Genomic DNA, 55,433 nt, shown 5'->3' with positions numbered 1-55,433 from the left:
TTCAAAACCACATCAAAGTTTTTGTGATAAGGGTGCATGAAAAGTTCATACTGAATTCGTCGTTCTTCGTGTGATTGTCTGATGAAATCCATGTCCGCACCTCTTTCAGAAACGTCACGAATGCCTCTTCTGTTTAGTTCGGTTTCCCCGTCCGTATATAGATAGATTTTTAGATCTAATAGTTCTGGGTTTATGAATGCTACACTCATACCCTCTACAATAGTTATTTTGTTTTGCGGGGTGATTAAAGTACTTTTCAAATAATGAGTATCCATTGTGTATAGATCCAATCCGTCTCTAACCATCTTTACATCTCTTTCTAATGACTGTGCATTGTGGGCCACTGGGTGACAAGCCGTCATTTTAAAACGATGATTTTTGTTTTCATACTCATAGTCTAATAGAGTGTATTTTCTTAAGCTAGAACCGATAATATACGGATCTGTATTGATGTAATTGACTTCAATCGGATTTAGGTATTCTGATAATTTTTTTGCAAAAGTCGTTTTTCCAGAAGCGCCATGACCTGATATTCCAATGACTGTTCTTTTGCTAGAATGCCTTACTCGATCCGCTACTTTTTGTATAATTGCATCCATGTTTAGCCTCCAATATTATGTATACTAATTAGGTCGAGCTAACGAAAAACACTCATTATTTCTGTATTATCTTTTTCAGTAATTAACTCCTTACCTTCAGGTGATACTTTATATATGATATATTGCTCGACGACTTCATCATCTACGACATATCTATTGTTTTTTCCTAGAGTAATGATATATGTTTCTTTGCCTACTTGAATTGCACCTAACTCTAACTTATACCAAAACCGATCCATATCATTATCTTTTACAACTTTATTTTTGTTAGGAGTTGACGGGTATTGAGGGTGTTTTTCCAGTACTTTATTAATAGCATCAATTTCACTAAAGTGACCTTCTGTTTCATCGTTATTTTCATTATTGATTAGGAAGATTAAAGTTACTAAGATGATTAGAATTAATGTGGTTACCGCTAAATTTTTCCTCACAGGACTCTCTCCTTATTTGAAAAGTAATTTTCGCTATATTTATAATTTTCATATTTCACCTCGGAATCTAATTTAAATTCTTCTCAACATATTGTTTTATCTGTTCTGAATGATGTGAATCATGCTGAGCTAAACCATTAAAGTAGTCATATAACGAAAGGGTCGTAGCTTTAATAATGATCGTCTTTTCCCACCATTCATCAGATATTTCCTTAGTAGCTTCATATAGTTCTGTTCTGGCTTTGACAAAGTTATTAATAATAGTTTGTTTACTTTCTTTTCTAGCAAACAAAGCAGATTCCTTGTTCAATTCATCCACATTTGGGCTGTTAGGTAGGGATTGATTAGTGATCAAAAATGGGATTCGCTGATTAGTAATAAATTCATCCCAAGGTTTAAAGTGGGCTACTATTTCTGCGATACTCCACTTCCCCTCTTCAATGGGTGTACGCCATTCTTTTTCACTCAAATTCACAAGTGATCTCACAAAATCTATTGAATTTTGTTGGTGATTTAAAATCTCTTTCTTTAATTGATTCATCATAATCATCCCGATTCCTAATTTATTTTAATTGCTTTTTAATACTTTCTATTACCTCTTTAACGCTCATACCCTCAGTATTTACATACTCGCTGAAGTCATGTTCGTTATAAGCTTTTAGACATTTATCAGTTTGTTGAAAACACCAACCATCCTCTTCTGCTTCTCGCTTTCTTAATCGATTGTGAATAACTTCCTTACTAGCTGTTAGACAGAAGGGATAAGTACGGTCGATGTTTTTAAAACCGTTAATGATGTAGTTGAAGTACTCTGGTCTACGAATGGTCATTGGGACAATTAAGGTTTTATTATATTTTTTATGTAAGGATTCTGCGACAGTGACCGTCAGTTCTCTCCATAGTTCAAGGTCTTGGAAGTCACCCGTCTCGGCTTCAGCCCACTTCATTTCATCTGGAATCACTTCTCTTAACATGAAGCCAACTTCTTCAGGATCGTAAATCATGCTATTGTCTAGTTCTTTTACTAGTTCATTTGCTACCGTTGTTTTTCCGACGCCAAATGCGCCATTAATCATAATTATCATTGTTTTACCTCTGTTTCTTTATTCTTAATGACAGTAAAAAGTTTATAAGATATCCAAAGACTAAAAGTATAAGTAAATAACTGAAACTAGTATTTGGCCAGATTAGTTTAACTACAGTAAAAGCCCCTAGGGAACCTAATACGGCCCCAAGCCACATCCTAGTTTGTAATTTCATTACTTCTCCCCCTAATCACACACGGTTCAAGTGTGTATCTTTAAATTCCGTTGTATACTTCAGTCCATAACCAACTGTTCGGTCCATACCAATGTGAGCAACCCAAATCAAACCAATCGCTAAAACCAGTGAGTTTGATAGAATCAGACCAATTAGTACAAAACCGATAGCGAGAATATATGTATGAAATAGATTATAAATAATTGCTCCTACTTGGTTATTCACTGCATAACCAAACATCGATAAATCCGGTGTTAGTAGTAAAACAAAGAATAACAACCAACTGAAATCTAAATGATTATAGAAGTAAACACTTAATGCAAGTACTGCTAACCCCTCTAAATGTAATAAAACTTTATTCAATTTTACTCCCCCGTTTTACGTGAAACCATATTGTTGAATTCTTTTGATTGATTCTTGGGTATACTCAATATTACCCATTCATCACCTTTAATCTGTTTCCCAATATATAATATCTGTCCAACATGATAACTAATGTGCGCAACTTCCGTTTGAATAGCTTGTAATACACTAATTGGTTGTTGTCTTAGAGTAACTATTTTATGTAAGTCATTTTCTTTAAGATTTTCTAATGTATTAAAAAGTAGTTCCCAACCTTCATCCCAATACTACTCCATTAACTCTTCCTTTGATTCGTGCAAATCTACAAACTCTGAGTCTCGGTCTCGATAAGGTTTCTCCCCATCAGTAGTTAAAAAGTCCACCCATCGAGAGTGCATATTTCCACTTATATGTTTAAGGATTATAGCTACATTGTTTGATTCTTCACTAGGCTTTCTGTGCAAATCCGCTTCTGTTAGTTGTTCCATTCCTTTTTCAGCCCGTTCCTTAAAATGACGAAATTGATTAAAAACTATTGAAAGGTATTCCTTTTCTATTTGATTCATTCAAAACCTCCTCAATTAACTTCCATATTGATGCTGCAATCTGCCACTATGGTACTCTAACCATTTATAGAGTTCATCTTCTAAAAACAAAAATTCATTATTTATTTTAATTGATGGTATGTATTGATAAGTGTTGTATGATGTTCTTTGATTTCTTTCAACTTGATCTTTGACAATCATCTCTTTAAGTTCGTTTTCTTCTATGTCCAGAATATTAGATACTTCTTCTACATTAAGCAGTCGGTTCTCAGGCTCTTCTTCTTGTGAATTAGATTCTATCACCACACTGAAGTCCTGAATGGCTGGCGCAAGGATTAGTGCTGCTATGATCATAGTTATTCCAATAAATAGACTAGGTAAAATTCGTGTTAGAGTTTCCATGTTCATACTCCTTTTATTTCTAGTATCTCGGCTATAGCATCTTGTACGTCACCATTGCTTTTAATTTCATATAGGTAATCTGCTTCTTGAAGAGTCGGATGCTTCACATCATTCTCTTTTCCTTGTCGTTCTAAAACTTCTTCAAAGCTTGAAGCAGTTCTAAATATGTTTGTACTTCTTTTCGTGTGTTTGACTCGATCATTCAAGACCTGTTCAGGCAAATTAAAGTAGACAATAATGGTTATGAAGCCATTCTTTTTGTAATAATTGATGTTGTCTAACCTGCTCTTTTGGTTACGGTTAGAATTACATTTTATTAGATGATAGTCTGTTTGTTTTATAGTGTAATCTACCATTGTTTGAGTAATTGTATACTTCAAGTTATTTGGGCCTTGACTTGGTATTAATTTTTTATAATAGGCATTGATGAACTCAGCATGATTATCCTGATCAATGACGACTGAATTGGGTAACTGTTCCTCTAGTTTTCTAGCGAATGTTGTTTTGCCGCTGTGGGTTTTTCCGACTGTGATAATTGCGAGCCTGTTCATAACTATTAAATTCACCTACTCTTAAAGTTCCTCTTATTCTCAACTACTGCTACATGAAAAAACTCGTAATCTGTTCCCTTATAGCTATTAGTTATTTATGTCATAGTCAGACAAAAGACTTCTCGCTTTATATAAATCTTCTTCTCGCACATCTATTCTGGTGAACCTACCCATTCCTGTTAATCCACCTTGTGACACACGATGCGCTGAGCCGATGTTCTTTTTCCTACACCTAACCCCATTTGATTTAAGATAGTTATAATATGCGATCGATTTTTCAGGTTGTTTTTCTGGTGTTTCCATGACTGTTTTCCATTTCATGTTATCTCTTATAGCAAGTCCCCACGCTATAAGAAGTATGAGAATAATCGCTATCCACAGCACAATGAGTCCTCCTATTATGTACTTACTCCCCTAGTTTCGCACCTTCTGAAATAATTTCATTAAATTGATCAATACTTAGGTCTTTGTTTTCCTGACCTGTTTCTTCTGAGTAAAGCCCATCTTTCATGTATTGGAGTGCATCTCGGATGTTTTCTAGCTCTGCTAACTGTTCTTCAGTAGGTTCATCGTCAGCACTGAAGTTTGAAACATATTTAAAAAAATATGACTCTATTTGTATATCCCAGTCGATAAACCGGTTCCCGGTTTCTAATACTAAACTCGTTTGGTCTAAATGATGTCGTAATTTTTTTAAATGGTAATCCCAATCCTCAATATCTTCAGGGCTTTCTAAGATATTGTCTGCCGCCATAAGAGTTAAATCTAAGTGGTGATAAAATTCATTCAAAAATGACTCAAACTGCTCTTCATCCTCTTGCTTTTCATGATTGAGCATTGGAACAGTAATGATTAATGTAATAGATAATAGAATTATAGTTATTGTTTTTATTTTTTCTTTTGGCAAGTTCCTCATAAACAAATCTCCTTAATTTCCTAGCTCATACCTATAAACTCTAACGACATTTGAAAGAAGACTTAACTCTTTCCATGCTTGGAGATAATCTTCCTCACTTGTCTGATCATTATCTTTCAAACTTTGAAGAATGGATGTACTGTTATCAACCCAGGAGATAACCTCTTCATTTTGTGCATACTCTCTGATATTTTGTAATCCATTTATTATCGATAAAACATTTTCATTGTTTTCTAATTCCGTTGGGCTATTACTTCCGTATAATTCAATCCACATCATAACAATCCCTAAATATTGGTCTTCTGTTGGATTACCTGAATTTATATCATGGTTTGGAGCAGCATATAGCATCTTTGTATCTTTATAGAATGCGTAGCCATTTTCATAAAAGACATGTTTAGAATATCCTTCTTTTTCATATGACCCTTTTTCAGGCAATTCATATTCCTTTATTAAGTTAAAAAAGGTATCTTGCTGATCATTTAACTGCGTTTCTATTAAGAAGCCTCGTCTATCTTCAAAGCAATGGGTCTGCTTTTGTTCACATATTTCTTTTTGTTTTACTAGCCTTAGGTCTTCTCGCCACTCAATTTCCTTATTAATATCACCTAGTATTGTTTCTTGGTTAAGGGTCGGTTGATTGTCTTCGATTGTATCCACAGTTTGATTCGTGCAACCAACAACAGTTATTAAACTAATTAATAATATAATGATTTTTTGCAATTTCAAGAAATCAGCCCCTAACAAATAGACGAAAACCTTCAATAAAAAGATTCTAAATTTACTCAAAAAACTCCATATGGCTTTTTTCTTCTTTATAGTAATTTAATCGGTCTTGTAACGTTCCTGTATGAAACTCAAATTTATGGCCATCTGGATCAGTGAAATAAATCGACTTCTTATCTCTTTCATCCCTGGTGCGGCCAGATAATATATGTACATTCAATTCTTTTAACTTATCGTACATCACATCATAATCTGCTTCCTCAATAGAAAAAGCAATATGTGTGTACGATTGGTTGATCTCATTACGGGGTATGTCTTTTTCTTCGTTCAGCGCCAACCACATACCATTTAAATCGAAATATGCGGTCGTTCTGCCTTTAACTAATAACTTGGCATCAAACACGTTTCTGTAAAATTCTATAGATTGTTCTAAGTCTGATACTGAGAACAAAAAATGGTTGAGACCTTTAATAGACAATATTTTCACCTCAAAACTCACATCTGATAATGCACAGGTACTATAATTTTAGTTTTCATTTTTCTTCTTAAAATTTCATCAACTAGCCAGAAAATAAATGAAGCGATTAATGGTGCCCAATAATAAATAGGGGCATTTAATACAGGATCGAAACTCACGCTAATTAAAACCCTATACTAACGTGAATGGAAAATGCGACTATACTTCTAATACCGCTGCTTATTAGCATAGTGATTAAATCAGAAAGTATAGAAATAAGTATCCCCACTACAAATATGACTGGCGCAGCAATTAAGAGAGTGAACATAAACATCTTAATTACTTCTACCAACATAAGCGGCCCAAATGGATAGAGTATCATCGTTAATACCGTAAGAATCATTGCTGTTAAAGGACTGGTGATAAAAAATGTATATAATTTTCGCTTAATCATCCAAACACCTCTTAACAACTATGATATTTATACCGATTTTAACATAATTTTCTAATTATTGTGTCTTTATTTTTAAGAAGTGAATCTCTAATTAAAGTTTGAAATGTCCGGAAAATCGATTGAATCCTCCGGAAAAATGTAACATTTAAGAATTTTCGACAAAACTTTGTCTGGATGCATCAAAAAAAGCTCCGGAATGGCATATAATTTGTCCGGTTAATAAGGGGGTTGCGCTTCTTAATTGCCACTTACTATAAAAAATAAAGAAAAAATCACGTGATCATCACGTGATTTTTCATTCTACCCTAATACCGCTTTATCGCTTTCAATTTGTTTTCCGCGAATACGCTGGAATTCATCCAGTAGATCTTTAATTGTTAGGTTTTGTTTTTCTTCGCCTTTAATATCAAAAATAATTTGGCCTTTATCCATCATGAACAGACGGTTTCCTAAGTCTAAGGCCTGCTGCATGTTGTGGGTTACCATTAGTGTGGTTAGATCAAACTTGGATACGACATCAGCTGTGATTTTCGTTATTAATTCAGCTCGAGACGGATCTAGTGCAGCTGTATGTTCATCTAACAAAAGAATATTAGGCTCAGTGAAAGTTGCCATCAACAATGATAAGGCTTGTCGCTCACCGCCAGATAATAAGCCAACTTTAGCATTCAAGCGATCTTCTAATCCTAGGTTGAGTGTTTCAAGATATTCACGAAAGTAGTCTTTTCGTTTTTTGTTAACCCCTGGAACGAGTCGGCGCTTTTTATCTCGGGCATAAGCCATGGCCAGGTTTTCTTCAATTGTCATGGATGGTGCTGTACCGGCCATTGGGTCTTGGAATACGCGTCCAATCATTTTAGAACGTTTATATTCAGGAAGGTGAACAACATTTTTATCATCGATTAACACATCGCCCACATCAGGAATTAAGCTACCTGAAATAACGTTCATGAGTGTTGATTTACCAGCACCGTTACTTCCAATGACCGTAACAAATTCACCTTTTTTAAGTTCCAAGTTTATACCTTGTAGTGCTTTTTTTTCATCAGGTGTGTCTTCATTAAATGTTAAAGATACGTCATGTATTTTAAGCACTGGCCTCACTCCCTCTCTGATTCATGAGTGCTGCACGTTTCGCTAGTCGACGCTTTTTCTCACGTCTAGCTTGTAAAGCTTTTGGAGTAACAAGTGCGGCGATAACTAATACCGCAGTGATAAGCTTCAAGTCACTTGGTTCTAGGAAGTCGACTCTTAATGCTAGGGTGATTACCACTCGGTAAATAATTGCTCCTCCAATTACGGCAAGGGTAACTCTTGCGATCGTCTTTTTACCAAAAAGTGCTTCACCAATAATAACTGATGCTAAACCGATTACGATCATACCGATACCCATGTTAAGGTTTGCGAATCCACCATGCTGAGCAACTAATGCACCTGATAATGCAACTAAGCCGTTGGATAATCCGATTCCAATGATAATTAAAAAGTTCGTATTGGCAGACAGACTTCGAATCATTTTTTGGTTATCACCTGTTGCGCGAATCGCTAACCCGATCTCTGTTTTTAAGAAAAAATCGAGTAAAAACTTAATCGCAATCGTGACAATACCCATTATGATAAAAATTGCCCAAGTGGTTGGGACGCGCTCTGCACCGATGAACATACTATTCAATACAGAATCAATTCCAGATGACCAGAACGATTCAATTTGGCTAAACAATGTTGTTTCATTAAGCATTGATACTGTGGGCTGTCCCATGAATCTAATATTAATTGAATACAAGGCAATCATCATGAGAATCCCTGAAAGTAATGCATTAATTCTCCCTTTTGTGTGAAGAATTCCTGTAATACAACCTGCGATGAAACCGGCAAATGCCCCAATTAGAGTTGCCATGATGGGTGACATCCCGTTTACTATCAACATACCGGTAATACCAGCACCTGTTACGAAACTTCCGTCTACAGTTAAGTCGGGGAAATCTAATACTCGGAAGGATAGGTAAACTCCTAAAGCCATAATGGCGTAGATGACTCCTGATTCAAATGCACCGAACAATGATATTAGCATGACGTCCTCCCTCTCGTTATGTAATCAGTAAAGCAGGCCTATGCCTGCTTTACGTCTTATACTTATTCTTCACTTTCTACAAATTGAGCGTCTTCATCCCAGTCTTCATGCCATTCAACATTCTGCTCTTCAGCAGCAGCTTTGTTAATGAATAGTTGAATTTCTGGTGGATATTCTGGCGCAATTTCATTTGGCGCTTTTTCACCTTTTAAAATTTGTGCTGCCATTTCACCTGCACGATACCCAATTGTGTGGTAATCAATACCGAATGTTGCAAAACCGCCTTTTTTAAGTGAGTTAGGCTCACCTACAATCATTGGTATGTCTTGATCGTTTGCAACACCAACCACACTGTCTAAAGCTTCTACTACTGTGTTGTCTGTTACGATAAAGAACACATCAATGTCACTTACAAGCGTTGTTGCAGCTTGTTGTACTTCAGAAGCATTTGCTACTGTACGTTCTTCCAAGCTTAAGCTTGTGCCTTCAACAGCAGATTTGATTGCGTCAATCTGCGCAACTGAGTTTGCTTCACCTGCATTGTAAATTAAACCAACTGTTGCACCTTCAAAGTATTTGTCGATAAATTCGACTGTTGTTTTAATCGCATCTGGGTGAAGGTCAGATACACCTGTAATGTTTTCACCCGCTTCATCCATTGAAGGAACTAAGTCTGCAGCGACTGGATCAGTTACCGATGTATAAACAATCGGAATGTCCTCAGTTGCGTTTAAAGCACCTTGCGCACTTGGTGTTGAGTTCGCAAAAATTAAGTCAACATTATCAGCAACAAAACCATCCGAAATGGCTTTAACATTGTTTTGATCGTTTTGTGCATTTTGATAATCATACTCAACTTCTAATCCTGCATCAGATAAAGCTTCTTTGAAACCTTCATAAGCTAAGTCTAGTGACGGGTGCTCAACGATTTGTGTTGCACCAACAACGTAAGAGTCACCATCTCCGCCTGAACCACTGTCTTCCCCACATGCAGCTAGTAAACCAAAACCAATTACGGCTACTGCCATCATTTGAAACCATTTTTTCATTTTACATCCCCCTCTTTTTTAATGAACCTTTTTGATTCAATGCCTCGGTTAAAATTAAAAACTCCTTTCTTTAATTTTATCCGGTTGTTTCTTAGGTGGATTATGAATAGCTTGACCTGAAAGAGCTTCAACTGCTTCAAGTAAGCTTTCATTCGTACTTGGGTGTGCAAACAATGGAAACCTTATGTCTTCTACTTTTGCTGCCATTTCAAGAAGTTGTACGAAGGTACTTGATAATTCTATAGCACCTTCTCCAATCATATGGATACCAAGAATAATCTCGGTTTTTGCATCACTAATTACCTTTATGTTGCCATCTGTCTTTCCAGTGACTTTTGCATAGCCATTGGCATTTAGATTGAACTGCCCGACTAAGTAGTCTAAGTTGTTTTCTTCCGCTTCTTGCTCAGTTAATCCAACTGATGCGACAGGTGGATTCGTATGCATAATCGTTGGTAAAAACGTAAGGTCTGCCTCGACATTTTCACCTGCTATGGCTTCTGCAGCGACCTTCCCTTGTTTTATCGCTTTAACCGCAAGTGATGGACCTTCTGTGACATCGCCAATGGCGTAAATAGTAGGTACTGAAGATTTCATCGTATGGTCCACAATGATATGGCCATCCTCTGTTTGATCAACGCCAAAACGGTTAATTCCGAGTGATTGAACGTTAGGCTGTTGATGACCACTTGTATATAGGTGTGAACCCTCAATGGTCTGCTCTTTTCCTTTATGATCCGTTAGTTTGACCGTGACCCCTTCATCCGTTTCTTCAATGGATTGAAGCGAATCCTGTTGAATGATTTTGATCTTTTTCTTTTTAAATGTGCGCTTGAGCTCTTTTTCTATCGATTGGTCTAACGAAAGTTCGCCTGTTTGGATGAGCGTCACTTTTGACCCAAACGATTGGTAAGCTGACGCCATTTCAAAAGCTATATAATCATTGCCATAAATTAAAAGATGGTTTGGGATTTCAGTTAGATCGAATAATTCATGTGATAACAATATTCGTTGACGTGCTTTCGGAAATTCTTTTGGTAAAGCTGCTGTACTTCCCGTTGCAATAATCGCATGTTTAAAGATATACGTATCGAATTGATGACCATATTCCACTCCAATACGGTCTTCTGCCGTAAAGGTTGCCTTACCTTTTAGCACTTCAATTTTATTTCCCTGGCAAAGTGATTGAACGCCTTTTTGAAGCTGTTCAGTTATTTTATTTTTATAGGTTAGTAGTTTGTCTAAATCTAACTCGGGTTCATTAACCCCTATACCCATCTCTTGCATTTGGGGCACTTCAGATATTTTTTTACCTGTATGTGTCCATACTTTAGAAGGGATACAGCCGCGATTCAGACATATTCCACCTAGATCCGTTTCCTCAACGAGTGTCACTTGAAGACCTAGCTGGGCAGCACGGATGGCTGCTGTATAACCACCTGGCCCACCGCCGACTACAATGAGATCGCGTTCTTCTGTGATTTCTCCAACAACCATTTATATCATCTCCAGCATGAGTTTGTTCGGATGTTCGATTAAACCAGCTAATCGATTCGTAAAGGCTACAGCCGTTGCTCCGTCTGCCACACGGTGATCAAAGGACATCGATAGATTCATCATATGGCCAATAACAATCTCGTTATCATCTGTAACGATCGGTACTTTCTTGGTTTTATGGAAAGCGATTAAAGCTGTTTCTGGATAATTAATAATTGGTGTCGCACCTGTACTACCAAGAGGCCCAACATTACTGACTGTAAACGTACTATTTTGTAAGTCAGCGTGTTCCAGCTTTCCTTCTTTTGCTTTATGCGTTAGCTCTTTAATCTCACTATGAATCTGTTGAATCGATTTTTGGTCGGCATGATGTACAACAGGGACTATTAAGCCGTCTTCTGTATCTGATGCCATTCCGATATGGTAGTCTTTTTTCAATATAATTTTTTCATTTTCTTCATCGAGTTCAGCGTTGAATACTGGGAAGTCTTTTAACGCGATTGTAAGTGCTTTAACTAGGTAGGCAGGGACTGAGACCGATACTCCTGAGGCTTTTAGTTCCTCACGAAGCTCGACTAATCGCGTCATATTTATTTCATCAAAGTGTGTCACATGAGGTATGGTGTTGATTGATTTCGTCATTTTTTGTGCGATTTTTTTCCTAATGCCACGGAACGGAATTTCATCTGGCTGAGTTGGTTTTGCTATTGATTTCGATTCAGTCGCGGGTTCAGCTTTTGGTGTTTGGTTACCATTGATAAATTGATAAACATCTTCTTCAGTCACGCGTCCAGATGGATCTGACGGTTGAACTTCTTCGATATCAATTCCGTTATCACGGGCAATTTTTCTAGTATAAGGTGTAGCTAACACTCGATTAAGTGTTGTTTGCATGCGTTTTGGCTGCATAGGTTGATTATTGGCTTTAGCCGGTTTGCGATTTTCTTTTGGTTCAGGTTCTGACGTTTGATTCGCCCCTTCCCCTTCAATATATAAAAGGGTCGTTCCAACTTGCACCGTTTCTCCAACAGGAACGATAATTTCTTTAATGGTTCCTGTTCCAGGTGATGGGAGTTCAGCAACCATTTTATCGGTTTGTACTTCGACTAAGGGCTGGTCAGTTTTAACTGTATCGCCTTCTTTAACATGATAGTGGACGATTTCTCCTTCAGTCATTCCTTCTCCAATATCGTGTAGTTTGACTTCTAACATGGGCTCCCCTCCTTAGAAATGCACCGCTTTTTCGATACTTTGTAAAACACGCTTAGGCGTTGGCATGTAATGTTCTTCTAATGCAAAGAACGGAACCGGAACATCAAATCCTGTTACACGTTCGATTGGCGCTCTTAAGTATAAGAAGGATGTATCATTAATGACAGACATAATGTCATTACCTAGGCCGCCCGTTCCATGTGCTTCATGTACAATCACTGCACGACCTGTTTTTTGAACCGATTCGGCGATCAAGTCACGGTCTAATGGGTAAAGTGTTTTTAAATCAAGCACTTCACAGCTCATTCCTTGCTGTTCAGCTTGTTTAGCTGCCTGCTTAGCAACAGGTAACATTGCACCCCAAGCGATCACCGTCACGTCTGTACCTTCTTGTACTTTTTCACCTTTACCGATTTCAACGGAATACTTACCTGTTGGCACATCTTCACGCTGTGCTCGGTAACTGCGCATCGGTTCCATGAATAAAACCGGGTCCGGGTCTTCAATAGCAGCGATTAATAACCCCTTAGCGTCATATGGCGTTGCTGGGCAAACCACTTTGATTCCAGGCATATGGGTGAAAAGTGTTTCCGCACTGTCTGAGTGGACTTCCGGCGCGCGAATGCCTGCTCCATATGGTGTACGAATGACCATTGGAACTGAAAAGTGCCCCATCGTTTTCATTCGAATACGTGAAACGTGCGTCATGATTTGGTCATAGGCTGGGTAAACAAAGCCCATAAACTGCATCTCAGCAATCGGTTTAAAACCATTAACCGCAAGACCGACAGATGTGCCGACGATTCCCGCTTCAGATAATGGTGTATCTACCACGCGATCTTCACCAAAAATCTCTTGAAGACCTTCAGTTGCACGGAACACACCGCCGTTTTTACCGATATCTTCACCGAGTATAATTGTTGTATCATCATGTTCAAGCATAGTTTTCATCGCATCGTTAACCGCTTGAACCATCGTGAGTTGTTGTGTAGTTTCTTTTTGTTCAGATTGCTTTTCCATTTTTACATTCATGCCTTATTCCCTCCCGATCAGTTCAAGATAGGCTTCTTTTTGTTCAACTAATTGTGAAGGCGTGTTGGTGAACACATGGTCGAATAAATCTTCCGGATTAGCTGGTGGATATTTTTCCATCGCTTCAAGTGCTGACTCGACCTCTTCAGTTAGCTCTGTTTCGATTTTCGCAATCCATTTCTCATCCCAGAAATCATTATTTTTCATATAGTTTTCTAATCGTTCAATAGGGTTAATGACATCTTCCCCTTGACCTTCAGGGCGGTATTTGGTTGGGTCATCGGCAGTTGTATGTGCACCTGTTCTCCAAGTCACGGCCTCAATTAACGTAGGGCCTTCCCCTTGCCTCGCGCGTTCGACTGCTTTCTTGGTTTCAAAATATACCGAGAACACGTCGTTCCCATCAATACGGACACTCGGGATATCATACGCTAACCCCTTTTGAGCGATTGTTTTTGAATTCATCTGTTTTTCAACCGGTACTGAAATCGCATATCGGTTATTTTGGTTAAATAAAATCGTTGGTGTTTTAAATACACTGGCGAAATTCAAACCTTCATGAAAATCACCTTCAGAAGTTGCGCCGTCACCAAAATAAGCGATTGCTACATTTTTAGTCCCTTTTCGTTTTTCTGCCCATGCGGCACCTACTGCATGTGGAATTTGTGTTGCAATCGGGACAGCGGCAGGGAAAATGTTTTTACCTTCTGGCGGCACACACCCTTCAGCACGACCGTTCCAGTATAGGAATGTGCGTGTCATATCCGCTCCAAAAGTGAGGGTTGCCCCGTGGTCACGATATGTAGGGAACACCCAATCCTCTGAATCTAGCGCTAGCACACTACCAACCTGTGATGCTTCCTGACCTTCAAATGGTGGGTAGGTTCCGATACGCCCCTGTCTCTGAAGACTGATCGCTTTTCGGTCAAACAAGCGAATGCGACTCATATGATAGTAGAGCTTTTTTACGAGCTCTTCATTGATTTCTTTTTCATAACTTGAATCTATTAAATTCCCTTGATCATCGATGATTTTTTTAATAGGAAATTGTTCTTCCATATCCATCCCCCCAAATCCATTTTAATTAATAACGTATGTTCCATTTCGGGCTAATAGTACGTGTATAGAAGCTATTTCGTTTTGCTCTAGCTTCCATTAAATTTTCACAGAAGTGATTCGCTGCTTCGACTGTTGAGATTTGGTTCATTTCAGCTGTTTTATAAACTTCAATCATCGTGTTATAAATTTCTTTTGTTTTAGCTAAAACGCGGTCTTTATTTGGACCATACAGTTCATCTGTGACTTGAATGAGACCACCTGAGTTAATGATGTAATCAGGTGCATAAAGAATACCTTTTTTAGCTAAATCAACACCGTGCTCTTCTTTAAGCAGTTGATTGTTAGCTGCACCGGCGATGGCTTTAAATTGGAATTGTTCAATGGTCGTGTCATTGATAATCCCGCCTAAAGCACACGGAATGAAAATATCTGCTGGTTGACGATAGATATCGTTAGCATCTACCAGTTCAAGCGTGCCAGGGGATTTCGCTGCGTGCTCTTGAATTCGATTGATATTATTTTGGTCAATATCCGTAACGTAGACCCTTGCACCTTCTTCGAGTAATCGCACAGCAACCTTGAATCCGACTTTTCCAAGACCTTGAATCGCATAAGAAACAGGCTTAAGGTCTTCATGTCCGAAAAGCATTCTATTTGTAGCTTTCAGGCCGTAAATGACACCTTGTGCGGTCGGAATCGACGAATCACCGCCTCCTCCGTATTCTTCAGGAAGTCCTGCGATATGATTTGTCTCCTTCATTGCGTGCACGAAATCTTCAAGTGTCGTTCCCATATCTGTACCTGTGTAAAAACGGCCATGTAAAGACTCAACGAACTGACCAAATGCACGGAATAGTTCTGGTGTTTTATCCGTTTGAGGGTTGCCAATAATAACGGCTTTCCCTCCACCAAAATCGACATCAGCTGCCGCGCACTTATAGCTCATACCTTTTGATAGACGTAACACATCATCAAGTGCGGCATCGAAATTTTCGTAAGGCTGCATTCGACAACCACCTATTGCAGGGCCAAGTTTTGTGCTATGTATGGCAATAATGGCTTTAAGATTCGTTGAAGGATCGTTACAAAAAACGACTTGTTCGTGCTCAGCCATTTTGTCGATTAATGAAAGGTCTTTATTTTTATCTCCTTGAAACGATTGAGTTGCGAAGCTCATATTCATCCTCCTAAATTAGGAATTTATTTATTAGACACAATCTTCTTTTGAATCATTTCTTTAGGTAAAATCACTTGTTTGACTTCCCCTTTTCCAATCAATTGGTCATTATGTCGAGCTTCTACAGTTGTGAGGACTAGTTGATTATCGCGAAATTCTGTCAGAGTTGCTGTAAGAGTAACATTGGCATGTTCTGGAGCTGCATCGATGTGTTTAACCTGTACAGCGGCTCCCATCCCTTCTTCATGGTCTTCTAGAAAAGGAAGAATAATTTTTCGTGATACCCATTCCATGTGGTACACCATTGCGACTGTTGAATAAACAGGGTGAACCACATTGCCTTCAAAACTAGCAAACATGTCTTCAGTCACTTGTATATGGATGGTCTCTTGTCGACCAACTTCCATACCAGGTTTCATATCATCGCTCACCTTCTGTACAGTATTAAAGCGCTTTCATAACTCGCTAAAAATTTTTATATAACGATATTTTAACGCTATTTTATCACTGCGTTATAATGTTTTCAATAACTTGTTAGAATAATCGCCATTTTCTAAAAATTATATATTTCATGTGTTTAGAGTTAAGTTTTTAAGTTGGCTTTGCATCTGCTCTGAAGCTTGATAAACCATACCTTCAATCAGTTCCTGAACCGTTGGAATATCAGTAATGAGCCCTGCCACTTGACCGCTGTTTAGGAAGCCATTATCTAGGTCACCTTCTAGTGCACCTCTCGCATGTAATTCCTCTGAAGTCATGTCGCGGTATTGATCTTGGGTGAGACCTGATTTTTCTAGGTTCGTGATTTTTTCTGCATATGGGGTGTTGAGAATTCGTCGGATTTGGCCAACAGTTCTTCCGATAATCACGGTTCCCGTACCGTTAGCTTCAAGTACTTTGTTTTTATAATTGTCATGGAAAGGTGCTTCTTGTGTCGCGATGAACCTTGTTCCCATTTGGACACCAATTGCCCCTAGCATGAGCGTTGCTGCAAGACCTTTTCCATCACCAATTCCACCTGCTGCAAGTACTGGGATGTTCACGTTTTGCACGATTTGCGGTATGAGCGTGAACGTTGTGAGTTCAAGATTCGAGTTAATCCCTGCTGCCTCGTACCCTTCAGCGACTAGAATGTCCGCTCCAGCTTCCTCAGCTTTTTTCGCATGCTTGACTGATGCAACAAGCGTCATAACTTTGATGCCGTGCTCATGAAGTCGCGGAATATATGGAGCTGGATTTCCCGCAGATAGTGATACGATAGGAACTTTGTGTTTAATTACTAGGTTGATTAGCTCTTCTGCGTGTGGTGATACCGCGAGCGCGATGTTCACCGCAAATGGTTTATCAGTACGTTCCTTTGTTTCCGTGATGATTCGATCGACTTCTTCGGGCGTCATCGTACCGCAACCGATCGTTCCGAGACCACCTGCATTTGATACGGCTGATGTGAGCTGAGCATTACTGATATTACCCATCCCACCTTGTATAATTGGATATTGGATATTTAACATTTTGCATACGTCGTTCATTATTGTGACCTCCTTAGTTAGCGATGCTTCTGGTTGATTGCGTGAGTGCAACAATTATTTTTGCGAGTGCAACAATTAATCTCGCGAGTGCAACAATTATTTTTGTGAACGCTCAATTATCTTCGCGAGCGCTCATTTATTTCCGTGAACGCTCAATTATCTCCTCGAGCGCTCATTTATTTCCGTGAACGCTCAATTACCTTCACGAGCGCTCATTTATTTCCGTGAACGCTCAATTATCTCCTCGAGCGCTCATTTATTCCTGTGAATGCTCAATTACCTTCGCGAGCGCTCACTTATTTCCGTGAACGCTCAATTATCTCCTCGAGCGCTCATTTATTCCTGTGAACGCTCAATTACCTTCGCGAGCGCTCATTTATTTCCGTGAACGCTCAATTATCTTCGCGAGCGCTCATTTATTTCCGTGAACGCTCAATTATCTTCACGAGCGCTCATTTATTTCCGTGAACGCTCAATTATCTTCGCGAGCGCTCATTTATTTCCGTGAACGCTCATATCTTTCTACGAACGCGCATTGATTCCGGTGAGCGCGCATATCCGCTCTACTTCCCAGTAAAATTCGGGGCACGCTTCTCGCTAAATGCCTGCAGAGCTTCTAGGCGATCTTCAGTCGGTATCGTTAGCTCATAAGCTTTTGCTTCGATGGCTAATCCAGTTTGAAGGTCGGTGCTCATGCCGCGGTTGATTGCGTACTTCGCTTGTTTAATGGCGACCGGGCCGCTTTTGAGCATATCGCCAGCTAATGCCTCGCACGTTTCCATCAACTTTTCTTTTTCAACGACTTTTAGTAAAATTCCAAGATCTAAAGCTTCAGATGCTGTAATTTTCTTAGACGTAAAAATCAGTTCTTTGGCCTTCATTTCACCAACTATTCTTGGCAGTCGCTGGGTTCCGCCTGCGCCTGGGATGATTGCCCAGCTTGTTTCGGTCAATCCCAACTGCGTATTAGACACAGCAATTTTAAAATCACAGGCTAGCATTAGTTCAAATCCACCGCCAAAGCAGTATCCGTTAACCGCCGCAATCGTAGGCATTGGTAACTCTGCTAAACTGTTCGTCATATCTTGAATGGCTTTTACGTTACGACGGACCTCGGATTCATTCAACGTTTTACGTTCCTTCAAGTCCGCACCTGCGCTAAAGGCTTTCTCTCCGGCGCCGGTTACAATCAAAACCCTAACGTCAGAATCTACATGAATCGCCTTAATCCGCTCCTGTAAATCGCACAGCATCTCGTAGTTCATACTATTCAAGGCTTCTTCTCGATTCAACGTCAGGTAACCGATTCCGTTTTCTTTATGAAATAGTACCGTCATGTGCATGACTCCTTAATCGATATTTTCAACCATAGATGCGATGCCTTGGCCGACACCGACACACATTGTGGCCAGGCCATACTTGGTATCCTGTTTTTTCATTTCATGGATCAAGGTCGTTAAAATTCGTGCACCACTTGCGCCAAGTGGATGACCGAATGCAATCGCACCACCGTTTACGTTTACCTTAGAAGGATCAAGCTCCAATTGACGAATGCACTCCAACGACTGTGACGCAAAGGCTTCGTTCAACTCTATCAGTCCAATGTCACTAACCGAATGTCCTGTACGTTTTAATAACTTTTGAGTCGCAAAAATTGGACCTAATCCCATAATAGCGGGTTCGAGTCCTGCTGTAGCACCACCCACAAATTTAACTAATGGTTTCAAACCGAGTTCGCGAGCCTTATCGGCACTCATAACTAACAAAGCTGATGCGCCATCATTAACCCCGGAAGCATTACCGGCTGTAATCGTTCCACCTTTAAAAATGGGTCTCAATTTCGACAGCTTCTCCAAACTCGTTGTTGGTCTTGGATGTTCATCATCCGTCACTGTGATTTCGTTACCCTTACGATCGTGGTACGTCACAGGTACGATCTCTTCTTTAAAACGATTCGACTCCACTGCTTTCTTCGCTCGCATCTGACTTTCATAAGCAAATTCATCTTGGGCGTCACGAGAAATTTCATAACGCTCCGCTACATTTTCAGCCGTTTGAGGCATTGTATCTGAACCGTACATCTCTTCCAGCTTTTTATTCGTAAAGCGCCAACCGATTGTTGTATCATACATTTCCATGTTGCCACGCGGGAATTCTTTTTCCGGTTTGGCCATTACAAATGGCGCTCGCGTCATGCTCTCAGTTCCCCCAGCGATAAACACATCTCCTTCACCGACCGCAATGGCACGGGCAGCATACATCACGGCATCCATGCCAGAACCACATAATCGGTTTACCGTCGTACCAGCGACTTCAACGGGTAAACCGGCTAACAACGCAGACATTCGTGCCACATTCCGGTTGTCTTCCCCAGCCTGATTGGCATTACCGAGAACGACTTCTTCAATCAACTCTGGCGCGACATCACGATTTCGCTCTAGTAATGCCTTAATTACGATTGCACCTAAGTCATCTGGACGAATATCTTTTAAAGCACCTTTATATCTGCCAATTGGCGTTCGTACTGCATCGACTATAACGACTTCGTTCATTTTTTAACCAACTCATCTTTCTCTGTGTAATCGTAAACGCCTTTACCCGTTTTTCTACCTAAACGACCGGCTTTGACGTACTGTTCAAGCAATGGTGCCGGGCGATATTTTTCACCTAATGTTTCGTGTAAGTACCTTAAATTATTTAAACGAGCATCTAAGCCGACTAAATCTCCGAGCTCTAACGGCCCCATAGGATAATTCAGTCCTAGTTTAATAGCTTTATCGATATCCTCAGCTGTCGCGACGCCTTCTTGAAGCATATGAAAAGCTTCATTTCCCACAAGTGCACTAATTCGACTGGTTACAAATCCAGGGAATTCGTTCACTTCAACGGTTTCTTTCTTCATCTGGTGAGAAACATTTTGGATAATCGATACCGTTTCATCGCTAGTTTCTAAACCTCGTACGATTTCAACCAGCTTCATTTTATGAACAGGGTTGAAAAAGTGCATGACCGCCACTTGGTCAGGGCGCTTAGTAAAGGACCCTAACTCAGTTGGACTAATGGTTGATGTATTAGATGCTAGAATCGCATGATCAGGTGCATGAGCATCAGCTGTTTCTAGGACATGCTGTTTCATATCTCTTTTTTCTGGCACAGCTTCAATCAACAAATCGCACTGACCCGAAGCCGCTTCCAAATCAGTTGTCGTATGAAGGTTATTCAATAGATTTGTTTGCTGATCTTCTGTTAATTTTCCAATTTGAATGCCTTTATCTGATGTTCGTTTAGCGTGCTGGTAGGCCTGGTCCAACTGTTCCTTAGACACATCTACAAGGGTAGTTTGAAAACCTGAAAGGGCCGAGACATATGCAATGCCTCGCCCCATCACTCCAGCACCCACAACTGTAATGTTTTGAATCGTCATGGACACTCTACCTTTCTATCAAGCTATGTTTTTATACATTAAACGGATTAAGAGGCTTTGGTCCGTAGTAAGATAAAACGCTCTTATCTTCCATATATAAATCTAGTGTTTCAACAGTTAGCTCACGTCCGAAACCAGATTGCTTGTAGCCCCCGAATGGTGTTCCTGGGAATGCAGAGAATGGGCTATTCACCATAACAATACCTGCCTGGATTTGATGAGCGACACGAGTTGCACGCCCTTGGTTTGTCGTCCAGATTGCTGAACCTAAACCATATTTCGTATCATTCGCACGCTTAATCACGTCTTTTTCATCCGTAAACTTCTCAACTACAACTACTGGTCCGAAAATTTCTTCTTGAACAGCTTTCATATCAGGTGTCACATCAGTAATAACTGTCGGTGCATACCAGTGGCCATTTTCGTGACCTTCAGGGTGTATTTGTTTACCACCTGTCGCAATTGTCGCACCATCTTGAATCGCTGATTGTACATAACCATCAATCACTTCTAGTTGATCTTTACTAATGATTGAACCAAGGTGTGTTCCTTTATCCATTGGATCACCAGAAACAAGTTTCTCTGTCTTTTCAATGAATTTTTCCATAAACTCATCGTAAATTGAGTCATGAACAAACATGCGAGAACGCGCTTCACATGATTGACCTGTGTTGAAGAAAATTCCGAATAACGACCCTGCAACAGCCGCTTCCATATCTGCATCTTCAAACACGATGTTTGGCGATTTTCCACCAAGCTCTAATGTAAGACGTTTCAATGTTTGCGATGCTTTTTCCATAATGTCTTTACCTGTTGGCGTTGAGCCAGTAAAAGCAACTTTATTTACGTCTTCGTGCTGAACTAAGTAATCCCCAACTACGGCACCTGAACCTGGAATTGTGTTGACAACCCCTTCAGGCACACCCGCTTCATGACAGATTTCATTTAAAATAATCGCGGTAATTGGAGTCAAAGATGCTGGCTTAATTACGACCGAACAACCCGCTGCAATCGCCGGAGCAATTTTCCAAGCTGCCATCATCATTGGATAGTTCCAAGGGATAATCTGTGCACAAACACCAACAGGCTCTTTGTGTGTATAGTTAAAGAATCCATAAGGCATGTTATTGACTTCACCACGGTGACCAACAATCGCACCTGCGTAAAATTCAAAGTCCTCAATCGACTGGTTGATCTGTACAGTTGCTGCACCTACAGATTTACCACTATTTAAAACTTCCATTTGAACTAATTCTTTAAAACGTGAACGCATAATCTCGGCAATTTTATTTAAAACGCGAGCGCGCTTCCCTACTGGGTATTTGCGCCATTTACCATTGTCAAAAGCGTTACGTGCTGCTTGAACAGCTTTTTCCGCATCCTCTTCATTCGCTTTCGCAATCGTAGCCAATGATTCGCCTTTAGCCGGGTTAAACGTTTCAAATGTGTCACCCGAACTGCTTTCTACACGCTCACCATTAATAATCATTGAATAATGTTTACGTTTCATTTCGCCAACTTCTGTAATCGCTTCTTTTGTTAATTCCATTTCGATTCACTCCTTCAATTAATTATTGACCTGTATACGTAGGTTGCCGTTTTTCTTTAAATGATAGGACACCTTCGTGATGATCTTTGGATTGACCCGCGATGCGCTGCGCATACGCTTCTTTTTCCAAAAATTCATCGTAGGACTCGTGCATGCTATCCATCATGTAGCGTTTCACTAACGCTATCGACTTGGTTGGCATACCCGCTAAGTTTTGAGTAAATTCATTCACCTTTTCATCCCACTCATTATCTTCAACAACTTCTGTCACGAGACCAACTGCATAAGCTTCCGTTCCTGTCATCGGTCTCCCTAAGACGGTCATCTCCATTGCTTTCGCATATCCAATTAAGCGTGGCAGATGATACATCATTCCTGAATCAGGAATTAACCCGATTCCAACAAACGCACTCACGAACTTAGCGTCAGGCTTCATTAATCTGAAATCACAAGCTAAAGCTAAACTCATCCCTGCACCAGCAGCTGTTCCATTGATAGCAGCAACTACAGGCTTTGTTGTGTCCTTAAGTTGCTTTAACATCGGCTGATAACGTTCTCTTAAGAACTCAGCATGGTTTGTGTTTTCATCAACGTCCTGCAAATCTTGACCGGAACAAAACGCTTTACCTTCACCTGTAAAAACAACACAGCGGACATCATTATTTTTATTAGCAACCTTTAATGCTTTTGTGATTTCTTTGTTCATTTCTTTCGTGAAAGCGTTATAAGCTTTCGGACGGTTCAATGTAATCGTTGCCAGTCCGTCCTTTTCGCTATAATGAATCGTTTCAAAATCCATCTTTTACACCCCTTTAAAATTAGGAGGTCTTTTTTCGACAAATGCTTTCATACCTTCTGTTTGGTCTTCAGAATCAAAAGCAAGGTAAAAATTCTTCCGTTCGAGTCTCATGCCTTCCCTCAAAGGTAAATCCCCAGCTGCTCGAACAGCTTCTTTAATTAAACGAACAGAGATCGGGGCTTGTTTAGCGAGTGAATGAGTAAATCTCATCGCCTCTTCTTCAACAAGCTCTGGGGCTACCACTCGGTTAACGATGCCTAGCGACTTCGCTTCGTCCGCATCATGCATCTCCCCAAGCCAAATCCACTCTAATGCCCGACGCTGCCCAATCGCTTTAGTAAGTAACTGCGTGCCACCTGCACCAGGCATCACGCCTAGCTTTACTTCTGGAAATCCAAATTTAGCATCCTCACCCGCTATGATTAAGTCACAATGAAGCGCCAATTCAAAAGCACCACCAAGACAAAAACCATTTACCGCAGCAATGATCGGCTTTTTAATTAATGTCATCCGATCCCATACAGCAAACGGATCTGTAAGCTCAATCGAGAGTGGTGTATCTTCCAACATCTCATCAATGTCTGCCCCTGCCGCGAATACTTTATCATTCCCTTTAATCACCATCACGCGAATTTCAGGGTTGCGATCGTACACTTCTAATTGCTCAACAATTTCATCTACCATCTGCCGGTTTAATGCATTCAAAACCTTCGGGCGATTGAGCTGAATCACCCCAACTTGACCCTCTTCATAAACCTTAATTAACTGATGGGACATTTACTTCCTCACCAATCACTAATGTCACAATATCACCGGCAAACTTCATCACATCTTTACCAGATGCTTTTCCTTCGTCTGTCTTCATTGCTGCTTGCAAGGATTCATGATCGTCATAGAACATTTCGCAAAGTAAGTAGTAATCCGTTTCCCCCATTGGCGAACCTACAATTTTTGTTACCTTCATATCTCTTAGTCCTGGAATTTTCTGTGTTAAAGGTGTATGTGTATTGAAGTAGTGCTCATCGAACTTCTCCTGATCCTCCGGTTTCTTGTAAATAGCGATTAATTTTACCATTTAAAATTCCCCTCTCATTTAGTTAATAACGTAATCCACCACAGGTTTCATGGCTTCAAACGGGTTTCTACAAGACGTACAATATAAAATACTTCGACAAGCCGTTGGGCCAAACACATTTTCCATCGATGTGTAATCAGATCCACAATACGGACAATCGACTGTCCACTCTTCCCCTGGACGGTAGTTTTCCGGTGGTGGTGCAATGCCGTGTTTTTTCAGTTGGCTTTTCCCTTCATCTGTAATGGCGTCGGTTGACCATTTTTCCTCAAATGAAAATTGAACCTCACAGCCTTTAACCCAATCCACTTCTTCTACCGCTGTCTTCACATTCTTTTGAATAAAATCTAGTGCCGGACACCCCGCAAATGTAGGCACCATCGTAATAAAAACGTCTCCTCCAACTACGGTGACCTCATGAACCATCCCAAGGTCCGCGACACTAACATTCGGAAGCTCTGGATCATCGACGGTTTTTAATACCGCTCGAATTTCTTCCTGCATATGATTGTTTGGCAAAATGATTCACCCCCAAGATGTGACTTACCAAATCGCTTCCTTATCACTCATGTAAACTTCAGATAACGTATTTAACGCTTGATCTAAATCCTCTGTATGCTCACCTTCACGACCACTGCCGTACTTTTTACCGATTGGAGTAGAAGGTAAGTTTTCAATCGTTTTCGATACTTCATTTATCCAACGTTCTTTTAGCTCATCTTCCCCAATGATTAAACCAAAGTGCTCGATTTCTGTTGCTTGCGTGCCGTACTCTAATACATCCCCGAACTCTTCCCATGCTTCGTTGAGTCTTGCTTCAATTCGTTCGCGAGCCTCTTCTGTTGAGTTCAGCAGCTGCTTCATCCAGATTTTCCAATGTGCTAAGTGGTAAGGCTGTTCCATTAAAACCTTCCCCGCAATATTGGCAAGTGGTTTATATGAACTCTTTGTAATCGCTTCCAATTTCACTTTTTTAAAGGTTTCATATAAAAAGTTACGAACAACCGTTAACGCCCAGTCGTAATAAGGTTCTTCTAAGTAATTACCTTCACCATTTTTCTTCTCTAAGTAGATGCCATTGCGTCTGACACTTGGATGACGTTCATGAGCCAGCATATCGATTTCGCCTTCCCCTAGATCCTCTAACAGCTGATAAAACATAAATGCATGCCCCATCGTGTTTTGAGTAATTGAAGAAAAGGCGACATCTTCTTCAATATGAGGCGCTAATCCAAGCCACTCGGATCCGCGAAAAGAAATGAGAAAATCATCATCGGCCAGCTGGTAAATCAACTCTTTGAGTGCCGTTAAGTAAGCTGCATCTTTCTTTGCTTCTTCGGCTGTAAGTACTTCCGTCATTTCTTCTTCACCTCTTTCCAAGACAAGATCTCTTTTTCATCGAGCATGCCTTGTTCTTTTTCTTTCCACTTCTGTCTTAAATAGCCGTAACCTTTTGTCCGGCGGTAATCTTTGTTATCCAAACGTTTCGTCCAATTTGAGCGCTCTTCACTCGTCATTCGACGAACGTTACTACTTTTCACGACCCAGACATCGAGAACATCTTCACGTCGCATGAAGTTTTCAACGGCCATGCTTAAGGCCATTTCTTCATTAGGAGCAAGTAAGCTGAACTGGTGCTGAATCGGTGCTTTTACGCTCTTTTTACTAAAGACCTCATATTCTTGATAAAAGTTAGATTCTTGACTAGTGCCCATCATTTTCTCCCCCTTTTAAGACCCGACTTTATCTGCAGCCAATGCCTGACGAACCCAACGATTGTTTTCATAAGCAATCTCTCTTAAACGAAGACGCTCCTTTGAACGCGGCCCTTTATTTTTAATAATCTGTTTAAATTCATTCCAGTCAGGCTGTTGGTAAACCCACTGTTCTTTTTCTTCATCGTAATGAACCGTTTCATCCGGCACCGTTAAGTCTAACGAGAACACACGCGGCAAGTACTTATCTAAAAATGCCTGACGCAGTTCTTCATTTGAGCTTTTACGAATTTTGTATTTAATCATAATATCCTGCTTCGATGACCCTGTCGTTTCGGCTGATGCAGGACCAAAAAACATAAGAAGTGAAGGCCACCAGCGGTTTAACGATTCTTGTAAAATTTCGCGTTGATAGTCTGTGCCTTCAGCCAAAGCCATAATAATTGCTTCACCGTGCTGCGCGTGGAATACTTCCTCTTGGCAAATTCGCTGAAGTGCACGCTGATAAGGACCGTATGAAGCATCCAGCATATTCGTCTGCGAAATAATCGCCGCTCCGTCTACGAGCCAACCAACCATACCAGCATCCGCCCAAGTTTTTGTTGGCATGTGGAATACGTTATGGAATTTCAAATCACCACTAAGCATATCTTCTATGATATCTCCACGATCTTTGCCGTAAGGTTTCATTAAATCTTCCGCTACACGTAATAAAAGTTGCCCGTGCCCCATTTCATCTTGAACTTTGGCCATAATGCCGAGCTTTCGCTTAAGTGTCGGTGCCTTAGGTGTCCACTCTTTCTCAGGAAGCGCACCCATAATCTCACTAATCCCGTGCATCGATATAAGTTTAATTAACCCTTGACGATAATCTTCCGGCATCCAATCATCGGCTTCGATTTTCTCACCCGCTTCAATCCGTGCCATAAACTGATCATATTTCTCCTGGTCTTCCACGACACCCCTAGAATCCCCTGAACTGCCATACTCTAAATAGTTATACATATAGCACATCCCCTTATTACGTTTGTTTAACGTAATCGTATCAAAACGTTATACTTTTTACAATAAGAAATTTAAATTTTCAAAAAAATACACTTGAACTTTAAATTCCACTGTTCTATTCTATGAACATGAAACTACTGGCATTCGTTATTAACCATGGCGTTAGATAAAAATTAATGAATGAATAATAGTTCATCTTGTAGTAAAATAGGCTCTGCACTCAACTAGATGAATAAGGAAAGGATCTAACATGGATAAACAATTTAATACACGTTCTATGATTTTTACGTTATATGGAGATTACATACGCCATTACGGCGACGTTATATGGATTGGTAGTTTAATCAAATTACTTAAGGAATTCGGACATAATGAACAATCGGTGCGCGCAGCCATCTCTCGCATGAGTAAGCAAGGCTGGGTCCAATCCGAAAAAAGAGGAAACAAAAGCTATTACTCTTTAACTGAACAAGGGAAAGCACGTATTGATGAGGCTTCTAAGCGAATCTATAAATCTGAATCACCATCTTGGGATGGTAACTGGCGCATTCTTGTGTACACGATCCCTGAAAACCAACGCCATTTGCGTGATGAGTTGAGGAAAGAATTAGTTTGGAGTGGATTCGGGTTGTTGTCCAACAGCTGCTGGATTACACCCAACCCATTAGAAGAGCAAGTCCACCGTTTAATTGATAAATACGATATCTCTTCTTACGTATCATTCTTTCATGCATCGTATGAAGGCATGAGCGACCCTAAAAGTTTAGTAGAAAAATGCTGGGATTTAGATGAAGTAAATGAACGATATTCGGAGTTTATTAAGGAATATAGCGAGAAGTATTATATTGATAAAAATATGATTGAAAAAGGTGAGGTTAGTGACGGGGCTTGTTTCGTGAAGTGTGCCGCACTCGTTCACCAGTACCGTAAATTCTTATTTGTGGATCCAAATTTACCGGCTGAACTGTTGCCTGATCAGTGGTTAGGCGATTCAGCGGCTGCGTTATTTGCAGATTACCACGAACTGCTAGACGGGCCAGCTACCCGCTTCTTTGAGTCAGTTTTTGAATAGAGCAATGAGGAAACGCAGGTTAATGACCTGCGTTTTTTAATGGCGAGATGCAAAGAGCATAATTGACATACCAGCTAGACATACACCAGCACCCACCCATTTCCCAATACAATGGTTTGCTTTCGCGGAGCCATTGCCAGATAAGGTAGCCTCCTCCTATTTCAGCTAGTCCAGCAAAAATAACACACTAAAACACCTTCAGTTTTATATTGGTCGGAGTAACCTACTCCGTTTTAAGTCAAATTTGTCATCCACCTTCAGTACAAGTCATACTTGAACTGTTAACGTGGTTATTAAGTCTTTTCAACAAGGGTTCAAGCTCTGTATCTGACAATAGCTGTTCCAACGGTTGTTCTGTCAAAGGAACTTGGTATGCATCAAAAATGAACCTTGTCTCTTCCCACACCTTAACAATAGCTCGAGGTGACATGTTAGGTTGAATTACCACTTTGAAACCCTCCCACTTTAGCAAATATGTATTAATATTATCACAAAACGCTGATGCACTGCTTTCACCGGTTGGGCAGATAGCTTATTAATTTTGTACGAATTCATTATTGGCGGTTTTTAAAACAGCCCTTCCGAGAATAATCGGAGGGACTGTTAAACTAATCTATTGGGCTTTTCAACGAGCCTATTGGGCTATTTTGGGTTTCTATTGATCTTTTTGCAGAGAAGTCCGCGTTTAACGAGACAACTCTTCAAAAATCTCCGAATCTCTAAACTCCTGTCCCTTCTTCGCATACGTATCAATCGTCTCACGGATTATATCCATGTCTTTATCAGTCAACTCACGTACGACTTTTGCTGGTGATCCGAGTACTAAAGAACGCGGTGGAATTTTCTTGCCCGATGGGACTAAGCTATTTGCGCCAATAATCGAGTATTCTCCAATTTCTGCTCCATCTAGTACCGTCGCCCCCATCCCTACGAGCACACCTTTTCGAAGCGTGCATCCGTGAACGATGGCATTATGGCCCACCGAAACTTCATCTTCTAAAGTTAATGGGAACTTCTCATATAAATGGGCCATTGAATTCTCTTGAATATTACAACGTTTACCGATGCGAATTGGTCCTTCGTCACCTCTCACTGTCACGTTGAACCAGACGCTAGATTCTTTACCAATTTCAACATCACCAATGACTTGTGCGCTATCCGCAATAAAAGCTGTGTCGTGAATTCGTGGGGTCTGATTTTTGTAACGATATATCATATGTGTCCCTCCCTATTAATCTGTCTTCTCAATATAACATAATTTCGTCTTACGTTTTATTTTCATCTGACGTTGACAGCTAAAAACTAGTTTTGTATTCTATTATATAACATATAATTAAACGAACGTTATTATTTTGTTATACTATTGGGAGGTTATTGAATGAAAACGTACGATATTACCATCATTGGCGCTGGGCCAGTCGGATTGTTTACTGCTTTTTATGCAGGAATGCGAGAAGCATCTGTTAATGTCATTGATAGCATGCCGCAAGTTGGCGGACAGTTATCGGCACTTTACCCAGACAAGTATATTTATGATGTGGCGGGCTATAAAGGTGTTAAGGCTCAAGACCTGGTAGATGATTTATATGATCAGGCTCAAACTTTCTCACCCACCATCCATCTTGAAGAATCCGTACTTAATGTTCAGAGATTAGAAGAACACCTTTTTGAAATTACCACAACAAAAGGCACACACTACTCAAAAAGTATTATCATTACAGCAGGAGCAGGAGCTTTTCAACCACGAAAACTAAAAGTTGAAAGAGCGGAATTATATGAAGGTAAAAACTTACACTATTTCGTTAAAAACCTTGATGATTTTAAAGATCGACGTGTCCTCGTATGTGGCGGTGGCGATTCAGCTGTTGACTGGTCGCTTGCGTTAGAACCCATTGCCAAGGAAGTTACACTCATTCATCGACGACCAAATTTCCGAGCACACGAGCACAGTGTTACCCAGCTTGAACGATCAAGCGTTAAAATAGTCACTCCCTATGAAGTTGGAGAAATCATGGGTAATGAAGAACTCATTGAACAGGCCCTACTGAAAGAAGTCAAAGGTGAGAAGACACAACTGCTTGAAGTTAACGATGTCATTGTGAACTACGGTTTTGTCACATCATTAGGTCCATTAAAAGACTGGGGACTGGAGATTGAGAAAAACTCCATTTGCGTTAATTCAAAAATGGAGACCAACATACCAGGCATTTTCGCTGCGGGCGATGTCTGTACTTATGAAGGAAAAGCGAAGTTAATTGCGACAGGGTTTGGCGAAGCGCCGATTGCCGTCAACCATGCCAAAGCTATGATCGACCCGAAAGCTAAACTTAATATTCATAGCACACACTTGTTTGCAAAGTCATAAGATGTGAGGGACTTGAAAAAAATTTATTCAAGTCCCTTTTCTTTTTTAATTTTTATGTTATAGTTGCCTTAAGGAAACATTTATTCTTTCATACAACTTTTTTAATAAAATTAGGCACATTTATGAAAAATCAACATATATTTTTATTAAAAGTTTTTCCGACATAAATTTTTTTGGTCAAAAAGTTTCCTCAAGGAAACATATTGTCCATAACGACACTAAACGATTTAACAATCAAGGAGGAAGTAACAATGGAAGCGAATTTAATTTTAGCTTTTAGCCTAACACTGATGGCAGGGCTAGCAACGGGAATCGGTAGTATTCTAGCATTTTTTGCGTCTACAACAAATACTAGATTCCTATCTTTTTCACTCGGCTTTTCAGCTGGGGTCATGATTTATGTATCAATGATTGAAATTTTCTTTAAGGCACAAGATGCACTGATTAACGCGATGGGAGAAATCCAAGGACATTGGTTGACTGTTGCAGGATTTTTCGGAGGTATGATCTTAATCGCTTTTATTGATAAGGTTATTCCTAAACAAGGTAACCCTCATGAAGTCAAAAAAGTAGAAGAAATGAATAAAAAACCAGAGGATAAAAGTTTACTACAGATGGGGACATTTACCGCATTAGCTATTGCGATTCACAACTTCCCTGAAGGTATTGCGACGTTTACTTCTGCATTACAAGACCCTGCGCTAGGTGTTGCTATTGCCGTTGCAATTGCTATTCATAATATACCTGAGGGAATTGCAGTTTCTGTTCCAGTATATTATGCAACTGGAAGTAAGAAAAAAGCATTTAAGCTATCATTTTTATCTGGTTTATCAGAACCTATTGGTGCCGCAGTAGCTTTCTTAATTTTAATGCCATATTTAAACGACTTGATGTTTGGTATAATCTTTGCAGCCGTAGCCGGTATCATGGTATTTATTTCACTTGATGGCCTACTACCCGCAGCCAAAAAATATGATAAAACGCACTTGCCTATTTACGGTGTGATGTCTGGAATGGCAATTATGGCACTAAGTTTACTATTATTTATTTAAAAACTTGTCCATTTCGTCTAAAATAGTATATATAAATGTACAAAGGAGGAAGCCATTTGTCTACAACACCTAATATGGAGGACTACTTAGAAGTCATCTACATGATGTTTGAAGAAAAGGGCTATGCGCGCTCAACTGATATAGCCGATCACCTAGATGTCCTACCTTCCTCTGTCACGAAAATGATGAAACGACTAGACGAACAAGGCTTGGGTGTGTATGAAAAATACCGCGGGTTTGTTCTAACATCTAAAGGTAAGAAAATCGCAAAAGATATAGTCGATAAACACCAAACCCTAGAAGATTTCTTTCGAGTGTTTGAAATAGATTCGGATAACATTTACGAAGAAGTTGAAGGCATCGAGCATCATATTGGAAAAGAAACGACACACTGCATCTCAAGTTTGGTTCAGTTTTTTGAAAATCATCCCGAGATTAGAAAGTCATATTTAGAGTATAGAAAAAAGTTATAATTAAACCGTAGGGGTTTCCCTACGGTTTTTTTAATCATTAATAAAATTACCATTTATTATGAATTTTTAGTATAATTGGCATGATTATAACATTATTTCACAGGAAAAATGTTTCATTGGGGGATTTATATGTGGAAACAACGTTTGGTGGAGACGTCTCGAGGACGCTTCGAGTTTTTTACACAAGGCGAAGGAGAGCCTCTTTGTGTCACTCACCTGTATAGTGAGTTTAACGAAAAAGGAAACCATGTGGCTGATCGATTTGTGAGTGATTTTAAGGTTTATTTAGTGAATTTAAAAGAAGCCGGGAACTCATCGAAAGTCGAAGAAGACATTGAGATGAGTATGGAAGAATCGTGTAAAGACCTAGAAGCTGTTCGTGAGGCATTAGGTTTTGAAAAATGGTCTTTTGCGGGGCATTCGACTGGCGGGATGTTGGGTCTAGTTTATGCTATTAATCACCCTGACTCTCTTACACGCGTTATGGTTGGTGGTGCAACTGCCACTAAGGATTATGCTTATCACGAAGGAAGTATGTACTGTCAAAATAGTCCGTTGAACGCAAGGTTGAAGGAGATTTTTGCTGTTATTAACTCGCCTGATTCAACACCAGATGAGAGAAAAGAAGCTGGACGCGAGTGGGGTAAAATGTCACTTTACAGACCCGAAAAATATTTTGAGTATTTTAATAAGCCAACCAGCGGGAAAGTCGTATCCAAAAGATTGAATTTCTTCTCTGCTTACGACTTCCAACACTTCGATGTGAGAGAACAATTACGAGACATTCGAGTCCCATTAGTCATATACGGCGGGCGTCACGATGCTCAATGTCCATATGACTTTTCAGAAGAAATTCATGAATGTGCACCAGGTTCAGTCCTTTATACGTATGAAGAAAGTAACCATAATCCATTTGTTGAAGAACAGGAAAAATTTCATCAAATGGTGAAAGAGTTTAGTAGGGTTTAGAATGTTAAAAAAGTTATTAATTGGAGTATTGTTTATAATTTTATTAGCATCATGCAACGAAAACAGCATTGAAGGTTGTGACATACCTGAAGATGAAGGGAAGATAGAGTATGAGGCTTTTATTGAACCTACTCTAAATGATGAATTAGAACGTGATGGTTATAGAAAGGTGAACTCCAAGCTAAAGATTAACGATAATGAACATGAACTCTGTGTTGAAATACATCACGTCGCAGATTACTATACGAAAGATCATGAATATATTAAATCTGAAGTTAATATTGGTTATACTAGAAAAGATAAATTAACTCTACGAGAAGATTCAGACGAAGTCGTCGCTGAAATAGATGAACCAGCGACAATTTTAATTCCTGAATCAGTTAAAAGCACCGATTATCTTCCAAATCTATCAGAAGATGAACGGCAGCAAATTAAAGAACATGTGCAAAACATAGTTAAAGAACATTTAAATTAAGGGGGAAGTAAAGCATGGATCATCGAACAACATACGCTATACCTGGAGGCTTAATTTTAGGTCTGGGTATTGGGATCGTATACAATCAAGTGGCAGCAGGCCTACTTATTGGTTTAGGCTCCGGACTGTTATTAAGTGCATTAATTGGATTAATAGAGAAAATGATGAAATCCTAGAGGTTAACCTCTAGGATTCTTTTATCGCTCCCGATTCGTATTAATATATTTATCATGATAATTATTTTCGTACACGCCCCACATCATATATCCAAAGACTACACCACCTAGCATAAAACTCATAAATGCAATAAGTAAGCTTTTAATCCATTCACCTGTAAAATAGTCTGCGAAGGTTAGACCATGGTCCGCAATCTCTCCAATAAAGAAAACAAGGATTGCTGTGCTTAGCCCCCAACCTAAAACTCCATAATAAATAATGAAGTGCTTCTTATCTTTTTCTCGAATTCGTCCCCATTTTTCAAAATGTTTCTTTTTTGCCATCTAAATCACCCGAGAAAATTTTACCAAATAATTACCATACTTTTCAAATTAATCATTATCACTTCAAGTTAGTATTGCTTTTTCGGTGCCCAATCCTGTTGGCTTTCCGGCAGTAAGTCAACAAATCCCCACATACCACAGAAGTCATCACCTGGTCCGAACGGTGAAGAGCTATATTGATAGATTGTTCCATCGCCTTTTTTCTTTAAAATAGATACGCCAGGTTGTGGAGAGCCAGGTTTTGTTTCAAATCCTAATGCTTGTTTAAATTCAGATCCATGTGTTGAGATTAAATCAAATTTCCAGTTCCTGCTGTCCGCAAATTCAGAGACTACTTTTGGCTCATCCGAAGAAGCAAACACAACTGGCGCAATGCTTTCTAAGTGATGAAGAATTCCGTTAATTTCATCCGCCCATAGCGTACAATAATTACAAGACTTACCCATATTTTGAATAACAATTAACGTGTCATAGCCTTGAAATAACTCATCTACTTTGACTTTCTTTCCGTTGCCATCAAGTAGTTCGTAATTTTCGATTACAATAGGGTCGACTTGTTTTCTTAGTTCAGCAAGCTCCTTCTTTTTCGCAATCAAATCAAGTTCTAACTCATGAATTCTTTCCATTACAGTTACATCAGCCATTTTTTTATCCTCCTAAAAAAATTTGTTAATAACCTATTCGACATAAAAAGGAAAAATCATTTTTTAATAATAAAGAAGGAATTATTTTAATGAGTGTTGAATGAGTTAAGTTAGGTTAACAAAAAACAGGAGGGCGTCAATGAGAAGAAGTGTGTGTAGTTGGCTATTTGAACGATTTCTGTTGATGCGTGGAACAAAGAAACGGTATTCAAATAAAGATTTATTTGCTCAATTTATGAATGAGAAAAGCGTTGAAAATGCAAAAGCTTATGTGATTCCTGAAAATTTACTGAAAAAATATAAACTTCAGCATCAAGAGATAGATGGTGCTAATGTTTATTATTTTAATCGTCATACCTCAAAGGACCATAAACATATCATTTATTTGCATGGCGGTGCTTACGTCAATAATCCTCTAGGTTTTCACTGGGCATTTTTAGACCAGATACACGAAGCAACAGGAGCAGCCATTACTGTTCCAGTTTACTTAAAAGCTCCAAATTACACTTATGAAAGAAGTTTTGAATTAGTTTTAACTATTTATAAAAATTTATTGGAAGAATATAATCCAAATCAAATCATTATTATGGGCGATTCTGCTGGTGGCGGTATGGGATTAGCATTTGCCCAATGGCTTCAAGAATTAGAACTCCCTCAACCCGGTCAGCTCATTTTATTATCACCTTGGTTAGACATCACAATGACCAACCCAGACCTACACACACTAGAACGAAAAGACCCTATGTTGGCTATTTATGGCACATCAGAAATGGGAAAAACATGGGCAGGCGATACAAATGTCACTCATTACAAACTCAGTCCGATTAACGGAAGTTTACGTGACCTTGGAGGCATATCTATTTTTGTAGGTACACATGAATTGTTATTGGCAGACGCACGTTTATTGCTGAAAAAAGCAAAAGAACAAGACGTCGCCATCAATTACTTTGAATACCCAAGGATGAATCATTGCTTCCCTGTATTTCCTATACCTGAAGCAAAAGATGCCACACGAAAAATTATCGGTTTAATACAAGAGGATGTAAATGGACCTAAAACAACGGGGCTGTTTGCGAATGTTGATGTATAAAAAACTCGTCGATCAAGTCGACGAGTTAATTTTTTTCATTTTGTTGATTCGGATTGGGAGCACCAGGAGGGTGATAATAAGGTGGCATTTTTAGCCAGCCCCTATTTTTCATCATGTCCTTAGCTTTAACACCTAATGAAAACTTATCAATTTGAAATTTCAAAAACATAAGACCAACATCTGTGCGGATACTTTGGCTTGCAGATGCTGCACACATATCACCAGCATAGACAAAATTAATACTTAAAGTGTTCATGATTTCATCATCCGTCAACCTTGCTCCTTCAGGTACAGATTGAGGTTCTGACTTCGGTTTATGCTCTGGGGCAGAAGGAAGCGTTATACCTTCTTTTATCATAAAATCCCTTAACTGTTTTTTATGTGAGTTAGCAACTTCTAACGCATCTTTGACAAATTGTTTAACTTCTTGGTCCATGGTTGTATTGAGTCCAACTTCTTCGTAAACAATAATACTTTCAACAAAAGCTAAATAGGTCCAACAAGCCATAGCTTCCCCTACATGAATCTGTTCTTTATTATTATCACCAAGGGTCTTTAAAGTTTTTAATGAAGCTTCAAACCACTTACCTATATTACTATTCATAACAAACCCACTTCCATGTTTTAGCTATATTTTTAACTAACTGGAAGCAAATATTCACATATATAAAATGATGATTCATAGAACCTATTTTGAAGTAAACGTATCAGGCATGACAACTGCAACCACTTCGCCCTTCGCAACGATGTCATCCCCAGCATAAACATCAGTATGAATTTTGAATTTCTTCGGGCGGATTTCTTCAAACTTTCCAACTGCTTTTAACGTAACTCCTTGAGGCGTTGGTTTAACAAATTTCACTTCTAACGATGCCGTCACAAAACGAGGTGCTTCAACACCATCTTCTGGCTCATGACCATCTTTTCTGAGTAGCGCTAATGATGCAGACCCTGTGCCATGACAATCAATTAACGAAGCCATCAATCCACCATACACAAATCCAGGAATAGCTGTATGTTCAGGTTCTGGTGTGTAATACGTAACAGTTTGATCATCTTCCCAGCCTGTTCTAAAGTGATGTCCACTTTCATTTAACCGGCCACAACCATAACAATGAGCGAAATCATCAGGATAAACGTCTTGTATCGCGTATTTCACTTGCATCTCATCACCTACTTAATTTATTTTAAATTTAAAACTTTTAGTTGCATAAGGGACTAATTTACTATATTCTAGTAATGTTTGAAACTTTCAGAAAGTACACAATACTATCTTACTTGAGGGATGTCTATGCGTAAAGATAAATTTTATATTGGTACACTGTTCCTAATTGCCGTCTCAAGCACGATTGCATTAGGTTTTCATGATGGCCTCGAGTTTAACACCATTGCGCTAACCATTGCTCTGTACTGGATTTTTTCAATTATATATTTTAACCTTCGTTATATTTTTACAACGAATAAAGGAATCACACTCGATTATGGTATTAGCTACAGCTTGTCAATAGCTGTATTTTTGGGCCCCTTAGGACTTCTCATCTATGAAACCTTAAACCGCATCTCTGTCTACATTTCTCGAAAACTTACAAAAACAGCCGATGAAGAAGAAGGCTTACATACCTTCTATAATATTGGTTCATTTGCTTTAAGCAGCACTTTCGCCTATTTGCTATATTGGTGGTTGGAACCTTTCTTTATACAAATACCCTTAGGTTACTGGGTTCTAATCGTCATTTTGATGATTATTGTTGTGAGTTTGTCTGATTTATTCTTAGCAGTCATTTTATATCTATGGGGCGAGATTACTGACAGAGGCAAATTTGTACGTTTTATTAAAGATCGAAGTTTTAACGATACATTGAAATCAGCATTAAGTAATGGTTTTCTTCTTTATTTATTACTTGAAAATCAGTTTGAGCTTGTCTTTGTCTTTTTCTTAATTAACTATACAATAAACCGTTCTATTGTTTATAAAGCTAGAGCTACACAAGATAAAATCGAGCGTGACCAATTCGAAGAGATGGCTTATACTGACTTTTTAACAGCCGCTTATAACCGCGCATATATGAATAAGCGACTTGAAGAGCTTGCTGACAATGCATCTGGTGAACAAATTGGAATTGCTATCGCTGATTTGGACCGTTTTAAGCAATTAAACGACCAATACAATCACTATGTCGGCGATCAGGTCTTACAACATTTTATTGATCAAGTACGCCTATACTTAGGTGAAGATGGCGAAGTTTTCCGTAGTGGTGGCGAAGAGTTTACGCTATTTATTTATGGAAAAACTTTTGATGAAACATATGACCTTATTGATCAATTGCGACAAAATATAAAAACTACTTCGGTTACCGTTGATTATCTCGGAAAGCCTGAAAATGTGGAGTACTCGTCGTCATTTGGTTTGTACTACTTCACAATCTCAGATGAAAAGTCGATAGAAAAGGCACACATCCATGCCGATGATTTGTTGTATGTTTCTAAAGAACGTGGTCGAAACCGATTAACCTCCCATGATGCGACTAAGTAGAACCAACCTGTTTGAGAGCAGGTTGGTTTTTTATTCGGGTATATCTTTTCTGTTCTTCGTCCAAAATGCTAATATTATAGATTTTGACGCAAGGGGCGGATGGGCGTGGATGAAACTCTTAAAGATTTATTGATTGTGTTGGGCCGAGTCATTACGATTCTGCCACTACTATTACTAGTGACTATATTTATGGGGAAGCGCGCGATTGGTGAGCTACCTATTTTTGATTTTTTAATTATTATCACGTTAGGATCCCTCGTCGGTGCAGATATTGCAGACCCTTCGATTGAGCATTTATTTACTGCCGTTGCTTTAGTGGCTGTGGCGTTATTACAGCGCGGTGCAGCCAAGCTGAAAATCATGAACAGAAAAATTGGTCGTTGGATTACATTTGAGCCTACGGTCGTTGTTCAGGACGGTCAGCTATTAAATAAAAACTTAAAGCGAATTCGCTACTCCATTGATAATATACTACAGCTCTTGCGAGAGAAAGATATATTTGATGTTGCGGAGGTTCAAACTGCGATTATTGAATCTGATGGAAGTTTGAGTGTATTAAAAAAATCAGAGAAAAAAGCTCTGACTTTAGAAGATCTTGGTATGTCAGGTGGGCAGCCAGCATTGGCTCTACCTGTCATCATGGAAGGTGACATTAACCAGAATATACTTCGATACTTTAGTCTGAACGAAGGTTGGTTGGAGGAACAGCTCGAGAAACGTGGCATCAAATTTGAGAATGTGTTTTTTGCTACGGTTAATCATGACCTGGAACTTCATATATCCTTAAAAAATGCTGAAGGCTTAGTTGTTCCTAGAGTGTTTCACTAATTACGGTTAATTTTAACTTAAGTACTAACAGAAAGATCTTGAGTATTAAACTTATTATCTCAAGTACTAAATTTTCTAACTTGAGTACTTAACAATAATTTTAAGCATTAAAAAATCTCGCCGCATATAAACGGCGAGATTTTTCTCATTAACATAATGAATCTTTTGATTTTGGTACGGATAGACCGAAAAGTGGTCTGAGATACAGTGCAACAAAGGTTCCTGCTAGTGCAAGGATACCCCAAATGTAGCCGTGTAGGCTAAATGAGGAAATTCCGCCGAAGTAAGCACCGATGTTACAACCGAATGCTAGACGTGCGCCATATCCCATGAACAGACCACCGATAATCGCTGCCGTTACGTTACCTTTAGTTAATTTAGAAAACTTGAATAAGCCGCCTGCTGCTGATGCGATGAAGGCCCCGATAATTACACCTAAGTTTAATACTGTAGTCGAATCAGCAAAAATTGATGATTCTAACACGGCTGCGTTGGCACCTTGCCAGTAACCCCAGCTAGCTACATCTATTCCCATGAAGGCTGCAGCTTTAGATCCCCAAAGTGCGAATGCTGACGTTACACCCCAAGGTGCACCTCGAGTCATTAACGTTAAAGCATTTAAAACAGCTAGCGCAATTGCTGCTGCAAATAATGGCCATGAACCACGGAATATACGTTTCCAACCCTTTGTTGTTGGAACTGGAGCCATTTTCGGCGCGCTTTTTCTACGTTCAATCACTAGCGTAATCCACGCTACTAGACCGAATAACGCGATTGATAATGCCCATGCTCCACCATATCCCAAGCCCGTTGTCGTCGCTAGCGATACTGGTTCCATTGATGGTAAATCTTGTGTCCAGAATGGAAAATGTGCCGCACCGATCGTTGAACCTACAATAAAGAATAATAGAGTTACAAACATTACCGTACGTCCGCCACCGACAGCGTAAAGTGTACCTGATGCACACCCTCCGCCTAACTGCATTCCAATACCGAACATGAAAGAACCAACTAATAAACTAATTCCTAATGGTGCCACATAACCTGAAGCACCTGTTCCGAAGAATGATAGACCGAATGCTAGAATCGGCGCGAATAGAGTTACGGCTACTGCTAACATAACCATATGAGACCTTAGCGCTTTACCGTTCCCAACCGACATAAAACGTCTGAACGCTGAGGTAAAACCAAAACGCGCATGAAATAGTGTATAACCCAATAATAATCCTAGTAGTAATAGAACTGGTTGCATCGCTGCTTGAGTCATCATGAGATAAACCATCAATACAGCAGTTACTACTAATGCACCAATAATTAATTTTGTTTGTGATTTATTTAAATCCGTATGTTTAGTTTCTACAGGGTCTTTAACTTCACTGACTGGTTGTACTTTTGTTGAAGTTGACATAAATAATTCTCCTTTCCCGATTTGTTTAATCGGATTTAGAACATTGTTTATGATAATAGGGATTGTGTTTCGTGTCAACGGAAAAAATTACATATTTAAAAATCTCTAATATTTAATCTGAATAAGCGAATTTTTAAAGAGTTAAGTCGAAACTTTTCTTAATTAAGCGAAATTTTATTGCTTTATTTCTAATAACTTAAATGATTTACCTAATTTTTTCTCACTTATTCCAAAAACTCCATGCTAGGGTAATAAAAAAAGCTGCACTCTATATCGAGCACAGCTTAACATTCATTTTATTGATTTTGTTTCATCAAATAATCCACAATTCCCATCGCGCAGACTTTCAAGTCAAGGTTTAGATACTTATAAACCACATGATCGCTAGGAATATTCTGTTCGACGAGGTGGGTCGTTACCAGATTCTCGAGATTTTCTGCGACTTTTTCTGTTTTCTCTTCAAATGATGCTTCAGGCATTTCTTCAAACACTTTTTCACCCGCTTCAACAAAACGCGGCAACCAGAATCGGATTTGTCCATACACATGCTTAGGGTCACGCGACCTGCCATAATGTCCAAAGTAGATTTGATCTACATGAAGCCCTTCAATTTTTGCCAATGAATCAAGCATGGCATCAGGGTCAAACTGGTTCGGTGACGTTGAAGGTAATACAAAATTCAAGCCCTCAGCCTGAGGATAATAGACGCCAATGGTATCACCAGTAAACACCCCATTACTTAATGAATCATGGATACTAAAGTGGTGCTTGGCATGGCCTGGAGAATCGTAAAACGTTAACACTCGTCCATCGCCAATGTCGAGCGTATCTCCTTCACTCATTTCCACTAAACGATCTTCGGGCACAGGCACAATTGGATCAAACAGTTCATCAAATTTTTCACCGTATACTGCTCTTGCACCGGCAATTAATTTGCTTGGGTCTGCTAAATGACGCTTCCCTTTTGGATGAACATATACCTTAGCGTTTGGGCACTTTTCTAAAAATAAACCGACACCACCAGCATGGTCCAAATGAATATGCGTCACTATAATGTGTTTGACGTCTTCTAAGTCAATTTCTAATTGTTTCAATCCCTCTAGCAGATAAGGCACCGACGGACTCGCGCTTGTCTCTACAATGGTTAGCTCTTCAGCATGAAGTACATAAGAACCCGTGCGTCCCGGCATCTTTAAATCGTATAAATCTATTAACGTCATTTCGTTTCCTAAATCAATTGGTTGAGACATATTGAATGTGACCTCCTGTAAGTATAATCCTCTAATTAATGTTTTCTATTTTTCATAGGAAATACCTTCTTCATTAAGATGTAAACTTTTCTAATATCTAGTACAATGATATACAAAATATATTAGGTAGGGTTATAAATGAAGAAACATAATTGGAAAAAAATCTTATTAATTACCTTTACTGCACTTATTGTATTTCTAATAGCAGATAAATTATTTATCCAGAATCAACAAATAATACAATTAGAGAATAAAACTTCTAAAGCTGAACAGAAGTTATTATTTTCATACAACGCATTCCCAATCGAGTATGCGTTTGAACGTGTTCAAGAAGATCCTACTGATGATAACTTAAAATTACTTTTTAGTACTCTTCTTAACCAACAGAAAAAAATTGAAACATTAATTGAATTAAATAAAGAAGATATCAATGAAACCATGTGGGAAGAATATATTAGTATCCCTACAACACAAGCTGTTATTTTCCCACTTAATCTTGCTGAATTTGAAGATGGTATTAATCAATCTCATCTAAATAAACTTAAAGAAATTGAATCGGCATGGTTAAAGTATGAAGAAAATTCTAAGGGACATATGACAAGCTACTATATAGATAACATTGGATTTCTCTTAAAAAACTATATAGAACTTTTAAAGAAACTTAATAAAATTCCCGTAAGCTTGCAATAAACCATCTTGATAGAACAACCTCTACATTAGCGTATGGAAATTCATTCTGATATGATTTATATACGATATTATTATAAAAAGGAGCTTAACCATGGCTACGGAAAAACAGAAGTTCTTTGAAGAATTTAATGAAGCATTTATGACTGGCGATTTGAAGTTTATTTTAAATAGCGTGACTGAAGACGTTCAATGGGAAATGGTTGGCGATGATATAATCAAAGGTAAAAATGCATTAGAAGAGGCCCTTGGTGGCATGAAAACGAATGATACATTCAAATTGAATATACATCACTCGATTACACATGGTCTTGAAGCTGCTGTTAATGGTGTGATTACTTTCACAACAAAAGTTGGCGAAGATAAAAAATATGGATTCTGTGATGTGTACAAGCTCGATAGTTTTAAATCAGGTAAAATCAAGGAACTCACATCCTATGTCGTAGAAATGACTAACTAATACAAAAGAGGTGCGAATTGCACCTCTTTCTTAATGCCGTTAATTAATCATTTAACCCCTTACCATCGAGAATATGCTGTACATATTTCTCAACTCTCGACTCTCGCGTTTTTGATTGTTTTGCCTTTGAAATATAAAGACAGTATGCCCTTTGCCTTCCTGGGGTCAATGATTCAAAAGCGCCTTTTAAAGCTGGCATTTCTTCAAATTTACTCTGTAGCTCTTCAGGAATCGTTATATCTGTTTTCTTTTTCACTTCCAAGCCTGCTTTTTCTACTTCAATGGCTTCCTTAATGTAGTCTTTCAAAATGGATTCTAACTCAACTATTTCTTCTACATTGGTAAAACGAATCTGACGCGCCGCCTGAACATTTTCTGTTTGTCTAATTAGAATCTCGTGAGGATCCTTTAACAAGGCACCTTTGTGAAACAACAATGCACAATATTCTTTAAATCCATGTATTAAAACGATGTTCTTATTATCAAGCGTGTAACAAGGGTGCTTCCACTTAAATTCTTCGGTTAAATCACAGTCAAGTACGATATGCCTCATCTTCACATACTCTTCTCTCCACTTTATTGAATTACTTAAAAATTCATCAACCTTAGGATTCATTTGACTATTGGTCATTGAGAACACCCCTTTTTAAGTTACTAAACCATACCTTTTACTTGAGCGGTAGTTTTCTTAGTGTCGGTTCATCTTCATACATGTATTCTAAAAACAGATCTACAAACTCAGCATCCCACTGCGTTCCTTTACCTTCTTTTAAAATTGATAACGCCTTCTCTTGAGTAAACCCTTTTCGGTAAGGTCGGTCTGATGTCATCGCATCAAAAGCGTCAGCAACAGCCATAATTCTTCCGAAGAGTGGAATTTGTTCTCCCTTAAGTCCATCCGGATAACCACCACCGTCATATCGCTCATGATGGTGACGAACGCCCTCAAGATACGGAATCACTTTTTCAATCGGTTTGACTTGAGTTAAAATGTCATACCCGTAGATTGGGTGCTTTTTAATCTCATCAAATTCTTCATCTGACAGCTTGCCATCCTTTAGGAGGATGCTGTCGTTGATCCCAATTTTTCCGATATCATGCAAAAGAGCTGATTTCCTTAAGTTAGTTAATTGGTCTTTTGATAAGTTCGCACGTTTTCCAATTTCAACGGAGTACTCTGACACCCTATACGAATGACCCGCCGTATATGGATCTTTCGCATCTAAGGCCGCTGCAAGTGTAGTAATCAAGCTCTCTGATAAGTTTTGGTTCATTTCATCACGTTCTTTAATCGACTCAACCATATGATTGAATCCGTACGTCAATCTAGAAAACTCGTCCGAGTACAACTCATCCGTTTTAACAAACTCTCCATCTTGCACAGACTTCATGTCATGTTGCAGTTGCTGCATCGGCTGGTCGATTCCTTTAAAAAGTAAGTAAGAAGCAAAACTTGCAAACACAACATTAATAATTAATATGACGACTGCCCATTCCCAATAATTAAAAATGATAGACTCCGAAACTTCTTCCAAACGAATCTGAGAAGCTAAACTGAATAATAAAAGTGGGAAGATCCCAATAAAAATCGTACTGAATTGAAATTTCTGTTTTAACGAAATTAGCACATCACCATTCAACGATAGCGAATGATTATAATGACTTTTAGCTAGTTTAACCATATGTTTTGTAACGATATGTACAGCATTCATCGTAAGATAAAACTCAATTAACGCATGCATTCCAGCCACTAGCAATGATCCAATAAAAGCAAATAACACGTATCTATACGGAAGTGATAATAACCCTATATTGATTGATAATAAAGCTAAACCAATAGCCGGAAAACTCAACCCAAGCCAGTGCGGGCCCATTACTCGTTTTACCGTTAACCAAGGGAGTTTATTTGCCGCAACAAAACCCGCTTCAATCGTTGAAAGACTTGGGGCTTCACTTGAATATACCTGTTTAATCGGATGAACATCTTTTGTGAACTGACGATACTCAGCGATGAACATCACGATAATGGATAAGATTAAAATAATAAGTAAGACTACAATGTCGGTTTGAGTAAGCGTTAAGGTGTTAAAAATAAACACACCACCGATTCCGCCGACTGCTATGACCGAACCAATAAAGTAGTTTATTAATAAAGTTTTCGTGAAACGATTATATAATTCCATCAACCGACCACATCCCAGTTAATTGTTATCACCCATTATATCAAAAGTCCTATTATTAAAGTACTTTATCACAGGAATATCTGGTGGATTTAATGGTTTTGGCAACTCTTTAAGATTGAAAAAGTTAATGTCTAGACTCTCGTCTTCGTCTATTCGCAACTTGCCTTCATATTCTGTGCATAAATAATTAGCTGTTACATTATATAATTCATCACCATGCGGGAGTTTATAGTACTGCTCTTCACCTGAGAAAACATTAAGTAATGTAAGGTTATCAGGTGTTAAACCTGTCTCCTCAATCATTTCTCGTTTCGCTACCTCTTCAAGTGATTCACCAAGTTCCATTGAACCACCTGGCAGTCCCCAACAACCGTTATCTTTTCTTTTTTGTAGTAGCAACTCTTTGCGTTCATTTAACACCATCACACTTGCGCCGACCACAATTAACGGCCTAGTCCCCACCAATTTCCTCAAATCCATAACATAGCCCATAATAGGTCCTCCTTTTTATTGGAATTGATACCCTGAAACAAAGTCGATGAAGTCTTTTTCCAACGAGTGGTGATATTTCGTTAAGGCATAAGTGTTTACCCGAGGTAATTCTATTTCTGGAAATCCTACTTGAAGAATACGTCCTTCTAAGATTTCCCTCCTGATTGTTGATTTGGGCAAAAATGACACCCCTAACCCACTAACAATAAAGCGCTTGGTGATATGATTTTGTGAAACTTTCATCATTTTTGTTTTAGGATAGTGTGACTTGATTTGATGGGCCAATGATTCCCAATAAACAGGGTGGTTATGAGTTAATAAATAATACTGTTCAAGCAAATCCTCGGGCAGTAAAGCTGGGGCTGTCTCGTTATCTAAGCCATCATGAGGTACACATAATACCACTTCATCTTCATATAACTTAGTCTGATTCAGTTGTGAACCACGATATTCTATTAACGTAAACCCTATATCGACGACCTCGTCCATTACGGCTTTTTCGATTATTTGAGATTCCATAATTTCAACAGCTACTTCAACTTCTGGATGGTTTTCTAAATAATTTTTCAATACAAATGGCATAATCGTGTCAGCCACTAAAGGGGAAATGGCCAGCTTTAGCTGTAGTCGATATCCTTGAGTAAACGATTGGATCTGGGTAAGTCCCTGTTGATGCAGATCTAGCACTTCTTTTGCATGAGGCAAGTAAACTCGCCCTTCTTCAGTTAACTTAACCAATCGTTTACCTCGTTCAAAAAGTGTCACGCCAAGCTCTTTTTCCAACGCTTTGATATGGACGGTCACCGTGGGCTGTGAGACATATAATGCTTCAGATGCTTTCCGAAAGTTCCCTAACTCTGCCACTGTTACAAAGGTTTTCATCCAGGATAATTCCATATATAACACCTTCTAATTAATATTATTAATCAAAACATTTAAAAATATTTAATTTTATTAATCAATCATACCTCATATACTATAAGTAGACAATAAAAGGAGGGGTCTTATGATATATAAAGGATTAAAAGGCGTTGTTTGCACGGAAACGAAGTTAAGTATGATTGATGGTGAGCGAGGTCAGTTAATCTATGCTGGCTATCCCGCTAAAAACCTTTCAAAAGAACACTCTTTTGAAGAAGTAGCTTATTTATTATGGTATGGGAAATTACCTTCAGCAAATGAGTTAGAGGATATTAAAAAGAAATTTAAAGAAGCACGTACACTACCAGACTATTTAAAAAACATTATTAAGAACTTACCTAAACGTTTAGAAATGCTGGATGTTATACGAACGGTTACTTCATCAATTGAGTTAATTTCAACAGACAAACCTAGTGTAGACGACGCTGTTCGTATTACGACATTAATACCGAGCGCTATTGCATATCGACTATATTGTTTAGACAAACAACCATTCCCTGATATTCGAAAAGATCTCGATCATGTCGCTTATTATTTATATATGGTAACGGGACGCGAACCAAGAGGTGAGCATGTTCGTGCACTAGAAACTTATATGATCCTTACGATGGAACATGGGTTAAATGCATCCACTTTTTCTGCAAGAGTTACCGCATCTTCAGAGTCTGATTTAGCTTCTGCGATTACATCAGCGATTGGCACAATGAAGGGTCCACTTCACGGCGGAGCGCCTACTGGAGTACTCGAGTTGTTAAATGAAGCTTCGCAATCAAATGATATTCACCAAATGATTCAAGAAAAAGTCGAACGTGGTGAAAAACTAATGGGGTTCGGTCACCGTGTTTATAAAACACTAGATCCACGAGCAATCGCACTTAAAGATATATTACAACAAAATAAGCAGGACGAAGATTGGTTTGACCTTGCGATAAAAGTCGAGGATATTGCTGTTAATGTACTCGAGGACCTTAAACCAGGTCGAGGATTATATACCAACGTAGAATACTATGCCGCTGCCGTAATGAAAGAACTGAAACTAGATCCGTCATTATTTACATCAACATTTACTGCAAGCCGAGTGATTGGTTGGACTGCACATGTCATGGAGCAGCTAGAGGATAATACGATATTCAGACCGAAAGCTGAATATGTCGGACCTGTTTTTGCAGAGTAACATAATCCCGCTACTTCGCGGGATTTTATTTTCTCAACTCTTCTTTTATTTCACGTAATTCTTTTAATATTTCTTGGTTAACTTCGAGTTGTTTTTCACGCATCTCTTCAATCCCCCTAAGTTTCTCTTCACTCATGTCCAGTTTTTCCTGATTAGTTTTCTGCGAAGGGGTTCTTAATGTGATAACAAAGACCGCTACAAGGAAGACGGTTAAAACAATATAAAGAAACATATTCTCAAACATCTAAGATTCTCCTTTATTGAACGCCAAATGTCGTAAACTTGAATTCGGGACTTAACTGAATGGGAAGTTCTATATAGTAAACTTTCAACTCCCCATCTTCTTCTATCCAATTAACCACAGATTCTACGGAGTCTTCTTTATCCGGTTCTAAAATTAATTGTGGTTTAGATACATAATGATCTTTTTCATCTCCAATTAGAACCTTCGAGTAACCAATACGTTCATCAATTAATTCTGCCATTTCTATGTAATGTAATTCCAAAATATTATTATGTACATACTTCCATTCCGATAAACTATACTCATTTTTAATATCACTTGAAAAATATGTGTTATAAATCTCCTTTGAACCTTTCTTATATAAATCTTCTATAAAAGATTCAGTAGCCCCTCGCACGTCTTCTTGGTAATCATTATTTTCTATACTTTTTATAAAGACATCTAAAACTATGTATCCAACCACAACCACTGTTGCTAATGCTAGAAATAAGATTTTATACTTTTTACTCAAAGTAACCCCCCTTATACTTTTTAAACACATTCATCCCTGTTCAACCGCATAAACATGAACATCCTTGCCCTTGAGCTTTATTTTTTTATCCAATTTCATTCCGATTTTTTTAGCAACTTTTACTGAACCCTCATTTTCAGGTTGGATCAGCGAATTCAATCTTTGTCGGTTTAAGTTTTCAAAGCCATATCGCTTTAGTTCCTCAGCTATTTCAGAGGCATAGCCATTCCTCCAGTATCTGCGTCCAATCCAATAACCAACTTCAAGTTCATTCACACCTTCAATGGTTTGCGGCACTAAACCAGCATGCCCTATTGGCTCATCATTTTCCTTTAAACACACGACCTTCAATCCAAAATCAGCATGTTGCACATATGTATGCTGAATCCATCTAAAGAACGCTTTCATTTCGTCCTCAGTTTTAACTGTACCGTGACCAATATAACGAACCACTTCAGGGTCAGATAATAGGGATTTTAGAAAATCAAAATCTCCTTCACTGTAGTCTCTTAAATAAAGTCTATTAGTTTCCATTATTCCACACCTTTTGTGAATATCGATTAACGCTCTCTTAATCATACTGAAAAATAAAGGGAATTTCATCCACTTGTCGAATTTTATAGGAAAAGGAGGAATTCAACATGAATCGTGTTGTTGCATTTGAAATGAGCAGCCAAGAACCTGAAAAGGCAGCTAAATTCTACTCCGCAGTATTCGATTGGAAAATAGGCGAACCAAATTATGGTTACCACCACGCTAACACGGGAAACCAAGAAGAATCAGGAATTGATGGAGGAATTGCTAAAGGCCCTCACGATCATCCACTTGGCACACGCGTACAAATTGAAGTAGAATCCATTGATCAAACAGTAGAGAAAGCTAAAGCAAATGGTGCTATGGTGGTACGTGAAAAAATGGATTTCGGGGACTTTTGTTTGGCATACTTAGTTGACCCGACTGGTTTAGGATTTAGTTTAATAGAGAACAAAAAATAACTTTCAAAGGCCAGGTGATTGCATGACAATTAAGGTGGATTTAACGGATCAAGAACGTCAGAACCTGCGCAAGTCTCATATTTATTTAAAAGACTTACATCTCATTAAGGCGGACGAGTTAGCCAAGTCGATTAAGTGCACTAAAGAAAGAGCACACGCAATAACAGCTATGGCACAATTTCAACAAATTCCTTCTATTGGTTATCGTATGGCATACAATTTAGTACATTACTTAAATATTTATTCTCTTGATGAAATCAAAAATGAAGACCCTAAAGAGTTATTTGATCATTTTGAAAAACTCATCGGTGAAGATATAGACCCTTGTGTTGAAGACCAGATTAGATGTGTTATACACCATGCTAATCAACCTTACAGTGACAAGCAATGGTTTGATTTTACAGAAAGGCGGAAGACGGAAAGGTTGAATGATAATTGATGAGACAGAACATTATCAGGTTTTTAGTATACTTTTTATCTATATTAATTGTATGTGCATACGCATTAGTGATGGATCATTATTTTTTAATTATTAAACAATATGCTAATGCCACTTTTAACATCTTACCTTTAATTTTGTTTATTGCTATTAGTCCTATTTTAATAGGGATGCTATTGAAAATCCCACATTTAATTCTAAATTGGAAGGAAACTGAGTGGGGCTTTGATTGGGTTAAGTTTTTATCAATAGGTTTAATAACCCTACTCTTCATCATTCATTACATTATGTCCTATTTCAATTCTATGATTGAGATGCCACAATATATAGCTTTTACCATCCCTGATCAATTACTTACCGTATTTGGTGTTGTATTTGGTTATGTATTATTAAGTTGTATTCGCTATGATAAAACAGAAAATTAATGGCAATCTAAGAGAATTACCATTAATTTTTTTGTGCACTTATTAACTTTCTTCTTCTTTTGTAAACTCACCTTCCGACCTAGCACTAAATAACTTAACTTTTTCATTAAATTTCTTCTACATTGCAACAAAAGACAACCCTACTAAGGTTGCCTCATCATATTGTTTATAGTATTTTACTTAAAAACTCTTGTGTACGTGGGTTTTGTGGATCATCAAAGATCTGGTTTGGATCGCCTTCTTCCATAACTATTCCTTCGTCCATAAATAGCACGCGATCACCCACTTCTTTTGCGAAGCCCATTTCGTGGGTTACAACCACCATGGTCATACCTTCTTCTGCTAAGTCCTTCATTACTTGTAAAACGTCTCCAACAAGTTCTGGGTCTAACGCAGATGTAGGCTCGTCAAACAACATAACTTTCGGTTCCATTGCTAACGAGCGAGCAATAGCTACACGCTGTTTTTGCCCCCCTGATAAACTATCCGGATAGGCATCCGCTTTATCACCAAGACCAACTTTATCTAATAGTGGAAGAGCAGCTTCTTTAGCCTCTTCTTCACTAATTTTCTTTACTTTAACTGGACCTAAAGTAATATTTTCTATTACCGTTTTGTGAGGGAATAAGTTAAAGTGTTGGAAAACCATTCCCACCTGTGAGCGTATTTCGTTAATATTAACTTTAGGATCTGTTATAACATCACCATCGATAGTCACTTCACCAGCTGTGATATCCTCTAATAAATTTAAGCAACGTAGGAATGTACTTTTACCAGAACCAGAAGGTCCAATGACACAGACCACTTCTTGTTCATCTACTTTTGCATCAATCCCTTTTAATACCTCATTATCACCAAACGATTTGTGTAAGTCTTTAACCGTAATCATTTATACATCAAGCTTCCTTTCTACTCTACGCAAGATAATTGATGTTGGAATGGTTATTATTAAATAGAAGACACATACCATAATTAATGTTTCAAATATCTCAAATGTCGCGTTATAATATTGCTTACCCATGTATAAAACTTCAGCTACAGCAATTACTGAGAATAATGAAGTATCTTTTAAACTAATAATAAATTGGTTACCTAGAGGTGGAATCATGCGCTTAAATGCCTGCGGCCAAATAATATAACGCATCGTTTGTTTCTCAGTTAAACCAACTGAACGACCCGCTTCATGCTGACCACGATCAATGGAGTGAACAGCACCACGAACAATCTCTGCGATATAGGCACCAGCATTTATAGTGATAGCAATAATCGCAGACGTTAGTTCTCCGATATTCACTACAGTTAAACCATAATAAATAAATAGTACTTGGGCTAAAATTGGGGTCCCTCTTGTCACCTCAACGTACACTGTACTGATAGCACGTATAATTGAGTACTTCGACAATCTTCCTAAACCCGCAAATGCTCCTAATATAAAACCTAAAAATAAACCAACAATTGTAATATAAAGCGTTAGTTTCATACCTTCATATAAATAAGGTATAGATTTATAGTAAGCCGAGTCCATTAAATATTCTATCATTATAATTTATCTCTCCTTGAAAAATAGCGTAACAAGCAAAGTACTTGTTACGCTTGATTTCTAGTATGTTCATGATAGTTTATTAAGTTGGCTATTACTTAGGTGGTTCTTCACCAAACCATTTCTTGTAAATTTCAGCATACTTTCCACTATCTTTTACTTTTTGAAGACCTTCGTTAACAGTATCTACTAATTCAGATCCTTCAGGCATCGCAATACCATATGGTTGACCTTCTAATACCTCACCCACTGTTTTTAGCTTATCTGAAGCATTTTCTTTAATGTAGTACTGTACGTTTGGTAAGTCATATAGAACAGCATCTAAACGACCACGTTCTAAGTTCTTATAAGCAGTAACAATCTCAGGATAAGCTGTTACTTCAGCATCTGTTTTATTTAATAAGTATTGTTCACTAGTTGAACCTTGACGTGCACCAACGTTCTTTCCAGCTACATCTTCAATCGATTCAATGTCTGAATCCTTTGGTACCGCTACAATTAGACCTGAGTCATAGTAAGAATCTGAGAAATCGATAAACTCTTCACGTTCTTCTGTAATTGAAATACCAGCAATACCGATATCATGTTTACCCGATCTCATAGAAGCTAATAAACCATCAAAAGCCATTGTTTCGAATTCTACTTCAAAACCTTGCTCTTCAGCAATAGCTCTCATTAACTCAATATCGAAACCTTCCATTTCCCCAGTATCAGGGTTTTTGTATTCAAATGGTTGGAAGTTTGCGTCAGTAGCAACTTGATATGTTTTTGTTTCTTCACCGTTGCCGTCGCCACCATCTCCATTACTACTTCCACTAGTACCACACGCTGCTAGTACTCCTAGAACTAGTACTGCAGAAAGTAAAATCATTAATTTCTTCATGTAAATTGTACCCCCCACCAAATTTTGTGTTACTCAATAAATATCATCTCATATTCTAGAATATTTTGAAATTCAGATAATTCGGCGTAAATATAAGAATAATTATATTTTATAGGGTCTTAGGCAGTTTAACTCTTTTATTTATACAATAACTTATAAATATTCCGTGATACTTAAAATCCTTCCAGATTTAAGCTGGGCATAAACCTGGAAGGACTGTATAATAGATTATTCTATTACTTTTTTAACAAAACTTTCCTTTGCATCTAAATATGCTATAACATCATCCGCATATTTTTCAGCCAATGACAGTTTGAGAGATTCATATTCTTTAGCCAATTCTGCATGCTCATTTAGGCGATCACGAAAAGTGACATGCGCATTCCACCAGTCACCGCCATATTCGACGACGTGTAAGTAATGAGTTTTAGTGAAATTATCATCTTCCCTATAAGGAAACTTTGCAAAAATCACTTTGTCCTTCACCGTCTGTTTTTGCAATCTAAAGTAATCTATTTCGCTCATCGTTCTCACTTCTAAATCTCGAGCGTTATCCAGCTCCCTCACTCCAACCAAGATATCAATAATTGGCTTAGCTTTAATACCTTTGATTGCTGTACTGCCGAAATGTTCGATGGCAACAATGTGCTCTCCAACAGTTTCTTCTAAAAGTTGTTTCTCTTTCTTAAATAATTGTGACCATTCTGGGTTGTGTGGGACAAGTTTAACTTCACCTTTTTTCAAACCTAGCATAAAACCCCTCCAAAATAGTAGTATCCCTCTATACTAAGGGGTTTCGGATTCAAAAAACAGACTGATATTTTTTACTAAAATATGGTATAATAGAATTGCAGAATTAGTTAAGTTTCCTAAATAGCGCATTTCTATTTTTTATAGTTAGAATTAATCACTTCCTCCAAATCAACTTCATTATTTAAAATAATCAATTTATCTTCAAATGGTTTTAACGTTTGCAAAATTTCAAATTTATTCTTTTCTTCGAATTGATTATTCCACTTAAACATCTGTAAGAACATGTTCCAAGACGGTTTGTAATTAGCTTTTTCAACCTTTAATAATTGCTTAACAAATCGCTTAATAATTCGAGCAGTTCTTATGCGTTTAGGTGTATCAAGAAAGATAATTATATCTGCATGTTTAAAGCTTGGTAAAACCCATTTATCATGTACTCCTTCAATAATCCACTTTTCTTGAGTAACAATTTCTGTTAATTGCTGATCTCTTTCCTCTATCGTTCGCCTGATATCTCCTGACTTTTCCCTTTTCCAAACTACATTATCTAATTCATAATGTGGAATGACATATTCTTTTGAAAGTTTTCTAGAAAGTGTAGTTTTTCCACTTCCAACTGACCCAATGATATGTATTCTTTTTATATTTATCATTATTTCTACCACTTTCCATGATTTGCCTAGTCTTACAATTCATTATACAATATTAACAATTATCTGAAAAAGGTGGCTAAACATGATTATTACTATGCGCTTATAATTTATAACTTAACTTTCAAAATAAATCTATACTTACGGAGGACTTTATGAATACTAGATATGCCACTATACAGGATCAAAACTTTATTGATGAACTATGTCAATTAAGTTATTCGAACAAAAAACAATGGATAGGTTATCCGCGTGTAAGCGATTTGAATGAATTATTGGCTGAGTTAAAGGAATATGAGAACACACTGGATAATTCTATCCTGATAATAGAAAAAGATTCAGAGATGATTGGTTTTACTGGATTTTTGTTTGAGCCGGGCGATGATGAAGCGTTTGTGATTGGGCCGGTCTTTGTAGAACAGGAACATACCTTTGAGAACGTCTCACGGTTATTAGAAACGCTTATGGAACGGTCTAATTTCAAAGATCTATTTATTACCGTACCATCAGAAAACCACATTACTAACAGATCGCTTAAAAATGATGATTGGAAGAATACGTACAAACAATATGAAATGAAATATGAGTTAGCTTATTTTAATTCAGTTGACCTTAAATATGATATTCACCCGTTAACTAATAGTAAGGGTGTTAAATTCAACAGTGTTGCTCAACTTTTTGAAAACGTTTTTGAGTGGAAGAATGCTGAAGAGCGTCTTGGACATTATTTAGATGATTTTGGCATGGATGCTGCCTATATTGAAAAAGATGGTGAGTTACAAGGGGCAGTGTTATGGGATGATATTGAGGACACTGATTTTGTACGTTTAGAAGATGTCGCTGTTCATCCTAAGGCTAGACGCCAAGGGATTGCTTCAGAGCTAATTGTTCATGTTCTAAATAAATTTGCAGATACAAATAAGGCCACCGTATTTCTAGCGGTAGATTTGGATAATAACAATGCTAATAACCTTTATGAAAAATTAGGTTTTGAAACTACAATGCTTAATTGCTCGTATAAATGTATGAAAGGCTAAGTTTATTGCTTAGGGGGATTAGATGAATATATTTTTTATTAGTGGATTAGTTGTAGCTTTAATGGCTGTGTTCGCAGGTTTTGTTACAACAAATTGGGATATTACTTTGGTCATAGCACTAATTGCTGGAATCGCTCCGTTGTTTTACGCTGGCTTAATGTCAGGTGCATTTGTTGATGGGGATCGAAACCGGGCTAACTACCACACTCAAGATAAAAACGAGCGAGAAAGTCGATATCAATTAATGAAAAAATTACTTTTATTTGCATCGCCCAATTTAATAACCATAGCACTAATTTTCATTGTTGCATTTTCTATGAGATCTTAGACAAATACTAAAACAGCCGGAACCTATAAAGGTCCGGCTGTTTTTATGTTTCTATGGTTCTAAGTCAAATGTTGGGGTGAGCGAACGCTCACTCCTAATTTATGCGACTCGAACTGCTACATTTTTATATTGATGGTGTAATAACACCTTTAATCTAAAACGATCAAACCGTTTAA

Annotated in this window: 71 protein-coding genes and 2 pseudogenes (1 of these 73 running past the window's edge); 18 read left to right on the top strand and 55 right to left on the bottom strand. The window is 38.4% G+C overall.

Features of this window, described 5'->3' with window-relative positions:
- The 34 genes and pseudogenes from E3U55_RS10320 to paaA all read right to left on the bottom strand — a co-directional run.
- Window positions 1-599 carry the 5' portion of a uridine kinase family protein gene (locus E3U55_RS10320; RefSeq protein WP_134340352.1) on the bottom strand. Its footprint begins 52 nt before the window's first position, so the window shows 599 of its 651 coding nt (coding positions 1-599); the start codon lies at window positions 597-599; the stop codon falls past the left edge of the window.
- Between the two features lie 38 nt (window positions 600-637).
- Window positions 638-1,030, bottom strand: a complete 393-nt coding sequence (locus E3U55_RS10315) for a hypothetical protein (protein ID WP_134340351.1) — start codon at window positions 1,028-1,030, stop codon at window positions 638-640.
- 67 nt (window positions 1,031-1,097) lie between these two features.
- Entirely contained in the window at window positions 1,098-1,571 is a 474-nt protein-coding gene (locus E3U55_RS10310) for a DinB family protein (RefSeq protein ID WP_194840878.1), read from the bottom strand.
- A 22-nt stretch (window positions 1,572-1,593) separates the two neighbouring features.
- Window positions 1,594-2,115 (bottom strand): AAA family ATPase, encoded by a 522-nt coding sequence (locus E3U55_RS10305; protein ID WP_134340349.1) that lies wholly within the window; start codon window positions 2,113-2,115, stop codon window positions 1,594-1,596.
- Between the two features lie 190 nt (window positions 2,116-2,305).
- Window positions 2,306-2,653 carry a DUF4260 domain-containing protein gene (locus E3U55_RS10300; RefSeq protein ID WP_134340348.1) on the bottom strand — a complete coding sequence of 116 codons (348 nt, stop codon included), beginning with the start codon at window positions 2,651-2,653 and terminating at the stop codon, window positions 2,306-2,308.
- A gap of 2 nt (window positions 2,654-2,655) precedes the next feature.
- Window positions 2,656-3,198: pseudogene (locus tag E3U55_RS10295) on the bottom strand (DUF1572 family protein).
- 15 nt (window positions 3,199-3,213) lie between these two features.
- A complete protein-coding gene (locus E3U55_RS10290; protein WP_134340347.1) occupies window positions 3,214-3,579 on the bottom strand; it encodes a hypothetical protein in 366 nt (121 codons plus the stop codon).
- Between the two features lie 2 nt (window positions 3,580-3,581).
- Complete coding sequence (locus tag E3U55_RS10285) at window positions 3,582-4,130, bottom strand: AAA family ATPase (RefSeq protein WP_134340346.1); 549 nt, start codon at window positions 4,128-4,130, stop codon at window positions 3,582-3,584.
- 87 nt (window positions 4,131-4,217) lie between these two features.
- Complete coding sequence (locus E3U55_RS10280; RefSeq protein ID WP_134340345.1) at window positions 4,218-4,514, bottom strand: putative signal transducing protein; 297 nt, start codon at window positions 4,512-4,514, stop codon at window positions 4,218-4,220.
- Between the two features lie 22 nt (window positions 4,515-4,536).
- A complete protein-coding gene (locus tag E3U55_RS10275; RefSeq protein WP_134340344.1) occupies window positions 4,537-5,046 on the bottom strand; it encodes a DUF1741 domain-containing protein in 510 nt (169 codons plus the stop codon).
- 12 nt (window positions 5,047-5,058) lie between these two features.
- A complete protein-coding gene (locus E3U55_RS10270) occupies window positions 5,059-5,775 on the bottom strand; it encodes a hypothetical protein (RefSeq protein ID WP_134340343.1) in 717 nt (238 codons plus the stop codon).
- A gap of 52 nt (window positions 5,776-5,827) precedes the next feature.
- The gene (gene fosM, locus E3U55_RS10265; protein WP_134340342.1) at window positions 5,828-6,250 is read right to left on the bottom strand and encodes a FosM family fosfomycin resistance protein; all 423 of its coding nucleotides are present in this window, start codon (window positions 6,248-6,250) and stop codon (window positions 5,828-5,830) included.
- 17 nt (window positions 6,251-6,267) lie between these two features.
- Complete coding sequence (locus tag E3U55_RS17360; RefSeq protein ID WP_153801932.1) at window positions 6,268-6,408, bottom strand: hypothetical protein; 141 nt, start codon at window positions 6,406-6,408, stop codon at window positions 6,268-6,270.
- A gap of 575 nt (window positions 6,409-6,983) precedes the next feature.
- Window positions 6,984-7,778 carry an ABC transporter ATP-binding protein gene (locus E3U55_RS10260; RefSeq protein ID WP_134340341.1) on the bottom strand — a complete coding sequence of 265 codons (795 nt, stop codon included), beginning with the start codon at window positions 7,776-7,778 and terminating at the stop codon, window positions 6,984-6,986.
- On the bottom strand, window positions 7,771-8,754 hold the full coding sequence (locus E3U55_RS10255; RefSeq protein WP_134340340.1) for an ABC transporter permease: 984 nt from the start codon (window positions 8,752-8,754) through the stop codon (window positions 7,771-7,773). The genes E3U55_RS10260 and E3U55_RS10255 overlap by 8 nt, the downstream gene beginning before the upstream one ends.
- A gap of 62 nt (window positions 8,755-8,816) precedes the next feature.
- Window positions 8,817-9,803 carry an ABC transporter substrate-binding protein gene (locus E3U55_RS10250; RefSeq protein WP_134340339.1) on the bottom strand — a complete coding sequence of 329 codons (987 nt, stop codon included), beginning with the start codon at window positions 9,801-9,803 and terminating at the stop codon, window positions 8,817-8,819.
- A 54-nt stretch (window positions 9,804-9,857) separates the two neighbouring features.
- Window positions 9,858-11,300: a dihydrolipoyl dehydrogenase gene (gene lpdA / locus E3U55_RS10245; protein ID WP_134340338.1), complete on the bottom strand. Its 1,443-nt coding sequence runs from the start codon at window positions 11,298-11,300 to the stop codon at window positions 9,858-9,860.
- On the bottom strand, window positions 11,301-12,512 hold the full coding sequence (locus tag E3U55_RS10240; RefSeq protein ID WP_134340337.1) for a dihydrolipoamide acetyltransferase family protein: 1,212 nt from the start codon (window positions 12,510-12,512) through the stop codon (window positions 11,301-11,303).
- A gap of 12 nt (window positions 12,513-12,524) precedes the next feature.
- Window positions 12,525-13,544 (bottom strand): alpha-ketoacid dehydrogenase subunit beta, encoded by a 1,020-nt coding sequence (locus E3U55_RS10235; RefSeq protein ID WP_134340336.1) that lies wholly within the window; start codon window positions 13,542-13,544, stop codon window positions 12,525-12,527.
- A gap of 3 nt (window positions 13,545-13,547) precedes the next feature.
- Entirely contained in the window at window positions 13,548-14,603 is a 1,056-nt protein-coding gene (gene pdhA / locus E3U55_RS10230) for a pyruvate dehydrogenase (acetyl-transferring) E1 component subunit alpha (RefSeq protein WP_134340335.1), read from the bottom strand.
- A gap of 25 nt (window positions 14,604-14,628) precedes the next feature.
- Window positions 14,629-15,780: a Leu/Phe/Val dehydrogenase gene (locus E3U55_RS10225; RefSeq protein ID WP_134340334.1), complete on the bottom strand. Its 1,152-nt coding sequence runs from the start codon at window positions 15,778-15,780 to the stop codon at window positions 14,629-14,631.
- A gap of 23 nt (window positions 15,781-15,803) precedes the next feature.
- A complete protein-coding gene (locus E3U55_RS10220) occupies window positions 15,804-16,199 on the bottom strand; it encodes a thioesterase family protein (protein ID WP_134340333.1) in 396 nt (131 codons plus the stop codon).
- Between the two features lie 150 nt (window positions 16,200-16,349).
- Window positions 16,350-17,360, bottom strand: a complete 1,011-nt coding sequence (locus E3U55_RS10215) for an NAD(P)H-dependent flavin oxidoreductase (protein ID WP_228547529.1) — start codon at window positions 17,358-17,360, stop codon at window positions 16,350-16,352.
- Window positions 17,361-17,872: 512 nt separating this feature from the next.
- Complete coding sequence (locus E3U55_RS10210; RefSeq protein ID WP_134340331.1) at window positions 17,873-18,652, bottom strand: enoyl-CoA hydratase-related protein; 780 nt, start codon at window positions 18,650-18,652, stop codon at window positions 17,873-17,875.
- Window positions 18,653-18,658: 6 nt separating this feature from the next.
- On the bottom strand, window positions 18,659-19,861 hold the full coding sequence (locus E3U55_RS10205) for a thiolase family protein (protein WP_134340330.1): 1,203 nt from the start codon (window positions 19,859-19,861) through the stop codon (window positions 18,659-18,661).
- Window positions 19,858-20,733 (bottom strand): 3-hydroxyacyl-CoA dehydrogenase, encoded by an 876-nt coding sequence (locus E3U55_RS10200; protein ID WP_134340329.1) that lies wholly within the window; start codon window positions 20,731-20,733, stop codon window positions 19,858-19,860. Before E3U55_RS10200 ends, E3U55_RS10205 begins: the two co-directional genes overlap by 4 nt.
- Window positions 20,734-20,764: 31 nt before the next feature.
- Window positions 20,765-22,282 (bottom strand): aldehyde dehydrogenase family protein, encoded by a 1,518-nt coding sequence (locus E3U55_RS10195; RefSeq protein WP_134340328.1) that lies wholly within the window; start codon window positions 22,280-22,282, stop codon window positions 20,765-20,767.
- Between the two features lie 22 nt (window positions 22,283-22,304).
- Window positions 22,305-23,081: an enoyl-CoA hydratase/isomerase family protein gene (locus tag E3U55_RS10190; protein WP_134340327.1), complete on the bottom strand. Its 777-nt coding sequence runs from the start codon at window positions 23,079-23,081 to the stop codon at window positions 22,305-22,307.
- 3 nt (window positions 23,082-23,084) lie between these two features.
- Entirely contained in the window at window positions 23,085-23,858 is a 774-nt protein-coding gene (locus tag E3U55_RS10185; protein WP_134340326.1) for an enoyl-CoA hydratase/isomerase family protein, read from the bottom strand.
- A complete protein-coding gene (locus E3U55_RS10180) occupies window positions 23,839-24,156 on the bottom strand; it encodes an EthD family reductase (RefSeq protein ID WP_134340325.1) in 318 nt (105 codons plus the stop codon). Before E3U55_RS10180 ends, E3U55_RS10185 begins: the two co-directional genes overlap by 20 nt.
- An 18-nt stretch (window positions 24,157-24,174) precedes the next feature.
- The gene (gene paaD / locus E3U55_RS10175; protein ID WP_134340437.1) at window positions 24,175-24,660 is read right to left on the bottom strand and encodes a 1,2-phenylacetyl-CoA epoxidase subunit PaaD; all 486 of its coding nucleotides are present in this window, start codon (window positions 24,658-24,660) and stop codon (window positions 24,175-24,177) included.
- Window positions 24,661-24,699: 39 nt separating this feature from the next.
- Window positions 24,700-25,536, bottom strand: a complete 837-nt coding sequence (gene paaC / locus E3U55_RS10170) for a 1,2-phenylacetyl-CoA epoxidase subunit PaaC (RefSeq protein ID WP_228547528.1) — start codon at window positions 25,534-25,536, stop codon at window positions 24,700-24,702.
- Window positions 25,512-25,871: a 1,2-phenylacetyl-CoA epoxidase subunit PaaB gene (paaB, locus tag E3U55_RS10165; protein WP_134340324.1), complete on the bottom strand. Its 360-nt coding sequence runs from the start codon at window positions 25,869-25,871 to the stop codon at window positions 25,512-25,514. Before paaB ends, paaC begins: the two co-directional genes overlap by 25 nt.
- A gap of 15 nt (window positions 25,872-25,886) precedes the next feature.
- Window positions 25,887-26,876: a 1,2-phenylacetyl-CoA epoxidase subunit PaaA gene (gene paaA / locus E3U55_RS10160; protein WP_134340323.1), complete on the bottom strand. Its 990-nt coding sequence runs from the start codon at window positions 26,874-26,876 to the stop codon at window positions 25,887-25,889.
- Between the two features lie 250 nt (window positions 26,877-27,126).
- Here paaA and paaX point away from each other — a divergent pair, with 250 nt between their 5' ends.
- Complete coding sequence (gene paaX / locus E3U55_RS10155; RefSeq protein ID WP_134340322.1) at window positions 27,127-27,948, top strand: phenylacetic acid degradation operon negative regulatory protein PaaX; 822 nt, start codon at window positions 27,127-27,129, stop codon at window positions 27,946-27,948.
- 91 nt (window positions 27,949-28,039) lie between these two features.
- Here the strand turns inward: paaX and E3U55_RS17700 are convergent.
- The 3 genes and pseudogenes from E3U55_RS17700 to E3U55_RS10140 all read right to left on the bottom strand — a co-directional run.
- Window positions 28,040-28,129, bottom strand: a pseudogene (locus E3U55_RS17700) (YnfA family protein); the annotation flags it as partial.
- Window positions 28,130-28,195: 66 nt separating this feature from the next.
- Entirely contained in the window at window positions 28,196-28,396 is a 201-nt protein-coding gene (locus E3U55_RS10145) for a hypothetical protein (RefSeq protein ID WP_134340321.1), read from the bottom strand.
- A 237-nt stretch (window positions 28,397-28,633) separates the two neighbouring features.
- Window positions 28,634-29,164 carry a gamma carbonic anhydrase family protein gene (locus tag E3U55_RS10140; protein ID WP_134340320.1) on the bottom strand — a complete coding sequence of 177 codons (531 nt, stop codon included), beginning with the start codon at window positions 29,162-29,164 and terminating at the stop codon, window positions 28,634-28,636.
- Window positions 29,165-29,326: 162 nt separating this feature from the next.
- On the opposite strand from E3U55_RS10140, the gene E3U55_RS10135 reads away from it, so the two are divergent.
- The 6 genes from E3U55_RS10135 (at window position 29,327) to E3U55_RS17555 (ending at window position 33,458) form a co-directional block, all read left to right on the top strand.
- Window positions 29,327-30,313, top strand: a complete 987-nt coding sequence (locus E3U55_RS10135) for an NAD(P)/FAD-dependent oxidoreductase (protein WP_134340319.1) — start codon at window positions 29,327-29,329, stop codon at window positions 30,311-30,313.
- Between the two features lie 251 nt (window positions 30,314-30,564).
- Entirely contained in the window at window positions 30,565-31,365 is an 801-nt protein-coding gene (gene zupT / locus E3U55_RS10130; protein WP_134340318.1) for a zinc transporter ZupT, read from the top strand.
- A 74-nt stretch (window positions 31,366-31,439) separates the two neighbouring features.
- Complete coding sequence (gene mntR / locus E3U55_RS10125) at window positions 31,440-31,838, top strand: transcriptional regulator MntR (protein WP_228547540.1); 399 nt, start codon at window positions 31,440-31,442, stop codon at window positions 31,836-31,838.
- A 129-nt stretch (window positions 31,839-31,967) separates the two neighbouring features.
- A complete protein-coding gene (locus tag E3U55_RS10120) occupies window positions 31,968-32,807 on the top strand; it encodes an alpha/beta fold hydrolase (RefSeq protein ID WP_134340316.1) in 840 nt (279 codons plus the stop codon).
- Window position 32,808: 1 nt separating this feature from the next.
- Window positions 32,809-33,282, top strand: a complete 474-nt coding sequence (locus E3U55_RS10115; RefSeq protein ID WP_134340315.1) for a hypothetical protein — start codon at window positions 32,809-32,811, stop codon at window positions 33,280-33,282.
- Between the two features lie 14 nt (window positions 33,283-33,296).
- Window positions 33,297-33,458, top strand: a complete 162-nt coding sequence (locus E3U55_RS17555) for a hypothetical protein (protein WP_194840877.1) — start codon at window positions 33,297-33,299, stop codon at window positions 33,456-33,458.
- A gap of 21 nt (window positions 33,459-33,479) precedes the next feature.
- Here the strand turns inward: E3U55_RS17555 and E3U55_RS10110 are convergent, their stop codons facing one another.
- On the bottom strand, window positions 33,480-33,782 hold the full coding sequence (locus tag E3U55_RS10110) for a hypothetical protein (protein WP_134340314.1): 303 nt from the start codon (window positions 33,780-33,782) through the stop codon (window positions 33,480-33,482).
- A 68-nt stretch (window positions 33,783-33,850) separates the two neighbouring features.
- Window positions 33,851-34,426, bottom strand: a complete 576-nt coding sequence (locus E3U55_RS10105; RefSeq protein WP_134340313.1) for a DUF899 family protein — start codon at window positions 34,424-34,426, stop codon at window positions 33,851-33,853.
- Window positions 34,427-34,565: 139 nt separating this feature from the next.
- Between E3U55_RS10105 and E3U55_RS10100 the strand changes: the two genes are divergently transcribed.
- The gene (locus E3U55_RS10100; RefSeq protein WP_134340312.1) at window positions 34,566-35,516 is read left to right on the top strand and encodes an alpha/beta hydrolase fold domain-containing protein; all 951 of its coding nucleotides are present in this window, start codon (window positions 34,566-34,568) and stop codon (window positions 35,514-35,516) included.
- A gap of 25 nt (window positions 35,517-35,541) precedes the next feature.
- Here the strand turns inward: E3U55_RS10100 and E3U55_RS10095 are convergent, their stop codons facing one another.
- Both E3U55_RS10095 and E3U55_RS10090 read right to left on the bottom strand, forming a co-directional pair.
- Entirely contained in the window at window positions 35,542-36,120 is a 579-nt protein-coding gene (locus E3U55_RS10095; protein ID WP_134340311.1) for a DUF3231 family protein, read from the bottom strand.
- Between the two features lie 84 nt (window positions 36,121-36,204).
- Window positions 36,205-36,681 (bottom strand): PaaI family thioesterase, encoded by a 477-nt coding sequence (locus E3U55_RS10090; RefSeq protein WP_134340310.1) that lies wholly within the window; start codon window positions 36,679-36,681, stop codon window positions 36,205-36,207.
- A 126-nt stretch (window positions 36,682-36,807) separates the two neighbouring features.
- On the opposite strand from E3U55_RS10090, the gene E3U55_RS10085 reads away from it, so the two are divergent.
- Complete coding sequence (locus E3U55_RS10085) at window positions 36,808-38,049, top strand: GGDEF domain-containing protein (protein ID WP_194840876.1); 1,242 nt, start codon at window positions 36,808-36,810, stop codon at window positions 38,047-38,049.
- Between the two features lie 105 nt (window positions 38,050-38,154).
- Window positions 38,155-38,877 carry a DUF421 domain-containing protein gene (locus E3U55_RS10080; RefSeq protein WP_228547527.1) on the top strand — a complete coding sequence of 241 codons (723 nt, stop codon included), beginning with the start codon at window positions 38,155-38,157 and terminating at the stop codon, window positions 38,875-38,877.
- Window positions 38,878-39,025: 148 nt separating this feature from the next.
- On the opposite strand, the gene E3U55_RS10075 is transcribed toward E3U55_RS10080, so the two are convergent.
- Entirely contained in the window at window positions 39,026-40,285 is a 1,260-nt protein-coding gene (locus tag E3U55_RS10075; RefSeq protein WP_134340307.1) for a YeeE/YedE family protein, read from the bottom strand.
- Between the two features lie 296 nt (window positions 40,286-40,581).
- Entirely contained in the window at window positions 40,582-41,535 is a 954-nt protein-coding gene (locus tag E3U55_RS10070) for an MBL fold metallo-hydrolase (protein WP_134340306.1), read from the bottom strand.
- Window positions 41,536-41,673: 138 nt separating this feature from the next.
- Here E3U55_RS10070 and E3U55_RS10065 point away from each other — a divergent pair, with 138 nt between their 5' ends.
- Together E3U55_RS10065 and E3U55_RS10060 are read left to right on the top strand one after the other, a co-directional pair.
- Entirely contained in the window at window positions 41,674-42,225 is a 552-nt protein-coding gene (locus E3U55_RS10065; protein WP_134340305.1) for a hypothetical protein, read from the top strand.
- Between the two features lie 91 nt (window positions 42,226-42,316).
- Window positions 42,317-42,682 carry a nuclear transport factor 2 family protein gene (locus E3U55_RS10060; RefSeq protein WP_134340304.1) on the top strand — a complete coding sequence of 122 codons (366 nt, stop codon included), beginning with the start codon at window positions 42,317-42,319 and terminating at the stop codon, window positions 42,680-42,682.
- A gap of 43 nt (window positions 42,683-42,725) precedes the next feature.
- On the opposite strand, the gene E3U55_RS10055 is transcribed toward E3U55_RS10060, so the two are convergent.
- The 4 genes from E3U55_RS10055 to E3U55_RS10040 are packed head-to-tail and all read right to left on the bottom strand — an operon-like array spanning window position 42,726 to window position 46,254.
- Window positions 42,726-43,313, bottom strand: coding sequence for a YdeI/OmpD-associated family protein (locus tag E3U55_RS10055; protein WP_134340303.1), 588 nt, complete (start codon window positions 43,311-43,313; stop codon window positions 42,726-42,728).
- A gap of 37 nt (window positions 43,314-43,350) precedes the next feature.
- Complete coding sequence (locus E3U55_RS10050; protein ID WP_134340435.1) at window positions 43,351-44,865, bottom strand: HD-GYP domain-containing protein; 1,515 nt, start codon at window positions 44,863-44,865, stop codon at window positions 43,351-43,353.
- Window positions 44,866-44,883: 18 nt separating this feature from the next.
- Window positions 44,884-45,357 carry an NUDIX hydrolase gene (locus tag E3U55_RS10045; protein ID WP_134340302.1) on the bottom strand — a complete coding sequence of 158 codons (474 nt, stop codon included), beginning with the start codon at window positions 45,355-45,357 and terminating at the stop codon, window positions 44,884-44,886.
- Between the two features lie 15 nt (window positions 45,358-45,372).
- Window positions 45,373-46,254: a LysR family transcriptional regulator gene (locus E3U55_RS10040; protein ID WP_134340301.1), complete on the bottom strand. Its 882-nt coding sequence runs from the start codon at window positions 46,252-46,254 to the stop codon at window positions 45,373-45,375.
- Window positions 46,255-46,363: 109 nt separating this feature from the next.
- Here E3U55_RS10040 and E3U55_RS10035 point away from each other — a divergent pair, with 109 nt between their 5' ends.
- A complete protein-coding gene (locus E3U55_RS10035) occupies window positions 46,364-47,452 on the top strand; it encodes a citrate synthase/methylcitrate synthase (RefSeq protein ID WP_134340300.1) in 1,089 nt (362 codons plus the stop codon).
- Window positions 47,453-47,477: 25 nt separating this feature from the next.
- Here E3U55_RS10035 and E3U55_RS10030 read toward each other — a convergent pair whose 3' ends face one another.
- The 3 genes from E3U55_RS10030 to E3U55_RS10020 are packed head-to-tail and all read right to left on the bottom strand — an operon-like array spanning window position 47,478 to window position 48,741.
- Window positions 47,478-47,696, bottom strand: coding sequence for a hypothetical protein (locus E3U55_RS10030; protein WP_134340299.1), 219 nt, complete (start codon window positions 47,694-47,696; stop codon window positions 47,478-47,480).
- 13 nt (window positions 47,697-47,709) lie between these two features.
- Window positions 47,710-48,207 (bottom strand): hypothetical protein, encoded by a 498-nt coding sequence (locus E3U55_RS10025; protein ID WP_134340298.1) that lies wholly within the window; start codon window positions 48,205-48,207, stop codon window positions 47,710-47,712.
- 30 nt (window positions 48,208-48,237) lie between these two features.
- Complete coding sequence (locus E3U55_RS10020) at window positions 48,238-48,741, bottom strand: GNAT family N-acetyltransferase (protein WP_228547526.1); 504 nt, start codon at window positions 48,739-48,741, stop codon at window positions 48,238-48,240.
- Window positions 48,742-48,848: 107 nt separating this feature from the next.
- Between E3U55_RS10020 and E3U55_RS10015 the strand changes: the two genes are divergently transcribed.
- From E3U55_RS10015 to E3U55_RS10005, 3 genes are read left to right on the top strand one after another with little or no spacing between them, the layout of a single operon-like run.
- Window positions 48,849-49,202: a VOC family protein gene (locus E3U55_RS10015; RefSeq protein WP_134340297.1), complete on the top strand. Its 354-nt coding sequence runs from the start codon at window positions 48,849-48,851 to the stop codon at window positions 49,200-49,202.
- A 22-nt stretch (window positions 49,203-49,224) separates the two neighbouring features.
- A complete protein-coding gene (locus tag E3U55_RS10010; protein ID WP_134340296.1) occupies window positions 49,225-49,641 on the top strand; it encodes a helix-hairpin-helix domain-containing protein in 417 nt (138 codons plus the stop codon).
- On the top strand, window positions 49,641-50,066 hold the full coding sequence (locus E3U55_RS10005; protein ID WP_134340295.1) for a hypothetical protein: 426 nt from the start codon (window positions 49,641-49,643) through the stop codon (window positions 50,064-50,066). The genes E3U55_RS10010 and E3U55_RS10005 overlap by 1 nt, the downstream gene beginning before the upstream one ends.
- Before the next feature lie 166 nt (window positions 50,067-50,232).
- Here E3U55_RS10005 and E3U55_RS10000 read toward each other — a convergent pair whose 3' ends face one another.
- From E3U55_RS10000 to E3U55_RS09980, 5 genes are all read right to left on the bottom strand, one after another.
- Window positions 50,233-50,955 (bottom strand): amino acid ABC transporter ATP-binding protein, encoded by a 723-nt coding sequence (locus E3U55_RS10000; RefSeq protein WP_134340294.1) that lies wholly within the window; start codon window positions 50,953-50,955, stop codon window positions 50,233-50,235.
- The gene (locus E3U55_RS09995) at window positions 50,956-51,606 is read right to left on the bottom strand and encodes an amino acid ABC transporter permease (RefSeq protein WP_134340293.1); all 651 of its coding nucleotides are present in this window, start codon (window positions 51,604-51,606) and stop codon (window positions 50,956-50,958) included.
- Window positions 51,607-51,700: 94 nt separating this feature from the next.
- Window positions 51,701-52,489, bottom strand: coding sequence for a transporter substrate-binding domain-containing protein (locus tag E3U55_RS09990; RefSeq protein ID WP_134340292.1), 789 nt, complete (start codon window positions 52,487-52,489; stop codon window positions 51,701-51,703).
- Between the two features lie 228 nt (window positions 52,490-52,717).
- Window positions 52,718-53,242, bottom strand: a complete 525-nt coding sequence (locus tag E3U55_RS09985; protein WP_134340291.1) for a GrpB family protein — start codon at window positions 53,240-53,242, stop codon at window positions 52,718-52,720.
- Between the two features lie 131 nt (window positions 53,243-53,373).
- Complete coding sequence (locus E3U55_RS09980) at window positions 53,374-53,895, bottom strand: AAA family ATPase (RefSeq protein WP_134340290.1); 522 nt, start codon at window positions 53,893-53,895, stop codon at window positions 53,374-53,376.
- 152 nt (window positions 53,896-54,047) lie between these two features.
- On the opposite strand from E3U55_RS09980, the gene E3U55_RS09975 reads away from it, so the two are divergent.
- Window positions 54,048-54,929 carry a GNAT family N-acetyltransferase gene (locus tag E3U55_RS09975; protein WP_134340289.1) on the top strand — a complete coding sequence of 294 codons (882 nt, stop codon included), beginning with the start codon at window positions 54,048-54,050 and terminating at the stop codon, window positions 54,927-54,929.
- Between the two features lie 22 nt (window positions 54,930-54,951).
- Complete coding sequence (locus E3U55_RS09970; protein WP_134340288.1) at window positions 54,952-55,257, top strand: DUF5316 domain-containing protein; 306 nt, start codon at window positions 54,952-54,954, stop codon at window positions 55,255-55,257.
- Window positions 55,258-55,433: the final 176 nt, after the last annotated feature.

Origin of the sequence: Filobacillus milosensis (assembly GCF_004402015.1) — a bacterium.
Classification (GTDB): Bacteria; Bacillota; Bacilli; order Bacillales; family Alkalibacillaceae; genus Filobacillus; species Filobacillus milosensis.
Note: the sequence above shows the minus strand (reverse complement) of the source record. Positions and strands in the feature narration are given on the sequence as shown.

Coding starts and splice junctions, on each gene's coding strand:
- E3U55_RS10090 (WP_134340310.1), bottom strand. CDS start 36,681: ATGCAAGTGAAATACGCGATACAAGACGTTTATCCTGATGATTTCGCT.
- E3U55_RS10070 (WP_134340306.1), bottom strand. CDS start 41,535: ATGTCTCAACCAATTGATTTAGGAAACGAAATGACGTTAATAGATTTA.
- E3U55_RS10255 (WP_134340340.1), bottom strand. CDS start 8,754: ATGCTAATATCATTGTTCGGTGCATTTGAATCAGGAGTCATCTACGCC.
- E3U55_RS10075 (WP_134340307.1), bottom strand. CDS start 40,285: ATGTCAACTTCAACAAAAGTACAACCAGTCAGTGAAGTTAAAGACCCT.
- E3U55_RS09995 (WP_134340293.1), bottom strand. CDS start 51,606: ATGATAGAATATTTAATGGACTCGGCTTACTATAAATCTATACCTTAT.
- E3U55_RS10205 (WP_134340330.1), bottom strand. CDS start 19,861: ATGAACGAAGTCGTTATAGTCGATGCAGTACGAACGCCAATTGGCAGA.
- E3U55_RS10015 (WP_134340297.1), top strand. CDS start 48,849: ATGAATCGTGTTGTTGCATTTGAAATGAGCAGCCAAGAACCTGAAAAG.
- paaD (WP_134340437.1), bottom strand. CDS start 24,660: ATGCAGGAAGAAATTCGAGCGGTATTAAAAACCGTCGATGATCCAGAG.
- paaA (WP_134340323.1), bottom strand. CDS start 26,876: ATGTATAACTATTTAGAGTATGGCAGTTCAGGGGATTCTAGGGGTGTC.
- pdhA (WP_134340335.1), bottom strand. CDS start 14,603: ATGGAAGAACAATTTCCTATTAAAAAAATCATCGATGATCAAGGGAAT.
- E3U55_RS10285 (WP_134340346.1), bottom strand. CDS start 4,130: ATGAACAGGCTCGCAATTATCACAGTCGGAAAAACCCACAGCGGCAAA.
- zupT (WP_134340318.1), top strand. CDS start 30,565: ATGGAAGCGAATTTAATTTTAGCTTTTAGCCTAACACTGATGGCAGGG.
- E3U55_RS10055 (WP_134340303.1), bottom strand. CDS start 43,313: ATGACCAATAGTCAAATGAATCCTAAGGTTGATGAATTTTTAAGTAAT.
- E3U55_RS10010 (WP_134340296.1), top strand. CDS start 49,225: ATGACAATTAAGGTGGATTTAACGGATCAAGAACGTCAGAACCTGCGC.
- E3U55_RS10290 (WP_134340347.1), bottom strand. CDS start 3,579: ATGGAAACTCTAACACGAATTTTACCTAGTCTATTTATTGGAATAACT.
- E3U55_RS10220 (WP_134340333.1), bottom strand. CDS start 16,199: ATGAAACCTGGTATGGAAGTTGGTCGACAAGAGACCATCCATATACAA.
- E3U55_RS10210 (WP_134340331.1), bottom strand. CDS start 18,652: ATGCACATGACGGTACTATTTCATAAAGAAAACGGAATCGGTTACCTG.
- E3U55_RS10020 (WP_228547526.1), bottom strand. CDS start 48,741: ATGGAAACTAATAGACTTTATTTAAGAGACTACAGTGAAGGAGATTTT.
- E3U55_RS10185 (WP_134340326.1), bottom strand. CDS start 23,858: ATGTCCCATCAGTTAATTAAGGTTTATGAAGAGGGTCAAGTTGGGGTG.
- E3U55_RS10065 (WP_134340305.1), top strand. CDS start 41,674: ATGAAGAAACATAATTGGAAAAAAATCTTATTAATTACCTTTACTGCA.
- E3U55_RS10045 (WP_134340302.1), bottom strand. CDS start 45,357: ATGGGCTATGTTATGGATTTGAGGAAATTGGTGGGGACTAGGCCGTTA.
- mntR (WP_228547540.1), top strand. CDS start 31,440: ATGGAGGACTACTTAGAAGTCATCTACATGATGTTTGAAGAAAAGGGC.
- E3U55_RS10095 (WP_134340311.1), bottom strand. CDS start 36,120: ATGAATAGTAATATAGGTAAGTGGTTTGAAGCTTCATTAAAAACTTTA.
- E3U55_RS09975 (WP_134340289.1), top strand. CDS start 54,048: ATGAATACTAGATATGCCACTATACAGGATCAAAACTTTATTGATGAA.
- E3U55_RS10030 (WP_134340299.1), bottom strand. CDS start 47,696: ATGTTTGAGAATATGTTTCTTTATATTGTTTTAACCGTCTTCCTTGTA.
- E3U55_RS10225 (WP_134340334.1), bottom strand. CDS start 15,780: ATGAGCTTCGCAACTCAATCGTTTCAAGGAGATAAAAATAAAGACCTT.
- E3U55_RS09970 (WP_134340288.1), top strand. CDS start 54,952: ATGAATATATTTTTTATTAGTGGATTAGTTGTAGCTTTAATGGCTGTG.
- E3U55_RS10190 (WP_134340327.1), bottom strand. CDS start 23,081: ATGGATTTTGAAACGATTCATTATAGCGAAAAGGACGGACTGGCAACG.
- E3U55_RS10100 (WP_134340312.1), top strand. CDS start 34,566: ATGAGAAGAAGTGTGTGTAGTTGGCTATTTGAACGATTTCTGTTGATG.
- E3U55_RS10050 (WP_134340435.1), bottom strand. CDS start 44,865: ATGGAATTATATAATCGTTTCACGAAAACTTTATTAATAAACTACTTT.
- E3U55_RS10040 (WP_134340301.1), bottom strand. CDS start 46,254: ATGGAATTATCCTGGATGAAAACCTTTGTAACAGTGGCAGAGTTAGGG.
- lpdA (WP_134340338.1), bottom strand. CDS start 11,300: ATGGTTGTTGGAGAAATCACAGAAGAACGCGATCTCATTGTAGTCGGC.
- E3U55_RS10180 (WP_134340325.1), bottom strand. CDS start 24,156: ATGGTAAAATTAATCGCTATTTACAAGAAACCGGAGGATCAGGAGAAG.
- E3U55_RS10035 (WP_134340300.1), top strand. CDS start 46,364: ATGATATATAAAGGATTAAAAGGCGTTGTTTGCACGGAAACGAAGTTA.
- E3U55_RS09985 (WP_134340291.1), bottom strand. CDS start 53,242: ATGCTAGGTTTGAAAAAAGGTGAAGTTAAACTTGTCCCACACAACCCA.
- E3U55_RS10200 (WP_134340329.1), bottom strand. CDS start 20,733: ATGACGATTCAAAACATTACAGTTGTGGGTGCTGGAGTGATGGGGCGA.
- E3U55_RS10005 (WP_134340295.1), top strand. CDS start 49,641: ATGAGACAGAACATTATCAGGTTTTTAGTATACTTTTTATCTATATTA.
- E3U55_RS10135 (WP_134340319.1), top strand. CDS start 29,327: ATGAAAACGTACGATATTACCATCATTGGCGCTGGGCCAGTCGGATTG.
- E3U55_RS10115 (WP_134340315.1), top strand. CDS start 32,809: ATGTTAAAAAAGTTATTAATTGGAGTATTGTTTATAATTTTATTAGCA.
- E3U55_RS10195 (WP_134340328.1), bottom strand. CDS start 22,282: ATGGAATTAACAAAAGAAGCGATTACAGAAGTTGGCGAAATGAAACGT.
- E3U55_RS10120 (WP_134340316.1), top strand. CDS start 31,968: ATGTGGAAACAACGTTTGGTGGAGACGTCTCGAGGACGCTTCGAGTTT.
- E3U55_RS10000 (WP_134340294.1), bottom strand. CDS start 50,955: ATGATTACGGTTAAAGACTTACACAAATCGTTTGGTGATAATGAGGTA.
- E3U55_RS10110 (WP_134340314.1), bottom strand. CDS start 33,782: ATGGCAAAAAAGAAACATTTTGAAAAATGGGGACGAATTCGAGAAAAA.
- E3U55_RS10305 (WP_134340349.1), bottom strand. CDS start 2,115: ATGATAATTATGATTAATGGCGCATTTGGCGTCGGAAAAACAACGGTA.
- E3U55_RS09980 (WP_134340290.1), bottom strand. CDS start 53,895: ATGATAAATATAAAAAGAATACATATCATTGGGTCAGTTGGAAGTGGA.
- E3U55_RS10310 (WP_194840878.1), bottom strand. CDS start 1,571: ATGAATCAATTAAAGAAAGAGATTTTAAATCACCAACAAAATTCAATA.
- E3U55_RS09990 (WP_134340292.1), bottom strand. CDS start 52,489: ATGAAGAAATTAATGATTTTACTTTCTGCAGTACTAGTTCTAGGAGTA.
- E3U55_RS10060 (WP_134340304.1), top strand. CDS start 42,317: ATGGCTACGGAAAAACAGAAGTTCTTTGAAGAATTTAATGAAGCATTT.
- E3U55_RS10105 (WP_134340313.1), bottom strand. CDS start 34,426: ATGGCTGATGTAACTGTAATGGAAAGAATTCATGAGTTAGAACTTGAT.
- E3U55_RS10235 (WP_134340336.1), bottom strand. CDS start 13,544: ATGAATGTAAAAATGGAAAAGCAATCTGAACAAAAAGAAACTACACAA.
- E3U55_RS10275 (WP_134340344.1), bottom strand. CDS start 5,046: ATGAGGAACTTGCCAAAAGAAAAAATAAAAACAATAACTATAATTCTA.
- E3U55_RS10140 (WP_134340320.1), bottom strand. CDS start 29,164: ATGATATATCGTTACAAAAATCAGACCCCACGAATTCACGACACAGCT.
- paaX (WP_134340322.1), top strand. CDS start 27,127: ATGGATAAACAATTTAATACACGTTCTATGATTTTTACGTTATATGGA.
- E3U55_RS10240 (WP_134340337.1), bottom strand. CDS start 12,512: ATGTTAGAAGTCAAACTACACGATATTGGAGAAGGAATGACTGAAGGA.
- paaB (WP_134340324.1), bottom strand. CDS start 25,871: ATGGGCACTAGTCAAGAATCTAACTTTTATCAAGAATATGAGGTCTTT.
- E3U55_RS10250 (WP_134340339.1), bottom strand. CDS start 9,803: ATGAAAAAATGGTTTCAAATGATGGCAGTAGCCGTAATTGGTTTTGGT.
- E3U55_RS17555 (WP_194840877.1), top strand. CDS start 33,297: ATGGATCATCGAACAACATACGCTATACCTGGAGGCTTAATTTTAGGT.
- E3U55_RS10085 (WP_194840876.1), top strand. CDS start 36,808: ATGCGTAAAGATAAATTTTATATTGGTACACTGTTCCTAATTGCCGTC.